44 protein-coding genes and 2 pseudogenes (1 of these 46 running past the window's edge) are annotated in these 57,671 nt (G+C 57.5%); 8 read left to right on the top strand and 38 right to left on the bottom strand.

The genetic code is table 11. The features are described 5' to 3' along the window. Positions 1-3,150: the 3' portion of a S8 family serine peptidase gene (locus tag EQV93_RS16885; RefSeq protein WP_240891992.1), read on the top strand. 24 nt of this gene lie to the left of the window's left edge; only the last 3,150 of its 3,174 coding nucleotides appear in the window; the start codon falls outside the window, past its left edge; it ends in the stop codon at positions 3,148-3,150. Between the two features lie 82 nt (positions 3,151-3,232). Here EQV93_RS16885 and EQV93_RS16880 read toward each other — a convergent pair whose 3' ends face one another. From EQV93_RS16880 to EQV93_RS16805, 16 genes are all read right to left on the bottom strand, one after another. Next, complete coding sequence (locus EQV93_RS16880) at positions 3,233-3,955, bottom strand: hypothetical protein (RefSeq protein ID WP_240891990.1); 723 nt, start codon at positions 3,953-3,955, stop codon at positions 3,233-3,235. Positions 3,956-4,398: 443 nt separating this feature from the next. After that, positions 4,399-4,917 carry an Hcp family type VI secretion system effector gene (locus EQV93_RS16875; protein WP_122783761.1) on the bottom strand — a complete coding sequence of 173 codons (519 nt, stop codon included), beginning with the start codon at positions 4,915-4,917 and terminating at the stop codon, positions 4,399-4,401. Positions 4,918-5,254: 337 nt separating this feature from the next. Further along, entirely contained in the window at positions 5,255-9,970 is a 4,716-nt protein-coding gene (locus EQV93_RS16870; RefSeq protein ID WP_240891987.1) for an AAA domain-containing protein, read from the bottom strand. Between the two features lie 202 nt (positions 9,971-10,172). Further along, the gene (locus EQV93_RS16865; protein ID WP_122783763.1) at positions 10,173-10,751 is read right to left on the bottom strand and encodes a TerD family protein; all 579 of its coding nucleotides are present in this window, start codon (positions 10,749-10,751) and stop codon (positions 10,173-10,175) included. Between the two features lie 39 nt (positions 10,752-10,790). Continuing rightward, complete coding sequence (locus tag EQV93_RS16860; RefSeq protein WP_122783764.1) at positions 10,791-11,366, bottom strand: TerD family protein; 576 nt, start codon at positions 11,364-11,366, stop codon at positions 10,791-10,793. A 33-nt stretch (positions 11,367-11,399) separates the two neighbouring features. Further along, on the bottom strand, positions 11,400-12,449 hold the full coding sequence (locus tag EQV93_RS16855; protein WP_146386944.1) for a TerC/Alx family metal homeostasis membrane protein: 1,050 nt from the start codon (positions 12,447-12,449) through the stop codon (positions 11,400-11,402). Between the two features lie 7 nt (positions 12,450-12,456). Then, positions 12,457-12,906 carry a tellurite resistance TerB family protein gene (locus EQV93_RS16850; RefSeq protein ID WP_122783766.1) on the bottom strand — a complete coding sequence of 150 codons (450 nt, stop codon included), beginning with the start codon at positions 12,904-12,906 and terminating at the stop codon, positions 12,457-12,459. 66 nt (positions 12,907-12,972) lie between these two features. Then, positions 12,973-14,175 carry a TerD family protein gene (locus EQV93_RS16845; protein ID WP_240891985.1) on the bottom strand — a complete coding sequence of 401 codons (1,203 nt, stop codon included), beginning with the start codon at positions 14,173-14,175 and terminating at the stop codon, positions 12,973-12,975. Then, positions 14,172-14,762 carry a TerD family protein gene (locus tag EQV93_RS16840; RefSeq protein WP_122783768.1) on the bottom strand — a complete coding sequence of 197 codons (591 nt, stop codon included), beginning with the start codon at positions 14,760-14,762 and terminating at the stop codon, positions 14,172-14,174. The genes EQV93_RS16845 and EQV93_RS16840 overlap by 4 nt, the downstream gene beginning before the upstream one ends. Before the next feature lie 74 nt (positions 14,763-14,836). After that, positions 14,837-15,511: an HAD family hydrolase gene (locus tag EQV93_RS16835; protein WP_122783769.1), complete on the bottom strand. Its 675-nt coding sequence runs from the start codon at positions 15,509-15,511 to the stop codon at positions 14,837-14,839. Beyond that, positions 15,508-16,464 (bottom strand): HpcH/HpaI aldolase/citrate lyase family protein, encoded by a 957-nt coding sequence (locus EQV93_RS16830; RefSeq protein WP_146386938.1) that lies wholly within the window; start codon positions 16,462-16,464, stop codon positions 15,508-15,510. Before EQV93_RS16830 ends, EQV93_RS16835 begins: the two co-directional genes overlap by 4 nt. Further along, positions 16,464-17,558 (bottom strand): cysteine protease StiP family protein, encoded by a 1,095-nt coding sequence (locus tag EQV93_RS16825; protein WP_146426419.1) that lies wholly within the window; start codon positions 17,556-17,558, stop codon positions 16,464-16,466. Before EQV93_RS16825 ends, EQV93_RS16830 begins: the two co-directional genes overlap by 1 nt. Next, entirely contained in the window at positions 17,551-18,309 is a 759-nt protein-coding gene (locus EQV93_RS16820; RefSeq protein WP_240891983.1) for a trehalose phosphatase, read from the bottom strand. The genes EQV93_RS16825 and EQV93_RS16820 overlap by 8 nt, the downstream gene beginning before the upstream one ends. After that, positions 18,299-19,435, bottom strand: a complete 1,137-nt coding sequence (locus EQV93_RS16815; RefSeq protein ID WP_240891981.1) for a phosphoribosyltransferase domain-containing protein — start codon at positions 19,433-19,435, stop codon at positions 18,299-18,301. The genes EQV93_RS16820 and EQV93_RS16815 overlap by 11 nt, the downstream gene beginning before the upstream one ends. Before the next feature lie 77 nt (positions 19,436-19,512). Then, positions 19,513-20,655, bottom strand: coding sequence for a trypsin-like peptidase domain-containing protein (locus EQV93_RS16810; protein WP_122783774.1), 1,143 nt, complete (start codon positions 20,653-20,655; stop codon positions 19,513-19,515). A 40-nt stretch (positions 20,656-20,695) separates the two neighbouring features. After that, positions 20,696-21,709, bottom strand: a complete 1,014-nt coding sequence (locus tag EQV93_RS16805; protein ID WP_146426422.1) for an ATP-grasp domain-containing protein — start codon at positions 21,707-21,709, stop codon at positions 20,696-20,698. 199 nt (positions 21,710-21,908) lie between these two features. Here EQV93_RS16805 and EQV93_RS16800 point away from each other — a divergent pair, with 199 nt between their 5' ends. Further along, positions 21,909-23,204 carry a carbohydrate porin gene (locus EQV93_RS16800; RefSeq protein WP_240891980.1) on the top strand — a complete coding sequence of 432 codons (1,296 nt, stop codon included), beginning with the start codon at positions 21,909-21,911 and terminating at the stop codon, positions 23,202-23,204. A 43-nt stretch (positions 23,205-23,247) separates the two neighbouring features. On the opposite strand, the gene EQV93_RS16795 is transcribed toward EQV93_RS16800, so the two are convergent. From EQV93_RS16795 to EQV93_RS16780, 4 genes are all read right to left on the bottom strand, one after another. Next, positions 23,248-23,727, bottom strand: coding sequence for a hypothetical protein (locus EQV93_RS16795; RefSeq protein ID WP_240891979.1), 480 nt, complete (start codon positions 23,725-23,727; stop codon positions 23,248-23,250). After that, the gene (locus tag EQV93_RS16790) at positions 23,727-24,230 is read right to left on the bottom strand and encodes an Hcp family type VI secretion system effector (RefSeq protein WP_146386928.1); all 504 of its coding nucleotides are present in this window, start codon (positions 24,228-24,230) and stop codon (positions 23,727-23,729) included. Before EQV93_RS16790 ends, EQV93_RS16795 begins: the two co-directional genes overlap by 1 nt. A 134-nt stretch (positions 24,231-24,364) precedes the next feature. Beyond that, positions 24,365-25,000 carry a hypothetical protein gene (locus tag EQV93_RS16785; RefSeq protein ID WP_240891978.1) on the bottom strand — a complete coding sequence of 212 codons (636 nt, stop codon included), beginning with the start codon at positions 24,998-25,000 and terminating at the stop codon, positions 24,365-24,367. After that, positions 24,997-25,236 (bottom strand): hypothetical protein, encoded by a 240-nt coding sequence (locus EQV93_RS16780; protein WP_442968909.1) that lies wholly within the window; start codon positions 25,234-25,236, stop codon positions 24,997-24,999. Before EQV93_RS16780 ends, EQV93_RS16785 begins: the two co-directional genes overlap by 4 nt. A 231-nt stretch (positions 25,237-25,467) precedes the next feature. Here EQV93_RS16780 and EQV93_RS16775 point away from each other — a divergent pair, with 231 nt between their 5' ends. Both EQV93_RS16775 and EQV93_RS16770 read left to right on the top strand, forming a co-directional pair. Continuing rightward, the gene (locus EQV93_RS16775; RefSeq protein WP_240891977.1) at positions 25,468-26,934 is read left to right on the top strand and encodes an ArnT family glycosyltransferase; all 1,467 of its coding nucleotides are present in this window, start codon (positions 25,468-25,470) and stop codon (positions 26,932-26,934) included. Between the two features lie 77 nt (positions 26,935-27,011). Then, positions 27,012-27,518 carry a hypothetical protein gene (locus EQV93_RS16770; RefSeq protein WP_240891976.1) on the top strand — a complete coding sequence of 169 codons (507 nt, stop codon included), beginning with the start codon at positions 27,012-27,014 and terminating at the stop codon, positions 27,516-27,518. On the opposite strand, the gene EQV93_RS16765 is transcribed toward EQV93_RS16770, so the two are convergent. Beyond that, a complete protein-coding gene (locus EQV93_RS16765; RefSeq protein ID WP_240891975.1) occupies positions 27,515-28,237 on the bottom strand; it encodes a histidine phosphatase family protein in 723 nt (240 codons plus the stop codon). The genes EQV93_RS16770 and EQV93_RS16765 overlap by 4 nt on opposite strands. Before the next feature lie 323 nt (positions 28,238-28,560). Here EQV93_RS16765 and EQV93_RS22555 point away from each other — a divergent pair. Then, positions 28,561-29,628 (top strand): annotated as a pseudogene (locus tag EQV93_RS22555) (methyl-accepting chemotaxis protein); the annotation flags it as partial. Next, positions 29,620-30,483 (top strand): methyl-accepting chemotaxis protein, encoded by an 864-nt coding sequence (locus EQV93_RS22550; RefSeq protein ID WP_405591520.1) that lies wholly within the window; start codon positions 29,620-29,622, stop codon positions 30,481-30,483. The pseudogene EQV93_RS22555 and the gene EQV93_RS22550, both read left to right, overlap by 9 nt. Before the next feature lie 128 nt (positions 30,484-30,611). Here the strand turns inward: EQV93_RS22550 and EQV93_RS16755 are convergent, their stop codons facing one another. From EQV93_RS16755 to EQV93_RS16715, 9 genes and pseudogenes are all read right to left on the bottom strand, one after another. Continuing rightward, on the bottom strand, positions 30,612-32,042 hold the full coding sequence (locus tag EQV93_RS16755; protein ID WP_122783786.1) for an N-acyl-D-amino-acid deacylase family protein: 1,431 nt from the start codon (positions 32,040-32,042) through the stop codon (positions 30,612-30,614). Between the two features lies 1 nt (position 32,043). Next, positions 32,044-32,904, bottom strand: coding sequence for a MurR/RpiR family transcriptional regulator (locus EQV93_RS16750; RefSeq protein WP_122783787.1), 861 nt, complete (start codon positions 32,902-32,904; stop codon positions 32,044-32,046). Beyond that, on the bottom strand, positions 32,905-34,254 hold the full coding sequence (locus tag EQV93_RS16745) for a GntT/GntP/DsdX family permease (protein ID WP_122783788.1): 1,350 nt from the start codon (positions 34,252-34,254) through the stop codon (positions 32,905-32,907). It abuts the gene before it with no gap. 173 nt (positions 34,255-34,427) lie between these two features. After that, positions 34,428-35,873 carry a SulP family inorganic anion transporter gene (locus EQV93_RS16740; protein WP_122783789.1) on the bottom strand — a complete coding sequence of 482 codons (1,446 nt, stop codon included), beginning with the start codon at positions 35,871-35,873 and terminating at the stop codon, positions 34,428-34,430. 231 nt (positions 35,874-36,104) lie between these two features. After that, positions 36,105-37,772, bottom strand: coding sequence for a gamma-glutamyltransferase (gene ggt, locus EQV93_RS16735; RefSeq protein ID WP_240891972.1), 1,668 nt, complete (start codon positions 37,770-37,772; stop codon positions 36,105-36,107). Positions 37,773-37,872: 100 nt separating this feature from the next. Then, positions 37,873-38,136: a DUF3077 domain-containing protein gene (locus tag EQV93_RS16730; RefSeq protein WP_122783791.1), complete on the bottom strand. Its 264-nt coding sequence runs from the start codon at positions 38,134-38,136 to the stop codon at positions 37,873-37,875. Between the two features lie 334 nt (positions 38,137-38,470). Then, the gene (locus EQV93_RS16725) at positions 38,471-39,382 is read right to left on the bottom strand and encodes a LysR family transcriptional regulator (protein WP_122783792.1); all 912 of its coding nucleotides are present in this window, start codon (positions 39,380-39,382) and stop codon (positions 38,471-38,473) included. An 81-nt stretch (positions 39,383-39,463) separates the two neighbouring features. Further along, complete coding sequence (locus EQV93_RS16720; RefSeq protein ID WP_122783793.1) at positions 39,464-40,054, bottom strand: NAD(P)H-dependent oxidoreductase; 591 nt, start codon at positions 40,052-40,054, stop codon at positions 39,464-39,466. Between the two features lie 171 nt (positions 40,055-40,225). After that, a pseudogene (locus tag EQV93_RS16715) lies at positions 40,226-40,312 on the bottom strand (sulfite exporter TauE/SafE family protein); the annotation flags it as partial. A gap of 157 nt (positions 40,313-40,469) precedes the next feature. Between EQV93_RS16715 and EQV93_RS16710 the strand changes: the two are divergent. Beyond that, positions 40,470-41,870, top strand: coding sequence for an amino acid permease (locus tag EQV93_RS16710; protein WP_240891971.1), 1,401 nt, complete (start codon positions 40,470-40,472; stop codon positions 41,868-41,870). Between the two features lie 310 nt (positions 41,871-42,180). On the opposite strand, the gene mmsB is transcribed toward EQV93_RS16710, so the two are convergent. Together mmsB and EQV93_RS16700 are read right to left on the bottom strand one after the other, a co-directional pair. Continuing rightward, a complete protein-coding gene (gene mmsB, locus EQV93_RS16705) occupies positions 42,181-43,068 on the bottom strand; it encodes a 3-hydroxyisobutyrate dehydrogenase (RefSeq protein WP_240891970.1) in 888 nt (295 codons plus the stop codon). A 10-nt stretch (positions 43,069-43,078) separates the two neighbouring features. Continuing rightward, complete coding sequence (locus EQV93_RS16700) at positions 43,079-44,593, bottom strand: CoA-acylating methylmalonate-semialdehyde dehydrogenase (RefSeq protein WP_146386914.1); 1,515 nt, start codon at positions 44,591-44,593, stop codon at positions 43,079-43,081. A 114-nt stretch (positions 44,594-44,707) separates the two neighbouring features. On the opposite strand from EQV93_RS16700, the gene EQV93_RS16695 reads away from it, so the two are divergent. Then, complete coding sequence (locus EQV93_RS16695) at positions 44,708-45,676, top strand: LysR family transcriptional regulator (RefSeq protein WP_122783797.1); 969 nt, start codon at positions 44,708-44,710, stop codon at positions 45,674-45,676. Here EQV93_RS16695 and EQV93_RS16690 read toward each other — a convergent pair. The 6 genes from EQV93_RS16690 to recC all read right to left on the bottom strand — a co-directional run bounded on the left by EQV93_RS16690 (position 45,666) and on the right by recC (position 57,411). Then, positions 45,666-46,169, bottom strand: a complete 504-nt coding sequence (locus tag EQV93_RS16690) for an OmpA family protein (RefSeq protein ID WP_122783798.1) — start codon at positions 46,167-46,169, stop codon at positions 45,666-45,668. The genes EQV93_RS16695 and EQV93_RS16690 overlap by 11 nt on opposite strands. Beyond that, entirely contained in the window at positions 46,157-47,446 is a 1,290-nt protein-coding gene (locus tag EQV93_RS16685) for a diguanylate cyclase domain-containing protein (protein WP_240891969.1), read from the bottom strand. Before EQV93_RS16685 ends, EQV93_RS16690 begins: the two co-directional genes overlap by 13 nt. Beyond that, positions 47,443-48,018 (bottom strand): YfiR family protein, encoded by a 576-nt coding sequence (locus EQV93_RS16680; RefSeq protein ID WP_240891968.1) that lies wholly within the window; start codon positions 48,016-48,018, stop codon positions 47,443-47,445. The genes EQV93_RS16685 and EQV93_RS16680 overlap by 4 nt, the downstream gene beginning before the upstream one ends. A gap of 176 nt (positions 48,019-48,194) precedes the next feature. Beyond that, positions 48,195-50,276 carry an exodeoxyribonuclease V subunit alpha gene (gene recD / locus EQV93_RS16675; RefSeq protein WP_240891967.1) on the bottom strand — a complete coding sequence of 694 codons (2,082 nt, stop codon included), beginning with the start codon at positions 50,274-50,276 and terminating at the stop codon, positions 48,195-48,197. Further along, positions 50,273-53,962 (bottom strand): exodeoxyribonuclease V subunit beta, encoded by a 3,690-nt coding sequence (gene recB, locus EQV93_RS16670; protein WP_240891966.1) that lies wholly within the window; start codon positions 53,960-53,962, stop codon positions 50,273-50,275. The genes recD and recB overlap by 4 nt, the downstream gene beginning before the upstream one ends. Continuing rightward, entirely contained in the window at positions 53,962-57,411 is a 3,450-nt protein-coding gene (gene recC / locus EQV93_RS16665) for an exodeoxyribonuclease V subunit gamma (RefSeq protein WP_240891965.1), read from the bottom strand. The genes recB and recC overlap by 1 nt, the downstream gene beginning before the upstream one ends. Positions 57,412-57,671: the final 260 nt, after the last annotated feature.

The following is a 57,671-nucleotide window of genomic DNA, read 5'->3' as shown; positions in this document are numbered from 1 at the left end:
CAGACACCCTTTACCTTGAGCCTGGTGGCAGGTTTGTGGGCCTTTGCGTCGAACGCGCTGGCGTATTCCGAGCAAGGGCGTCTGCACGACACGGCCACTTGGCGCAGCGATGAGTTCACATCAAATTGGGGGTTAGCGGCCATCGGGGCGGATGCAGCCTATGCCCGAGGATTAAGCGGCGATGGTGTTCGCCTCAGCCTTGCTGATTCAGGGACTGACCTGCGTCACAGTGAGTTTGGCGAAAAAGATCATCGTCCGATTCGCTTGGCGGATGAAGGCTGTCAAAGAGAAACCATGCCTGGCGCCACCCAGCCCGGTTGCTTCTACTCCGAAGGCGATCGGGCCAGTATCGAATACAACGATTTGCCCCCAAAAACGTTGGCCATGTTGCAAGACATGGTCGCAAACGGAACCCTGTCCAACCTGGAGTTCGATCGATACAAAGGCATGCTGGGAGCGTCTTACGACCCTCATGGCACCCATGTGGCGGGCACCATGCTGGCCAACCGCGACGGCAATGGCATGCACGGCGTGGCTTACGGAGCAAACTTGAGCCCGATCCGACTTTTCAGTCACATCTATAACGATGCGCCCTACTCGCTTGATCGAACCGTGACGGTTAACGCGAGTAACGAGGCTTACGCAAATGCGTATCAGCAAATGCAAGAACAGAACGTGCGTGTCATCAACCACAGCTGGGGCATTCCTGAAAAGCTCGACACTGTTGAGCAACTGGATGCCGCTTTGAACGTGCAGCGTTCATCTGTCGGCACGGTGTTGGGCAACATGTCTTTGGGCGGTGGTTTGTTACAAGTTTGGGCCGCGGGTAACTCCCAGAGAAGAAATCAGACGCCTGAGACGGCGCCCTTCGCTGACGCGTTGGCTTCGTTGCCGCGCGCCATGCCCGAACTGGAGCCTTACTGGCTAACCGTGGTCAATCTGAATCAAAATCTGACACTTGATCCCAGCTCATTCCGTTGCGGCTACAGCAAAGAGTGGTGCGTGGCTGCGCCAGGTACCCGCATCACTTCTACTGTCGTCGATAGCCAGATCAAGGTCGAAAACATTTACGACAAAAATGATGAGGTGGAAGGATTCAAGGTAATCGATGAGCGCTTGGACTTTGATTACGACACCTATACGGGAACCTCTATGGCAGCGCCGCATGTCACCGGCGCGCTGGGGTTACTGATAGAACGATTTCCTTACCTCGACAACCCGCAAATCCGTGACGTGCTACTGACCACCGCGCAGGACTTGGGCGAACCTGGCGTCGATGACGTCTATGGCTGGGGTTTGATAGACCTGAAAAAAGCCATCGACGGTCCCGGCCAAATACGCGTCGATACCACCGTGGTGATGGATCGCCGTGCGGGCGGCGCCGTGGTTTGGCAAGGGCACGCCTGGGACGATTGGCGCAACAACATCAGTGGTCCCGGACGCCTGAGCAAAGCCGGTGAAGGTTGGCTCAGGCTCAGCGGTGACAACAGTTTTGCCGGTGCCACTCTTTACTCCGGCCTTTTGGAGCTGGACGGAAACAACCGCCTCACTAGCGATGTAACGATTCACGGTGGGTTACTGCGCCTTAACGGCACCTTGCAGGACACCGATCTGAACGTAAAAGGGGGTATCGCACAGATCAATGGCAGGCAGCAGCAGGGGCTGACTCGAGTCAGCGTGGCCGGCGTGCTCAGTGGCGATGGCCAGCTCTCCGATACCCACGTTCAAGGCACGATTGTGCCCGGCAGTGAACAGCGTCCGCTGACGATCAACGGCGAGTATCGCCAGCTCGAAGGGTCAACCCTGATACTGAGCCCTGCCCTTAACCCGGCGGCAATCTCGCTACAAGTGCGCGGTTTGGCACACATCGAGGGCGGGACATTACGCCTGACACACCTGCCCGACGCCTTTGCGCTCGGTAAGCACTACGGCGTATTGCAAGCAGATGCTGGCATCAACGGTCAATTCACCTCGATAGACCATCGGCAGTTCTCTCCATTTCTGAGCTTTACCCAGACCCGTAAGGCTCACACATTAGGGTTTGACGTGGGTCGAGGCCTGCCACTGGTTGCGGCGGCCACTAACGCCAACCAACGCGCCACGGCGCACGCAGCCGACGGGCTGGACATATCGCACACCCTGGCGCAGCGCCTGACCTCGCTCTTCCCGAATGAAGCCACCCGCGCGCTGGATCAATTAAGCGGCGACCTGCACCCCGGCATTCAGTCGGTGATGATCGAAGACAGCCGCGTCATACGCGAAGCTGCCTTGCAGCGGGCACGGAGCGCGGGGGACAACACCTCGCGACCGTCTGGCTCTGCGGGTCAAGCCGTATGGGTGCAATCGATCCACAGTAACGGTCGGCTCGACGGTGACGGCAACGCTGCACGTATCAGCCACTCGCGCAAAGGCGTGATGATCGGTGCAGACCATGACTTCGAGCACGGCACGCGTGCAGGCGTAGTGCTGGCGAGCACAGAAGGCAGCGTGACCAGTGCGAATGCAGGCAAAGCCACGATCGACACCTACCAGATAGGCGTGCATGCGGGTCACACGTGGGGCGCGTTCGGCCTGTATGGCGGGGTCGCCTACGCCCGGAACCCGATTCAGACCAAGCGTCGGGTGAGCTTCAGCGATATTGATGACAGCCTGTCCACCCGGTACGTGAATCACACACGACAACTCTTTACCGAAGGCAATTACCGCTGGGAGCTTGGCCCATGGGACGTGCAGCCCTACCTGCAATTTGCACATGTCAGCACGCGTAGCGCTGGCTTCAGCGAGACCGCAGGTATCAGTGCCCTGAAGGGCAAACCAGCCAGCCAGGCCGTTAACCTGAACACAGGCGGTGTACGCCTCAGTCTCGACATGGGCAAGACGTCCATGGGCCCGTCGTGGCTCAGCCTCAACGGCGGTGTTGCGTACACCCGCGCCAGTGGCGACTTGAGCCCGACAGTGGATGCTTCATGGCAAGGCGCCGGCAGCATGCGCATTGCCGGAGCGCCTTTGAACCGCTCAGTGGTGAACATGAATGCAGGCGCAGTGGCACGCCTCACCCGTGACAGCGCCTTGAGCCTGAGCATTACCAACCAGCGCGGCAACCGATCCCGGGAACAGAGCGTTAACGCGCAGTATCAGTTCGAGTTTTAAGCAAAGTTTCACAGCGGGTTTGCCTGCGCTAGCGCAGAGCGTTGTTGCGGGCAAGCCCATACCTCAGTGCCGTAGTGAAGCCTTACCGCTCACTGCGATACACCTCGGCATAGACCTCGGTAATAGGCTTGCGCGGGTAGCGTTTGATCAGGGCTTTGACCTTGGCGCTCAGTCGCAACAGTTCGCTGCTGGGCTTGGCCCAGTGTTCGGGCGGCAACGGCTCGGACCATGCTTGCATGGCGGGCGGTAACGCCCGACGGCCGACTTTGGCGATGCGTTTTATTTCCCATTCCACCAAATGGTTGGGCAGCGTCCACAGCGTCATCACGTGGTAGAAGTACCAAAAAAAAGCGTAGATCCGGCCCACTTCCTTATCGAGCAAGCGCCGATGCAAACCGGTGCGGGCATTGCGGAAGGTATGAAGGCCTTCGTGAGGCGGGTCGTCGGGTTCTTGCAATCCGAGGGGGTCTTGAAGGGTAGAGAGGTCGTTGAGTTCATATTCCATATAGCCGCGAACAGCCTCCCAGTTGGAAATCGCCAACTGCACACTGCCGCACTGGAATTCAACTCGGACTAACTCACCCTCATGCTCAAACCCCATGCCCATGCCGTATTGGCGGGTGACGCCATATTGGGTGGCGCCTTGTGCTTGCACGACCCATGCGGAGAGAGATTCCCAGGGGACGAATAAGGGTTCAGTCGCGCCATCGGGCATAAAGCACACTTCGCGGCGCTGACGATTGAAACGGGTGGGGATAACTTTGGTGAAGAGATTGTGGTGGTAAAGCCAGATGAGGAAAAACATGGTTGAGAAAAAAAACCAAGCTATGAATGCGTAATGTCCAGACACCAAGAAAATCCCCTTAGCAGATTCCCATCCGTCCTGAAAGGTATCACCTAACATCAACATCAAAAGCCCACCTAAAAGAGGTACTCCAAAAGCTACGAGACAGGAAAATGTAAATGGCACTCCCAAGTTAAATTGATACGTAAATACTTTAGGCTCCCCTCCTCCAAAATCCATAAAGGTGTCGTTATAACCACTAATATAGGGACAGAATGGATGTTCAGTGGTTGGTAAAGGCAAGGGGGCTAAATAAGTTTGGCGACCTGAGGGGAAATATTCGACATCTCCTGCGCGTTGAACAACAGTTTTCTTAATCGGGCTCATTTGTCATGATTCCTGTATTCCGAATACCAGCCATCGACCCGCTTGCGCGGGCCGATGTTGCACAGGGCTATCCAGACTTAACTGGAAACCGGAGCACGCCAGTCGTCAAAACCGGAAGTGCCACTGATTTCGTGAGTCCACGTGATTTTGCGGTAGGTAAAATGCACATCTTCCAAGTGAGTGAAGTGCGAATTGGCAGGGTCTTGGCAGTTGTGCATGTAGTCCTTGATATCAACGATAATCGCGTCTTCAAGTTTGGTGGTGTAGTAATGCTCCTGGGTGCCCGAAGCAGAGGTCCGAAACCACTGAATAACGACTTCAGTCATACGCTCACCGGACGTCAATGCTTGCAGCAGCAGCGGCGAAGCCTTGTCGAAAACCTTTGTGATGCACACGGGCTTGTGAACCCGCTGCCCGGTTGGCTGACCCGATTGAGGATCGCGCGGAATGATGACTTCGTGGGAGAAACCTTGAACCATGACCTGGTCTTCATGGCCTTCCTGATAAGTATTACCCACTGAGTCTGCGGTGAAGGCGCCTGAGGTGATCAAACCCTGTTTTTCACCGGTGACGGACATATACGCTGGCGTAGCCATGAAGTTCTCCTTAAAGAATTGAGGTACACCCATGTGTCATTACACATGGGGCAACATCAACCATTCCAAGACTTATGCCAAGTTGTTAGCTGCCCTTATAAATCAAAGCCTGCACACGGATAGACCTCTTTATTTGTATCAACTAATTACTTAATCGGATAAAAGTGCGCAAGAAGTTGCGCAGTAGTGCGCAACTTCTTGCGCATCCAGCTACAGCCCTTTTCCCATAAAGCGTTCAGCCCTTTACCCACAGAAAAACCCCCTTTAAGTGCGCAACTTTTTGCGCACTTAAAGGGGGGACGGTTAGCCGGATTTCAAACGATGGGGCGTGTCTGATTCAACTTGTATGAAGTGACACATCCGCGTGTTCACGCTCATCGTTCAAGGGGGGCAGCGGCTCCGGCACCCAAATCAAAAAAGGGTCCTTGGCCGGACGATTATCGTAAGGCCGCACCTGGTGCTCCTCATTCAATTCACCTGCACGGGGAAACCCGTACACCCTGCGGCGTTCCACATGAATGCTCGGCGCTGCCCCGGCGCCACTGGCGGGCTCGATATTCATCGCCTTCAAGGTGGCCATCAAGTCTTCCATGATCCGCGCACGATCAAGGGTGAATGCCGATGCAAAGCAACGCCAAAAACGCCAGCCCGCGCGTTCCAGAATACGCTGGCGACGCATGTCACTGTCCCAGCGGTCAGGCCCGTGGAAACGGTCGCCGTCGCACTCGATCGCCAGACGGCTATCGTTATCGCCCTCGACCACCATGTCGATGCGATAAGCGCCCACACCCACCTGCGGAATCACTCGATAACCCCGACGGGTCAGCTCGTCGTACATCTCGTGTTCAAAGCCGGATTCGCACAGTTCCCGCAGATCGCTGACCTGTTCCGCGTCCTGAGTGAAGGGGGTTTCGAAGTGTTCAATCAAGCCTCTGCGCAGGCCGTCAGCCGCACTGAGGTCGGTCAGTTCGACGCTGCGCACCAGGTACATGCGGTCCCGCGCTCGCGACGCCGCTACGTTGAATCGCTGGGCAATCGAGTCGCGGCTGTTGGCAAAGCAATCGCCAGGCGAAGCCACCATCGACAGAAACATGATGTCGCGTTCCTTGCCCTGAAAAGTGCGTGCATCGCCGCAACTGATCTGGAACTGACTGATGACTTCTTCACCCAATTCTTTGGTCAGCATTTGCATGACTTTTTGCGCTTGCTCCGCCCCCAATAACGAGACAACGCCGATGCTGCGGCCCGCGATGTGTGGCATGGCGATCAGGCGGCGAATTTCCTCGACGATCACCTGGGCTTCACCGAGGTTGAACTTGCCTTTTTTCACCCCGTCCATCACCAGCAAGTCGACCAGAGGCGGGTCAAGCCGCTCGGTCATTTTGGGCAAGCGCAGCGGCTTGAGTTCGTGGTTGTAGAACTCGCGCTTGGAGTATTCGATGATCGGCGCCACACAGCGGAAATGCTCGCGCAGCATGGTGCCGCTTTTAGCAAAGACCACTTTGAACAGGTCATACAGCGAGCGCTCGGGGGACATCAAAGGCCGGTACAGCCCTACCTGATTGCCCAGAAAGCGCGTCATCATGTTTTGCACGCGCTCCTCTTCCATGCCGATGCCGTCCGGCGAGACTTGTTTGTCATCGCCCACCACCAGCACTTTTTTAGCCCGCAACAACGCCGGCAGGGCCGTCAGATCGGACTGCGACGCTTCGTCGATGATAACCAGGTCGAACGCGCCGTACTGTGCCGGCAAGCTTTCGCAAATGCGGTAGTGCGGCATGATCCAGCAGGGTATCGCCGAAATCGCCACATCGGCGGCCAGCCGTGCATCCTGTCGATAACGGCCCGCCCGTACCCCAGTGCCTTTGCCAATTTTTCGAATCGCCGTGCGATACAGTTCAAGGGCCGCCCTGACACTCGGCGTGGCGTTTTCAGAAAGACGCAACCACGTGCGCTTAACCACCGCGTCCTGATACAGGCGCGACAGACTCAGTTCCAGTTCGCTTCGAACGCTAAACAGGCGCTTGAGATCCTCGCGTCCATCAATGCTATCGAGGTAGTTCGCCAGCCGGCAAAGGCGCCAGACGTCCAAACAGTTGTCCGGGAGCAACCCGTCTACGGGATCTGTATTGGGTTCTTCGCGCAAGCGGGCGGCCCAAATCATTCCGCCACTGTGTGCGATCAGTTCCGTGACCCGTTGCACGGTGTCGAGCGCATCGGCCAATGCCAGTACCCGACGCAACTCGTCCATCAGCGAGGACCACTGCGCTTGCAGCTCGGCGGTGTCTACCTGCGGCTGGCCCAGAGTCAGATCCAAAAACCCTTGCAGGCGTGAACTGATCTCGCCACCACAACCGGCCAAGGCTTTGTTGAAGGTTTCTTTGATGACCCATGTGGCCGCCAAACGATGGCGCATCAAGTAATGGCGCAGGATAGTTTGCGCTTGGCCCAATACAGCCTCATCGATGCGCAACCGACTCACGTCAGCCCACTCTGGGAGCACGTGTTTCAGTTCGAGGCAGGCACGGTTTTCGCTCTGCTCTGTCAGCACTAGGGCATCAAATTGTTCGACAGCCCGCGCCGCCGCCATCAGTTGCTCAGTGTCGACGGCCAACATCGGCAGCGGCATTTCTGCGGCCAGTGCATTCCAGCGCAGCAACAACGTACGGCTGTGTTGCTGCCAGCGCACAAAGGCTTGCACGTGCTGCCAGTCCTGTTCGCTTTGCGGTTTGCTGCCCAATATCTCGATGGCGTCCAGCAGCTGTTTTTGTGCACCCTTTCCGATCAATCCGGACAACCCGAACGGGCGCTTCCCTTCAGCCAAGTTGTCGATGGCCGTTAACACTTCGGGTTGCGCGTGCAGCTCGAACGATAAACTCACCGGGCGGGCGACAAAGACCTTACGCCCCGCCAATGCCTCTGCGATTTCAGCTTTGAGGCCGTCGAAAAGCGCCAGCACATCGCCGTTACCGACGCGCATTAGCCAGGCCTGCATCGGCGCAACCCAACTGTGCGAGGTTGTACTGATTTGCGTGCGCAATGCTTGCAAATGCTCTAGATGCTCAACCAGTGCATGTGCCTGCTCAAGCGTCTGCGGGCTATTGTCCAACAGACGAGGCACCTCGCCGGTGCTCTCCTTGAGCTGCAACTGGCTTTCCTGAGCCAGATCTTGATGCACCTGAATCAGCGTCTGAGCGTCTGGAAAGTCAGCCAGCTTCGGTAATTTTTGGCCCAGATAGGCCAGCGAATCCTTCAGTTCAAGACGGGCTTCGCGCAGCACGACGATGTCTTGCAAATTGAAGCGCGGCCGATGCGCGTCACCGATCCCGATTTGATCGCCAAAAGCGCTGACCTCGGCGTGTGCCGCAGCGACCTGTAACGCCGCATGTGTGGGGCTAAGCCGCTCGCCGTCGATTTCAAGGTCTGACAGGTTGCGCTCAGCCCAGTGGGTAATCTCGCGATCGACACTGGCCATCTGACCGTGGAGGGTGTTTATTTCGTCATCAATTTGATCGATTTCTCGCTTGTACAGCGCCCGATCAATGCGCTGCACTTCGGCCGAAATCTTTTGAATGGCGAACTCAAACTGCTTCATGCCGTCCGCTTCGCTACTCAGCAAACTGATCGCCAGTGGACGAATAGCTTCGGGAAGCTTTTCCTGCAACACGGCCAAAGCCGGGTCTTTCATTGAGGTCACCAGCACACGCTTACCGTTGGCCAGATAGTGGCTGATGACGTTAGCAATGGTGTGAGTCTTGCCCGTACCTGGCGGGCCTTGTACCACGACCCCATCGTGCACTTGCAGCAGTTGGATGATCTGCACCTGCTCGTCGTTGTAAGGCTTGGGGAAATACAGCTCAAGAACCTTCGCGGCCGGTGCCTCTGCACGTTGTGAACCACTGACGTAGGACAAACCACGAAACGGAGGCAAATCCACGTCTTCAAGCACAGAAGACGGTTCAGTCAGAACGGCCTGCAAGGCTCCCGGCAGCACTTCGAGCCCCTCAATTTCACCCTCAAATCGACTCAGGTCTTCGATAAACATATTGCTGTCGCGCGCACGGGCGAACAGACACCAAGTGTCGGTGACGCACAGGTGCTCTGCAGCTTTGGGAACTGAGCGATCCTGCGCGGCATTCGTCACCGGCATAAACTGCCCATGAGCATCGAGCAAGGTTGAGGCGGAGCGAATCACGGGTTCATAGCTTGAGGGGCTAAACGGGCTGAGACCCGCCGTCTCCTGCTTGAAAAAATCCTTGGCCAGTGTTGCCAAGGGCCCAACACCGGCAATGTCCGCCGCCACATAAGCGTCCACTTCCAGACGCGGCTCAGCCGCCCGCGGGCGCACTTCAATCGCCATGCTATCCGGATTAATGGCCAGCTCCACCAACTGACTGATCAAAGGGTAATGGATGACACCAATCTGGGGATGCTCCCACGTCGAAACACCCAGGCCCCAGACCAGCTCCAGTTGTGCATCTCCCAGATTGCCCTGCATCTGCTGCACTAGTAAAAACAGCTCGGCATACAGCTCAATGCTTTTGCGTCGCTGCTTTTCTTCAGCCGCCCACCGTCGCCATGCCGTTTGGCAGTAGGATTTGAACTGGGCCTTGATCTCGCCCGCATCCAGGCAATCCTCCAGACTGACCCATTCATCCAGCTGGACTTCTTCGTCCAACTGCAAAGCATCTGGCGTGAGACGGGCCAACTCGGCATCGCTGAGTGCACCGCAGCCCAACAGCAGCTCGCGAGCCACCTGCAGTTTAAGGACTGGCTCGGTTTGCGGTGTGCTTTTGAGGTCTAACCACAAGCCCAACAACGGGCTGAGCGGTGCAGGCGGTTTGATCTCGTGCAAGCGCTCCAGCCGCAGCCAGACTTCATCTTCTTCGCCGGTTTGCACGTCCAGGCTAACACCGGGCAACGCTCGCAGTTTTTCTTCGCTGGCACTGAATGCACTGTGTTGGCTGACGGTTAGCGCAGGCCGCTTTTGCATCAGAGCGGTCTGTTTTACAAATTCAATCAGACCGGCGAGACGGGCACGTACTGTATCCATGTGTGAGCTGAACCACTTAGGTGATGGGATACTCCAGGAAAGTCCAGAAGCACCGAGTAAAAGCGAAAATTCTTACGATGACCAACACGATACAGCGGTTCACAAGGGATTCAGACACCTTATCGCCTTGAATTGATTATCCGCGCCCACAAAAAAAGGCCCTCCCCGAAACCGGGAAGGGCCTTTCGATTAACGCCGAGGGTTAGCCCAGGTTAACGCCAAAGTTCGATGCCAACGGTGCCAGACCGCCTGCAAAGCCTTGACCGATTGCCTTGAACTTCCACTCTTCGCCGTTGCGATACAGTTCGCCGAACACCATCGCGGTCTCGGTCGAAGCGTCTTCGCTCAGGTCAAAGCGCGCCAGTTCTTTGTTATCCGTTTTATTCACAACGCGGATGTAAGCATTCGACACTTGGCCGAAGCTTTGTTTACGGCCTTCAGCGTCGTGAATGGTCACAGCGAACGCCAGTTTTTTAGCGTCTTGCCCCAGACCTGCCAAGTTGACATTGATCTGCTCGTCATCGCCTTCGCCAGCGCCCGAACGGTTATCGCCTTGGTGCACAACGTGACCGTCCGGAGACGTCTTGTTGTTGTAGAACACAAAGCTGCCATCGTTCAGCACTTTGCCATTCTCACCCACGATAAATACCGAGGCGTCCAGGTCGAATTCCTGGCCGTCAGTCACGCGAGGATCCCAGCCCAGACCGACAATAACGTCGGTCAGGCCCGGCGCTTCTTTGGTCAGGGAGACGTTACCGCCTTTGCTCAGACTTACTGCCATGTTCGTAAACCCTTATATAAAAAGATGAATGGGTACGGATTAAAACTTCAGACCGAAGCTTTCAGCCAATGGCTTGAGACCACCGTTGAAGCCTTGGCCTACAGCGCGGAATTTCCACTCGGAGCCGTTGCGATACAGCTCGGCAAAAATCATCGCGGTTTCAGTGCTCGCGTCTTCTGCAAGGTCATAACGAACAACTTCGTTGTTGTTGTCCTGGTTGACCAGACGGATAAATGCGTTACGCACCTGACCGAAGTTCTGACGGCGGGCGTCAGCTTCATGGATGGTCACGGTGATGGCGATTTTGTCGACATCAGCAGGCACTTTGGACAGGTCGATCTTGATCGCCTCGTCATCGCCGTCGCCTTCACCGGTACGGTTGTCGCCGGTGTGCTCAACCGAACCGTCGGTGCTTTTGAGCTGGTTGTAGAAAATGAAGTCGGAGTCTGCGCGAACTTTACCGTCAGCCTTGAGCAGGAAAGCGCTCGCATCCAGGTCAAAGTCCTGACCGTCGGTGGAACGGGCATCCCAGCCCAGACCCACAAGTACTTTAGTCATCCCTGGAGCTTCTTTGGTCAGGGACAGGTTGCCGCCTTTGGAAAGGGAAAGTGCCATGTGTAGTTCTCCTAAGTCCTTAGTAATCTGCGATCAAGCATTCGTGTCGTTTTTAGCAGGTTCTTCATCTTTACCAGGAAAGATGATGCTGGCCACGATACCTATGGCCAATACCACCAGCACGATTATCAGACTGGTGTTTGGATCAATTTCATAACCGTGGCCAAACAGGTGATCGGTTGCGTTCAGGGCCAGCTTGCCGGCGATAAAGAACAACAGCGCGATGACCGATTTTTCCAGGTGAACCAGGTAGCGCTTCAGGGCTTCAAGCACAAAGTACATGGTCCGCAAGCCCAAAATGGCGAACATCATGGCCGAGTAAACGATCAGAGGTTCACGGCTGACTGCAATCACGGCCGGTACGGAGTCGAAGGCGAACAGAATGTCCGAAACCTCGACCACCACCACACACAAAAACAGCGGGGTCGCGAACAACGCACCCTTGCCTACAAGGGTCATTCCCTTGTTCTGAGGCTTGGTGATCTCTTTTTCAAGCTCTGTGCGTGAAACAAAGAAATTATGACCATGCAGCTTTGGCCATACCGGGAACAGCTTCTTCGCGAAACGGTAGGCAATGTGCTGCGAATAGTCCTCTTCTTCGTCTTCTTCCTTACTGCGCAGCATCATCACTGCGGTCCAGGCCACGACTACCGCAAACAGCACTTCGACCCAAGGGCCAAACGCCAACAGGCCAGTACCGATGGCAACAAAGATCAAGCGGAAGACGATGGCGCCGATGATGCCCCAGTACAGCACGCGGTGACGCAGCGAATCGGGAATCTTGAACCAGGCGAAAATCGCCATAAATACGAACAAGTTGTCGACGCTGAGCACTTTTTCCAGTGCATAACCCGTAACGAACAGGCTCGCCACGCTTGGGCCGTGGGCGTAATACAGGTAACCCGCAAACGCGAGCGAGATCAGTACCCAAAAGATCGACCAGATGGCCGCATTGGCCAAAGTGACCGGTTTATCGCTTTTGTGGGTGAACAGGTCGATTGCCAAGGCAATCACCGCCAGCGCCACAAATACAGCGATGGTCATTGGCGGAAAGCCAATTGCCGTATTTACCGTGTTTTCCATGATGTCCTCAGAGATCAAAATCGCCAGGGTTCAGCCCCAGCTCATTACAGATGGTGCGGCAAGCAGCCCGCTCACTTTCATCAAAGTTGCCGTCAGCGCTACCGATTGCGCAGCAAACACGCACCAGCAGACGCGCCGCATCTTCTTTTTTACGTAGCTGACCGATCGACTTCAGAGCTTCTGCACGACCGATCTGCTGATCAAACTCAAATTTCTCACAGACGGCATTGAAGGACTTGATAACGTCTTTGACGTCAAAGGCTTTCAACTCATTCGAGTTTTGAATAAACCCGACCATCTTCTGTTTTTCTTCGCTGCTGATAGAGCCGTCAGCCGCAGCCACCAGTGCGCAGCCGCTGACCACCGCTTCCATGAACTCGCGATTCTTGAACTTGCTGACTTCCGTCGAAAGCTTGTCGCGGGCAGCCGTTGCATTGGTTTTCAGCCATTCGAGCATTGGGTTCACCTTGTCAGAAATTGCGGGATCGGCGCCTGCCTCGGCAGGCGGCCACTTACAAAACGCTCATTTGGAGCCCGCTGACCAGCGCATGCCCCAGTTGTAGGCTTTGTCCATATCGGAATGGCCCTTGAAGAATTCGACCTTGCGGTTGACCTTCACGCTGCCGCCGATATTTTCGAGCAGGGCAATAGCGCACATGCCCTTGGTGCCACCCTCTTCGCTCAGACGCACCTCAATCGGAGGCTCACCCGGGATGTACAAGGTGATCACACCATCAGTGGCCTGCCAGTTCGGTGCACCTTCGTAGATGAACGCGTACACCAGCACGCGGCGCATCTTGCGCCACTCCTTACCATTGATACGTAACCACTCGCCGTCGCTGACTGAGCCCGTGCGGTCATCGCCCATCAACTGGATAAACGGCTCGTCACGGAAATCGCCAAAGGCATTGCCCAAGGCTTGAACAGCGCCTTTACGGCCGTTTTCCATCTCGTAGAGACAGCCGACGTCCAGGTCGATACCGCCAGACTTACCGCGCAACGAAGCGAAGAAGCCACCACCGCCGCTTGGCGATGTACGGTTCCAGTTAAGGTTGATTTTGATCTCGCCAAAATCGCCGTCTTTTTTGTCGAGGCTGATGGTAGGCCGCTGTTTGTCGAGGGTAATTTTCGACAGGTTGATCTTGGGTGCAGGCGCCGCAGGTGGCGGTGTAGGCACGGGCGCTGGCGCTGGCGCCGCGGCGGGTGCTGGTGCTGGTGCTGGTGCGGCGATCTCAACACCAAAGTGCTGGGCCAAAGGTGCCAGACCACCCGCGAAGCCTTGTGCCACGCAGCGGAACTTCCAGGCACCCTGACGGCGGTAGAACTCGCCCAGAATCAGCGCGGTTTCTTGCATGCCATCTGTCGGAATCGGCGCTTCAATGCCACCGGTCACCGACACGTTCAGTTGCGGGAAGGCGGCGAACTTGGCTTTATTTTCGTAAATGGTCGCGGTCAGTGCGACTTTATCGATGGCCGGGTCAAGGGCGTCCAGATTGACGCTGAACACGCTGCGACCAGCGGCCGACTCTGCCAGCTTGACCGCGCCATTGTTGACGCTTTGCTGACCAAAGAAACACATGTCGTTATCGCCACGTACCTTGCCCGACTCATTGAGCAAAAACGCCGAGACGTCCAGGTCAGCGCCTGGCACGGGCGTGTAGCTGATGGTGACGCTCAGAGTGCCTGAGGTGACGGCCGTGTTGGCGCCAGGGGTCAGAGTGGTCATGCACGCACCGCCTGGGCAGCTTCGCTGCTCAAGTCCTGGGCGGTACGGCCGTTGGCAACGGTGCCCACTGCGGTCAGGTCCCAGCCTGCCGATGTGCGGCTCAGGTAGGCCATGACCACGCCAGTATGACGACCTTTATCAGACAGGTTGAAACGTGCCAGCTCTTTGCCCGTCAGCTCATCAACAATTCGGCAGTAGGCATTTTCTACTGCTTCAAAATTTTGCCCGGTGAACGAGTTGACGGTAAACACCAGATGCTTGACCCCGGCCGGCAATTGCTCAAGGTTGACCAGGATCGACTCATCGTCACCATCACCCTCGCCCGTGCGGTTGTCGCCGGAGTGAACGATGGAACCGTCGCTGGATTTGAGCTGGCGGAACCAGACCAGATCCACGGGTTGTTTGCTGCTGTCTAGCAAGATGCAGGAAGCGTCCAGGTCAATGGCAGTGTCACTGTTCAGCAACTTGGCAAAGAAGCCGCTCGGCTTGACCGGGTCCCAGCCCAGGCCCATGCGGATTTTTTTGAGGCCGGTGCCGGCTTCTTTCTCAAGGGAAATGGTTTGGTTCTTGGACAGCGAAATGGCCATGTAGCGTCTCCTTGTCTGCACTGATGCACATTTAGGGTGTTGCTGATTATTGACGTGCTTTGCTTACGCCTTGCTTACAGTTCTTCACGCAAGCACACGTCAAGTGGCCGCTTGCGACGCCACAGCGCGTGAAATTCGCGCCAATGTGGCTCTTGAGCGGCGCCCAGCATTTGTTCATCGCCCCGGGTATCACCCCAGGCGCGCAACGTGTATTGGTCCAAAGGCCCGTATTGCGCCTCTAAACGGATGACTTTTTGTTCGCAACGACAGTTAGTGCCATCGATCTCTCCGGTCAGTACACCGTCGACCGAAGCCAGACGGGTACCAATGAGGCCGATACCCAATTTTTTGGCAAAGGGGGCAAGCACCAACTCAGGCGACGCCGAGCAAATAGTGACAATAGCGCCCTGCTCCAGCTGGTTGGCGACAGATGTTAAGCCCAAAGGGCGCATGAGGCGCTGCCACGAAACGTCACAAAATGCTTCCGCACGCTCTTTTACCCACGCTTCCTTCGTACCGGTAAGGTAAACCGTGATCAACTTTTCCTTCAGATCATTACGCGATATCCGCCCCAGCAAGTAGGACAGGGTCGCAGGAATCATCCGAAGCAAGCGCATGGCGAACAATCGATTGCCGTACGCAAAGCGCAAAAAGGGCACGAACGAATCATGATATGTCAAAGTGCCATCAAAATCGAAAGCAGCTAAAACCTTTTTGCCATTACTCGATGTTTTCAAAACGTTATTCACCCCACTACTTCAGCCAGTCGCAGGCTGCCTCCAAAAATATCCGCTGAGCTGCATTCAGGACGAACTCCCTGCCAATGCGCTCGCTCAATCGTCTTTTGCGCCCAGGTGTAATGGGTCGCGGGTTCGCACATGGCGTCATTGAACTTGAACACCGCCGGTGCGGCCTCACTCACAATGTGGCGGGCGCTGGTGAGGTCTTCAAGGCTGACTTGCAGCGCGTTGTGAATAATGGCTATTTGTGACGGGTGAATCGCTGTTTTGCCCACTAGCCCGTGGGCCAGATCCAGCGCCAGCTCATGCTCCAGCAATTGCGGTGCATTGAGTTGTTCAAATACCGGCGCCGTCAGGGCAAAGCCCGCCGAGCCCATAATTCCGCAGAGCATCGGTATGACATAACTCATGGGCGTACTGTAGAGCGTCATCGCGGGGTTACGGCGCAAGCCCAGACAGCCCATCAAGTCGTTGCCGCCGATGCGCAGAGCAATGATCCGCTCGGGCAACAGTTCGAGCATGGCGCCGCGCAGCTCAACCATGGCGCTGGGGTCATAAACCTCAGGCGTTTCCAAGGTAGGCATCAGCATCAATTCGTCGCGTGTTACAGCCTGTTGCCACTGGTGGATATTGCTCAACCGCAGTTTGGGCACCACAAACCCATCGACATAACGCATCAACGACCAGTCGTTGAGCACCGCGGCCATGGCTGCATCGCGCGGCCGCACGAAGACCATCGGGCTGCCCGGCGGCCGACCGCCACGCGCATCAATACCCAATAACAGGTTTTTCAGGTTATTGAGTGCTTGCTGCACATCGGTTTCGGCCACGGCGTCTTCAAGGCAGACCACCAGCGAACGCAAGCCATGAATCTTTTCGCCCATGACCACGTCAAGAATGTCGGGACGAGTAGCCGGCATATAAAGCGTGGCGCCCAAGGCATAGGCTGAATGCTTGATCATCAGCGTACACTCCTGATTACTGTCACTGCGCGATAAGGCCCCAACTCATCGCCGACTTCTTCGACCTCGATATTCGCCTGCCGGGTTAGGTGTAGCAGCAATTGCACATCCTGGTCGTCACGATTGCGCACCAGCACATGGTCTGGCACCCGACGCATCACGGCGCGGGTCGCTTCGGCGATGCCCGGTTTAACCCGGTTGGGGTTGGTCACGCCAAAGCGAGTAGAGATACGTTGGACAGCCGCCACCGCCGAGTGTTGCAACGCTGCGGCCTGCTCAGTCGTCCAGGGCTGGGCCGATGCCAGCGGGGCCAATTGCGCCCGCTCGGTTTCAATGCTGTGAATAAAAGGCCGGGTCACGTCATGTTCAGCCAGATGGCCATAGACCACACAGCCATGCAGGCCAGGCTCTTGTGGCCAGATTGAACGCGACACAAGGCCCGAAACCGTAGCCCCCAGAATACCGGAGGGAATCAGCCAGTCCTCGGCCGAAGCCGCAAGCCAGGCACGCCCACACGGATCGGCCAGCACCACCAGTCGAGGATCAACCGGAAAACGCGAATCGCCAGCCAGGCTCTCGCGAATCTGCCCGCTGATCGCACCTTTACCCGTCCAGCCATCGACAAAGACGATGTTGTCGGCGCCGTGGGTCTTGATAATCGCTTCGAGTGCGACGTTATCGATGCCTCGGTCGCGAATGATGCTGATGCCGTAATGCCGCGCATCACGCCCCAACCCGACCAGCGCCCGACGCAACAGCACGCCCAGCGGCAAACCGGCACGCACAAACGACACCAGCGCAATAGAAGCGCCTGTGTAGCGCTCGTTCAACGCCTGAGCCAGCGACTGCACATCAGCAGCCATTCGTGCACCGTTCTGCGCCAGCGCTAACTGATACAAACGCTTATGGGTGTCGGAGGGCGCATCTTCCTGGCTGATCATTTCAGAGTAGTGGCGCTGCTGAGTCTGGATCAGGCGCTCTTTTTCCTGCACGTCGGTGACTTCGATTTCCATGGCACGCAGCAAAAAGTGCACGTCATCGGCGTCGTAGCTGCCACTGCCAACGGTGTGCAGCCCTGCAAAAGCATTACTCATCGATAACACTCGACATTACGTGACTGGCTAACTGCCCACGTTTGGGCGTGCCCCACCAGTCGCATTCGGTCATAAAGCCAAGGTCCGACACGCTATCGCCGAAGCCCAGTATCGGGCGTTTACCGTTGATCGCCTGATCGCGGCGGATCCACTCACGCACCGCCACCTGCTTTTGCAAAGCATTTGGCAAGAAGGCCAGGTTGTTGCCGTTGCCATGCACATACAGCCCGTCGAGCAACCCACGCGCCTTGACCTCATTCATAACGAGCAACAGGGCTTCATCGGTTTCGTTGTTGTGCTTGGTCACCACGTAATTGGCCAGCCCTTGTTCTTCTACGACCCAGCCGCGCAGGGAGAAGCCCAGCTCGGTGCCAATCGCCAGGGTCAACTCGCTTAATTGATGCAGGCGGCTTTGCTCCAGGGCCAATTCATCTGCCATGCGCGCATGCCACGGCGCGTCGAGCGCGCCCTGTGCATCGAGCATGACGCCACCGTGGGCGCAAATAGCCCCGTGGACAAACGGCAACTGCACGCGTTGATAGGCCTCAACGCTGCGGGCCGTTACCGGAACCACATCGGCGGTGGCCAGCAGCCACTCGACAAAGCTTTTTTGGGTCGCGCTCATAAAGCCGTTGGGCTGACCGTCGACATCCAGCGTGGCCGTGAAACGCGGCTCATCACCCATCTTGCGGGCAGTCTGAAACAGGGTGTCGTCAAGATCGACAAACACCAGCGGGCGATTAATGACCATCGACGATTACCTGCGCATTCAAGGCGTTGAGCAGCGCCGGATCAACTGCAGCCGCCGGGGTTTCGCTGCAAATCAGCACCCGGTCAAACTGGCCGGGGGCCACGTTATAAAGGAAGTTGGGGATACCCAGACCGTAGTTGTCAGAAAACGACAAGGCATGGTCGATGGCGTGCCCCAGCGCAATCGGCGAGCGACTGGTGGAGCTGAAATGCACATCAGCGCCAGCCTGTTCCAGACGTTCGGCCAGCAGAAACGGCGGCCAGACAAACTCACTGGTGCCAATCACCAACACGCGCTCACCTGGCTGAATCTGCAAGCCCGGCGCCAGCGTATCGGCGTGTTCACGCACGCCCATGCGCCCCCAGTCCCGGCTCGAGTCCAGCGGCCAGTCGCCTGGGGCCACGCTGCCCACTTCGGGCATGTCCGGCAGTTCAGCGGCTGGGTCTTCGGTGAACGTGTAGCAACCGTCGAGCAAGGAAATACTGGTGACGTGCTCACCCATCGCATGGCGCACGGCACCCTGGGACCAGTCGGTCAGCGTCGCAGTGACGATCCGTTCAATCGAGTTCAACCCGGCCTCGGCCAATGCCTTGGTCAGATTGATAAAGGTATTGCCCGTGGAGGCTTCGTCATCCACCAGCACAAGCGATCGGGCGTTTAGCATCAGCTCGCGAGTGACCGTGTCTTGCGGCAGGTGCAATAGATGGGAACTGGCGTGACTATGCTCCTCTTCAAAACGGGCAAACAATTCTGTGCCCGTCGGGTGGCGGCTGCTGCACAGGTACACGCAGTCCTGGCGGGTCTGGCTGAGCGCACGATGCACTCCGGCGCCAAGCCCTACTGCAGTTTCAGCCATGCCGATGACCAGCACCGGGCCGGGCAGGTCGGCGGGAATCTTGGCGGCCAGCGCATTAAAGCTTTCAGCCATCAGCGACGGGCGAGCCGGTATATGACGGCCCAGCACGCGGGAAACGAATAAAAAAGCGCGCTTGGGGTTTCGGCGCTCGGCAAAACTGAACAATGCCTGTGGATCAAAAGTCGATGCATTGACCTCAACCTCCAGGCGACCGCGCTTAAGGTTTGCATGCAAAACCTTGGTTTGGGTCTTGGAATTACCGCTGCTCATCAATGTTTACTACCTGAACATACTTAAAATGGGGGGGACGATTAGTGAGACGGTGGTTTAAGACAAGGAAAAAATGGTTACTGGAGATGGCTGGCGTCAATCCGCCACAATCCGGACTGCGCCGCTCGCACCAATTCGGGCGTGCTCAATGAGCGCTCGCTGCGCCCACGCTGGGCTGGCACTCGGGCCGCCTCAAGAAACGCCAGCAGCAGCGCCGATTTGACGGCAAAATTCATGTTCTGCGCATCCGCCATGGTCGAGGTCACCAGACCGCTGACCAGACCTTGCGGATCAAACACCGGACTGCCGCTGGAACCAGGCTGAATCGGCGCGGTGAACTGCATCAGGCTGGCGTCATCGCGCAGGCCAAACAGGCCGGAGACCACGCCTTGGGAGACTTGTACGCCACCGCCCGCAAGCCCGGCCAGCGGGAACCCCAGCGTGACGACACTTTCGCCCAGCTCACAGCCCATACCCTCGCGAAACGTCACCGGACTCAAGGGCGGCGCGCCAATTATGCGCAACAAGGCGAGATCGTTCTTGCGATCGACCACTACCGGTTCCGCTTTGTATCGACCCTCAAACGAGGTGATCGACACGTGATCGAGGCCTTCAATCACATGGGCGCAGGTCAAAATATGCTGAGCGCTGACGGCAAAGCCTGTGCCCGTGGAGCCTTGACGCGCAGCCTTGTCGTCTGACGCCTCAGAGCCTGTTCGCAGGGGATGACGATCATCCAGAGTCAGCCCCATGCGTCGGGCAAACGCGCTCAACCCGTAGGCTGAAGCTTCAGCCAGTGCGCGGATTTTCCATTGATCGTTGCGCCGGTACACCTCGGCAATGACCATAGCGCCATCGCCGTATTCCTCCAGTGCCAGCCCGTGTTCGATCTGTTCGCCGACCTTGAGCTGGAAAGCGCCGAGCTCCCGCAAAGGTCCCAGAGCGCCAAACACATAGAGCACCAGCAATACCCGTTCGCAGTGTGCCGGCAATTGCTCCAGCGCAAGGCTGAAACGGGCCAGGCCGAGCGTGTCATGCCACACCACCCAAGGTTGCGGGGCATGCATTAACGCGGGTTCTGCAACGGGTTGGCGCTTGTCATCAACGGCCAGCAACGCCAAGCCCGCGTACTCGCCTAATGCCCCGGCTCGAGAGCAGGTGAGGCTCATTTCACAGCGCAAAGACTCAAGGGCCGCATTGGCGCCCGGCATCAATATCATCGCTTGTGACTCCCCTGTGCCCGCGACAAACAAGAGCCGATCACCTTAACAGTTCTTCTCCGCGAACCGAAACGACGGTGGTGATGGCTTTGACCTGGACATTCTCGCGCCAGACGCTGGCAGGTACAGGCAAGCCCAGGCGACGCGCAGCAAAGATACCCGGCAGGTTGACCCCTGCTTCACGGGTGTAACCAATGCCGCCGGAAAAGCGCAGATTGATCTCCAGCAAATGGGGCTGGCCGCTCGCGTCATCGCGGGTCTGCACGTTGATGATGCCATCGCACTTGAAGTGCCGTGCCGCCTTGATCGCCAGCTCCACCGCGGCACCGTCGCGTTCGAATGACTGCATCACCCCTTGCTTGCGCCGTCCCACATACGCCACTGCCTCGCCCGCCTCACACACCATGTCCACCGAACACTCGGTACCGGGCATATAAGGCATCACCAATAACGGCTTGGCTCTAACAGACTGGCCGTACGCCTGGGCAAATACAGTGACGTTCACTTCATGGGCATCTGCGTTGGCAAAGCTGCGGAACGGATCAACGTCCTCTGCCAAACGCCAAAAGCCCTGCCCGTAAATCCCGCGCGTCGGTTTTACACACACCTGACCATCACGGGACAGTTGGGCATAGGCATCCAGCAACTCAGCCTCAGTACGCACGGTCATCGCCGGAATGCACGCAAGCCCGGCGGCCAGCGCTTCGCGGGTGAACACCGACTTGTCATCGACTCGTTCAAAGGTGTCCAGATCCAGCGCGCCCGTCACCAGTTGCAGGCCCGCAGCCTCGAATTCGCTACGGTGGGCTTCATACACCTGCCCCACCCGACCGGCTAACACCACCTTGATTTGCTGCGCTCGCGCTTGCTCGATCACCCAGGCAATGCGCGCTTGATTATCCAGCGGCTCGCGCCAGGCGATGTCTGCAAGGCCAGTGATTTCAGGGCGATTTTGTCGGTGAGAAGCGAAGATCCGAACCGATTCGGGCAATGCCGCACGGGCACCGGCAATCACATCGCGTTGGCTGGATTGCCCTTCAAGAAACCAGATCATGAACATCCTTTGCGACAGAGAGTGAAGACGTACGTTAAGCGCGGCAGTCTAGCGGATGGCGCGGGTAGACGCTCTCAGACATTGTGCTCAGGGGCTTATGTAACGAAACATGAAAACTTTGTACTAAATAGTTCATAATGTGCGGCATCATGTCGCGCCCTCCGTAGAGCGGGCCTATTACGTAAAGGAGCACCCTTCGATGTTTTTCTCTTCCCGCGCCCTGCTGACCTCCGGCGTGTGCAGCGGTTTATCGCTTCTGGCCCTGATGCCTTGTTATGCACTGGCCGACAGCGCCGATGACCTGATGCACCGCTCAACCCTGACGGGCGACTGGGGCGGCGAACGCCAAAAGCTGGCCGATAAAGGCATCAAGCTGACGGGTGACTACAACTCCGAGACGTTTTCCAACCTGCATGGCGGAATCAAACACGGCACTCGTTACTCACAACAAGTGCGTATTGGGGCCCAGTTTGACCTGAGCAAACTGCTCGACACTCCCAACGCAGGCCGGGTGCAAATCACCCTCAACGACCGTCGCGGCCACAGTGCGTCCGAAGACTTGGTAGGCAATCGCCTGCCGGTGCAGGAAAACTACGGCGGCATGTACACCCGGTTGTCCGAGTTCAGTTACGAGAACACTCTGTTTTCACCCGCACTGAACGCCAAGGTCGGTTTTTTGCCGATGGGCAATGACTTTGGCGGCATGCCCTTGCTGACCAATTTTGTGAACGCTGGCTTTTGCGCGCACCCGTTGACCATGTCCAACGGCAGCGGCTGGACCAACTACCCGACCGGGCATTGGGGCGGCGAATTGCGTTACACCGTCAGCCCGCAACTGACCCTGCAAACGGCGTTGTTCCAAGTGAACCCGGAGTACAACAGCCGCTCCTCCGAAGCCTTCACCATGACCACCAAAGGCACCACGGGCGCGATCATGCCGTTGGAGGCGATCTTTAATAACAACGCCTACCTTAATGGCCAATACAAAGTGGGCTGGTACTACGACACGTCCAACACCACCAAAATTGGCAGCAGCGAGAAGGCCAACAATCGCACCGGTGCCTACGTGCTGATTGATCAGGCTATTTGGCGGGATAAGCAAGACCCGGACAGCGTGCTGCGCGCCTTCGGTCAGGCGGCCACCAGCAATGCCGCGACCTCGGCCATGCGCCGTTGGTACTCGGTGGGTCTGGTCAAACAAAAACCGTTTGCCAGCCGTCCGCACGACAGCATCGCCTTTGCCTATGGCCGAGCGGTGTTCAACTCACGTTCACGTGACGTACAGGAAGCGGCAGCCTCTACGCCGGAGCAAGCCGACATGATCGCCAGCCTCGACAGCGGCGAACAGTTGCTCGAACTCAACTACGGTGCGCAAGTCACCCCGTGGCTGCTCGTGCGCCCGGACGTGCAATACATCATCGAACCGGGCGCGTTCTACGGCAAAAGCCGGGGCAATGCGTTGGTCGCAGGTGTACAGATCAAAGCGACGTTCTAACCGGCGACCTCGCTCATACCGAAACCCTTTAATCACGCGCACCTTAACTCTCAAGGACGTGCAGGTTGACCTGCGCGCCCTTTGCGGGCTCCGGGATTTGTGCGATGCCCAACGCATCAACCCGACGCTGGCCTTTCTGCCCATTGATGGTGGCGTAATAGCGCCGACTGGGCAGCACCTCCTCGGTAAAGCGGGTAATGATGCGCATGTGCTTCATTACTTCTTTAACCTGAGAGGGCGGTGACGCCATCATCTCCATGACCCGCTGCTGCTTGAACGCTTCTTTGAACGGCGAATAGTCGAAATAATAGGCTTCAGGTTTGATCAACAACCATTCACCGTCTCTGACCTTATTCAGCACCTGATCGTCGAAATTAAGCGCCAGAAAACTGCGCAAATGCGCCAGCCCATCCAATGCGATCCTGCCGTCCAAATGCTGCTTGACCACACCAACGGCTTCTTCTGCGCTGTAAGCGTGCTTCAACTCAGTGGGTAAGGGGAATCGAGCGCTGATCAACTTCATCAGTGGCCCTCGTTTTGCCAAAAGTCATAGCCCGAGGTCCCTGCGATTTCATGCCGCCAGGTAATGGTCTGATAGGCAAACTGCACCGTTTCCAGTTGCGTGAATTGCGCGGTCTCCATGCTCTGACAATGAGGCAAAGCAATATCGACGCCGACAATCACGGCGTCGCCCAACTCCATGGTGTAGAAATGCTCCAGCCCCGCACTGCCCGCAGGCCGATACCATTCCACACGGCAGGTGGTGAGCATTTCAGCATTGCACAAGGCAATATTGATCAGAGGCGACGACTTATCGATCACCTTGGTGATGATCAATGGCTTATGTATGCGCTGACTGGCTTTAGCGCCGCCGGGGACTGTAATGCCGTGGGTCAGCGCCTGAATCATGATCTGATCCTCGCGGCCCATTTGCCAGGCGGTGCCGACGGACTCCTTGCCCAGTGCGCCAGCACTGATCAAGCCTTGGGATTTACCAACGAGGGTTAAAAAGGCGGGAGTTGGCATGGTATAGCTCCTATATAGGTGTGATGTATCAAGAGATGGTAGTTATTGGTTTTCAATGAGCACCCACAGCGAGCCAGATAAAACGTGAATTGATTTTCCATCGTAGCTGCCCACTCACCCCCCTCTTAGCCGCACTATTCGATATGTTCAGGAAGCCAGGGTTTATCAAGATCCAGCATGATCATGTATCGCTCTTGGCAGGGGTTTCTATTATCTTTAAATCGATTCAAACCCAGCAAAACTTGATAACGACTGCCCGCCTGCCAATAAGTAACACCCACCTTGTTTTTGTCTCGAAAAAGGGCACGCCATTGGGGTGTATCTGCGAAGGGAGGCGCACTAATCCGTCTCATTGCCACCCAACCTTTTGCACACCATTGATCTTGCAAGTCCAGCACCACCTTCAAGGCGTCATCCAGCAGCAAGGGTTCGACTTGCGGAGACATGCGAATATTGTCTACTTTCCCTTTGTTAAAGGTGATCGCGAAAAACCGAGCTGGCGGTGTGACGAATCCATATTGCGGATCAATAAAGTTTAATCGGGCATCTGATTTAGGCACACGAAATCCAATATTGTTAGGAATCGCCGGCCCGATTTTTGCACTTGAGCGGTGACGCATATTTTCCCATTGCTCCCCATACACTAGAGCAATTTCAGGATCTGCTGCGAACGACTGGAATACCCAACGAATAACTATCAACACTGATATCACAATGAGTATAAAAACAAATTTTTGGCGCCTACCGGCAACCTGAACTCGCAAATTCATTGAACGCGGTTTCGCTCTTTTGGGTCTGCGATCAAAACACCCCCGGGGGCGACAATCTCCTCGGCTTCGCGCTGGTAAATACGCCACAGACAATCACAGGTCAGGATCGGAACACGCTTCACCATCATCTCGACGCCATAGAGCTCCATCATCTCGCTTTTGCATTCATCCAGAGGCTTGGTGTTTTCGTTGAGGTTCTGGGAGTCACTTGGATGGTCTTTAAAGCACTGAGTCATGGGCAGGCTCCGACGGGAATGTCGCGACCCTACCAGCCCCTCTCCCCTCTGGATCATCACCGGGAAAATCAGGAGGAGTCCTACATTTAAAGGTCTTAAATCCCTCAGGTAAAACGCACCCAATGCCCATCAGGAACATGAAAGAAACCGCTGCCCATTTTCACGTTCTGTACAGGATTGCCCTTCTATACTCTCGGCCCTGCACATCCCCCAATGCCCGTTGGTAGACCCATGCGCCTGACTCGTCCCGCTCTGCTGTTATTGCTGCTTACCGGTTTGTTGTTGTTTTTCGCCCTTGGCAATCACCACTTGCAGGGCTCTACCGAGTCACGGGTGGCGGGGATTGCCATGCAGATGCAGGTGAGCGGAGATTGGGTCACGCCTTCGCTGCTCAATGAGCCCTTTCTGGAAAAACCACCCCTAAGCCTGTGGCTGGACGCAACGGCCATTGATCTGTTCGGCGGCGAGTTGTGGGCCGTGCGGCTGGTATCGGCGTTAGCCGGGTTGTCGTGTGTGATGTTGCTGTACGCCATGCTGCGCAGAATGGGCCGCCCTGTGGCGTTGGCCTGGACCGCCGCGGCGATGCTGGCAACCATGGCCAGCTTTTGGGATAACGCGCGGCAAGTCGGTGAGGATGCGCTACTCACATTGGGCGTTACGCTCGCCTTGTTGGCGTTTTATCAAGCCAGCCGCCACGCGCGGCTGCACCTTGGCAGCTGGTTGATGTTTGCCGCGGGGATCGCCATCGCAACCTTGAGCAAAGGGGTACTGGGACTGGCGTTGCCGGGGGTGGTGATTTTCGTCTACCTGCTGTGCCAAAGCCTTATCGACAAGCGACTGGTGCTGCGCAATTGGTTGCGACCTGCGCTGTTTACCCTGCTGGGGTTGATCCCGCTGCTGATCTGGTTGTGCGTTCTGTATCAACGCGGGGGGCTGCACGCCGTTGGTGAGGTGTTATGGACCAATAGCGTGGGACGTTTCAGCGGGTCATTTGTGGAGGCAGGTCATTATGAGCCGTTTTATTACTACTTAAGAAAACTGCCCGAATCCTTCTTGCCGTGGAACCTGTTGACCTACCTGGGGCTTTGGCATTTCCGTAAACACCTGCGTAACAACCCCTACTTGCTGTTTTTCTGCGTGTGGCTGGTGGCGCAATTTGTGCTGCTCAATATCGCGTCCAGCAAACGTATCGTGTACCTGATGGCGCTGACGCCGGCAGCAGCCGTCATCGCTGCGGAATATGCGGGCGTTGTACTGGCGTGGCTGCGCGCTCACAGCCCGCGCTCGGCTGTCGCCAAATTCCTCAGTGACTATCATCGCCCTCTCGCGGTGGCGGTACTGCTCGGGGTGGTGGCGACTTATCTCGGTGCGGCGCTGTGGGCACCCCGCGCTGACCGGGCCGAATCGTTCCAGCCGGTGGCCGCCCAGGTCATCCGTTTGCAAACCGAGGGCAAGCACGTTGCCTTGCTCAGACCCGACGAGCGTTTGGGCGCCGTGGTGTTTTATAGCCAGCAGTTGCAACACACGCTGGATTCAACAGCTCAATTGCAGGCTTTTCTGGCCGCGTCGCCCGACAATATTGCGGTGGTCGAAGATCCGGTAATACCGGGCCTGCCTGTGACGGTCGTGGATAAGGTCAGCGTCGGGCGGCATCACTTTTACTTTGTCAGCCTGGCCACACTTGATCCCGGACAATAGAACATCAGTTGCCGTGGCCGATCGCGTTCGATTGGCTACGCTCCCTGTGCTGGGTACTTTCCAGCCAAGGAGCCGACATGACCATCACCATCACCAGCAGCACGTTGAGCGACTATGACGCTCATCTGGCCGTCAATACGGCGACCGCCTTTTTACGCCAGTCTGATCTTGCCCACTATCTGATTGATCAACTTGAGCAGCAACGGGTAACGCTCACCCTGGACGTCAGCAGCGACCCGGAGCTGGCCAATAAAGATGCCTCGAACAAGGGCGAGATGGTATGGAGCCTGCACACCCGAGCGCTGCCAAACCCACCGTTGCCCGAAGCGACTCAGTTGATTAACCGTGCCCCGGCCGAGCAGCGGCCTTATATCACTAGCCTTTGGGTGTTGATGCATTTACTGGCAACGGCGTGTGAGCAACTCAACAGCCACCTCAACTTTCGCGATGCGGATGCCACATGGCCCTGGCTTGATGAGCAAACGCTCAGCGCCAGCGATATTGAACGGGTCGTGGCGCGTGAACTCAGCGAGCAACCACTGCCGCAAGATAACAACTGGGACCGCCTGCTAAACGGTGCTTAGAACTGCGAAGCCTCGATTGCATAGGGGCTCGGCGTGCCGGCGAGGGGGATGACCTTTGACCAATGTTCGGGCTCGATGTACCCCAACATCTGCGGCCCCCCTTGCGCGCCATCGGCGTTGATAAACAATGCAGTCGCATAACCGAACGATGTGTTCGTGGCGGCGTGCAGGTCGGACACCAAGGCATCCATGCATTCGCTGTGGGTGATCAGGACCAGATTGCGCCCCGCCACTTTGTGCTTGAGCGCATCGTGCAATATCGAACCCCGACAATCGAATAGCCAGTCTTGCGCGGCAACAGGCCGGGTAAACATGGCATTGGCGGTCTGCCGGGTCCGGGTCATTTGACTGCTGTAAATGTCGACCTTGTTGAGGCCCAGTTGTTTGAAGTCTGCGCCCACGATTTGTGCCGTGTGTACTGCTCGCTCGGTAATGCCGTCCAACGGGCCCAGACACGGTTTCGATGAACGGTCGCAGCGCTCGGCATGGCGCACCAAGGCGATCACATCGCCTTTTGCCCAACTCTGGGCCAGGTCCAGCGCTCGGGTTGCATTAACCGGCTGCGCCAGATTAGGCACCGCGACAGGCGCCAGCAGATGCAAGGTGAGCATCACCGTCAGCACACTGGCAGCGACCACCACCAATGTATTTCTATGGCGGATCAGACCGCTGCGCAGCTTGGCGCGCAGAGTCCCGGCCAACTGAAAATTTAGTATCACAAATTGCCCCCCACCTTTAACGCGACGATGCCCCTGACTTAATGCGCAACCTTTGAGCTGCAAAGCCTCACACACCAATGGCGTCTGTTTGCTGAACCGCAGTCTAAAAAAAGGTGGGTCAGTGGGGAGTGAAACGGATGTGAAAAAAAGCTCAAGCGCGAAACGCTCACCCGTGCGCGGATGGCCTTTCATCGCGTTAAAAAATAAAACGTTTCAGCTCTGCGCTCAGCCGCCGATACAAGCCAACACAAGCACTCTGCTGGGCTAAATAACAAAAAACTCCAGCGAATTTCGATCCTGCGCGCACGTTCCTGGAGAACTGTATGAACCGTTGGCTGAACAACATCAGCGTCAATCTAAAACTGGCCCTGGGCTTCGGCCTGGTACTGGGCCTCACCTGCCTGATGGCAATCAGCAACTGGTTCAGTCTGGACAAACTGATTGATCGCAGTAACTGGATGAGCGACATCACACGCCTCAACACCGCGTTCACCAACCTACGGGTGACACGCTTGCAGTACATGCTCACCGATGGCGATGAGACGGCCGCGCAAAAAGTTCAAGACAGTATCAATGCGTTTCAGGACTTGGAAAAACAGCTGATCAGCACGTTCAAGAGCCCGGAAAATCTCAAACTGCTCAACGAGCAGCAAGACATCATTAGCCGCTACGAGGCCGCGCTGGTCGTCATGCGCAAAGCCTATATCGACTCCGCAAGCGCTCGGGCCACCATGGACCGTAACGCGCTGGTCGCACAGGATGCTATCGCCAACCTGCTGGCCCGCGCCCTGCAAGTGCCGGAAGGTGATGAGTCACGTTTCGCCATGTATCAGGCAGTGTCTGAGATGCGCGAACAATTCCTGCTCTCGCGTTATCAGGTCCGCGCTTATATAGCGTCACCCACCAAGGCCACCGAGAAAGCAGCGCGCGACCAGTTGAGCAATACAGTCGCCAGCCTCGGCAAACTGAACACCTGGTTCGCAGCCAGTGCCGCCGACACCCTGCGCACACTGACCCAGACCATGGATCAGTACCAAGCCGCTTTACAGGTGTACGCCGACACCGACAACACCATCATTGCTGTGCGCAAAGACATGACTGACTACGGCACCAACGTGCTGAGCCGCAGTGATGCGCTGTACAACCTTCAGCTGGAACGTCGTGACATCGAAAGTGCACAGGCCAACCGCCTGCAACTGATCACCACCCTGCTGGTCTTGCTGTTCGGTATTGCCGCGGCCGTGATCATCACCCGCCAGATCACTCGCCCGCTGCGTGAAACGCTGGACGTGGTCGAGCGCATTGCCAGTGGCGACCTGAGCCATGACCTGCGCGTGACCCGTCGCGATGAACTGGGGGTGTTGCAACAAGGCATTGCGCGTATGGGCACCACGTTGCGCGATTTGATCGGCGGCATCCGCGATGGCGTGACGCAAATCGCCAGCGCAGCTGAAGAGCTGTCAGCCGTGACGGAACAGACCAGTGCCGGGGTCAACAGCCAGAAGATCGAAACCGATCAAGTGGCCACCGCCATGCATGAAATGACCGCCACCGTGCAAGAAGTCGCGCGTAATGCCGAACAAGCCTCGCAAGCGGCAGCCGGTGCTGACGCCGAAGCCCGTGAAGGTGACAACGTGGTCAATCAGGCGATTGATCAGATTGAGCGCCTGGCGGTAGAAGTCGGCCGTTCGACCGAAGCGATGGCCGTGCTGCAACAGGAAAGCGACAAAATCGGCAGCGTGATGGACGTGATCAAGGCGGTGGCTGAACAGACCAACCTGTTGGCACTCAACGCGGCTATTGAAGCGGCCCGTGCGGGTGAAGCAGGACGCGGTTTTGCGGTGGTGGCTGATGAGGTGCGTGGTTTGGCCCAGCGCACGCAAAAGTCCACTGAGGAGATTCAAACACTGGTAGCCGCCCTGCAAAGCGGCACCCAGCACGTGGCGTCGGTCATGAACAACAGCCGCGTGCTGACTGACAGCAGCGTGACGTTGACCCGTCAGGCGGGAACATCACTGCAAGGTATTACCCGTACCGTGTCGAATATTCAGTCGATGAACCAGCAGATTGCAGCTGCGGCCGAACAACAAAGCGCGGTGGCTGAAGAGATCAGCCGCAGCATCGTCAATGTTCGCGACGTGTCGGAACAAACGGCAGCGGCCAGTGATGAAACGGCCAAGTCCAGTGTTGAACTGGCGCGTCTGGGCAATCAACTGCAAGAGATGGTGAGCCACTTTAAGGTGTGAAGCAGGTGCCACCCTCACCCTAGCCCTCTCCCAGAGGGAGAGGGGACTAAAAGCAGAAGCAGATTTGCGCAACACCACACATCTGCCCCCTCTCCCTTCGGGAGAGGGTTGGGGTGAGGGGCCTTTGCTCAGCGGGCTAAAAACACCCCGGCACGCTGACCATTCGCGCCACCCTGTTGATAACTCAACACACCATTGACCCACACCCCGTCTATTCCTTCAGCCGCCTGTTGCGGTGCGTTGAAGTCCGCCACATCGCGCACCTTTTCAGCATCAAACAACACCAAGTCCGCCCAATGCCCCTCGCGTATCTGCCCTCGCTCGGTAAGACCAAAACGAGTCGCCGACATGCCAGTCATTTTGTGCACCGCCGTGTGCAGCGGGAACAGCCCCACATCCCGGCTGAAATGCCCCAGCACTCGGGGAAACGCGCCCCACAAACGAGGATGCGGGAACGGATCATCAGGCAAACCATCCGAGCCAATCATCGATAACGGATGCGCCAGAATTCTACGCACGTCGCTTTCATCCATCCCGTAATACACCGCACCCGCCGGTTGCAGACGCTGCGCAGCAGCCATCAAGGACACACCCCACTGCGCTGCAATGTCCTGCAAATCCCGCCCGCCCATCTGCGGATGCGGCGTTGACCAGGTAATGGTGATACGAAAGGCATCGGTCACTTGCTTCAGATCCAGCGTCGACGAACTGGCAGCATAGGGATAGCAATCGCAGCCCACGGGATGATCCTTCGCCGCCTGCTCCAAGGCCGCCAGCAAGTGCGGGCTGCGTCCCCAATTCCCGGCTCCCGCGCATTTGAGGTGAGAGATGATCACCGGCACGCGCGCGGTACGACCGATCAAGAAAGCTTCGTCCATTGCTTCCAGCACCGGCTCGAACTCACTGCGCAAATGCGTGGTGTACAGCGCGCCGAACGCGGTCAACTCTTCGGCCAGTTGCAGCACCTCGTCCGTGTCGGCGTTAAACGCACTGGCGTAGGCCAGCCCTGTGGATAAGCCCAGCGCACCCGCTTCCAGGCTTTCTCGCAATTGCAGGCGCATGGCCTGAATTTCTGTAGCCGTGGCGGTGCGCTGCAAGTCATCCATATGATTGCTGCGCAACGCGGTGTGGCCAATCAACGCGGCAACATTGAGCGCCGGTCGGGCCCCTTGCACCGCGGTGCGGTAGTCGGCAAATCGCGGGTACGAAAAGGCGGCCTTGTTACCCAGCAGGTTCATCGGATCAGGCGGCTCATTGCGCAAGGTCACCGGCGACGCGCTGATGCCACAGTTACCCACAATCACCGTCGTCACACCCTGACTGAGCTTGGGCAACATCTGGGGCTGACGAATGACCACGGTGTCATCGTGGGTGTGCACATCGATAAACCCCGGAGCCAGCACCCGCCCCGCCGCATCGATTTCGTGTGTGGCCTGCCTACCGCTCAAGTCGCCAATGCACTCGATACGCCCGCCGCGCAGCGCCACATCAGCGACATAACCCGGCGTATTACTGCCATCAATCACATGGGCATTTCTAATCAACGTGTCGTAGTTCATCTCAGTCTCCCAACGGCAAACCGTCGTCGCCGCCTCGATAATCATCCAAAGCCAGTTTGATCCGGCGCAAGCGTTCCTGGCTGGCTTCGGGCATCGACAGCGCCAGCTCAGTGGCCAGCACATCAATAGCCAGCAGCATGCCGTAACGGGCTGCCGTCGGTTTGTAGATAAAGCTGGTTTCCACGCCTTGCAACGCCAGCACCACGTCGGCCAAGTCAGCCAGCGGTGTATCGGGCCGCGTAATCGCGATGACTTTGGCGCCATAGTTGCGGGCCAGCTGTACCGCCTTGATCAACTCGGGTGTCAGGCCGGTCAGTGAACACACTATTAGCGCGTGTTGCGGGCCGAGCGTGGCCGCTGTCACCCGCATCATCACCCCGTCCCGGCAAGCCGCGATGGGGTAGCCCAAGCGCACCAAACGCACTTGCAGCTCATCGCAGCACACACTGGAACAGCCCCCCATGCCGAACGCGTGAATCATGTCGGCTTCGCCGAGCAGCTTGACCGCATCCGCGAAATGCCCACCGTTGAACCCGGCTAAATGCTCATGCAGCGTCGATTCGATATCACTGACAATCTGGCGAAAAAACGCGGACTGCTCTGGCCGGCTGCCCGTGTCGAAAAAGCGCTTGCCCACCCCGCTGGCCTGCGCCAACTGCAGGCGCAAGTCACGCAAGTCGCGGCAACCGACGCTGCGGGCAAAGCGCGACAAGGTGGCGCTGCTGACGTCTGCACGTACGGCAAGCTCATCCAGGCTGGCACTGGCGGCAAAGCCGATATCGCTCAGTATCAATTGGGCAATCCGAGCCTCAGCCGCGCTGAAGGTGTCCTGACGAACTCGAATTTGATACAGGATGTCCATTTAGATCAGCTCCGAGAGGACCAGGGTAAAACCGAACGCCACGACTGAAATCAAGGTTTCCAGCACCGTCCAGGTCTTGAAGGTTTGAGCGACCGTCATATTGAAGTATTCCTTCACCAGCCAGAAGCCACCGTCATTCACGTGGGACAAAATCACCGAGCCTGCCCCCGTCGCCAGCACCAAGAGTTCTGGATGTGGATACCCCATGCCAATGGCCACCGGCGCGACAATCCCCGAGGCCGTGGTCATGGCAACGGTCGCCGAGCCCGTGGCGATACGCATCAGCGCCGCAAATACCCAGCCCATGAATAGCGGCGACAAATGAAATTCCTGCGCCAGCCCGACAATTTCAGTGGTGACGCCCGAGTCAATCAAAATGCGATTCAAGCCACCGCCCGCGCCCACCAGCAAGGTGATACTGGCTGTCGGCGCAAGGCATTCATTGGTGAATTTGAGGATCGACTCGCGGCTAAAACCTTGTGCCAAGCCCAGCGTCCAAAAACTCACCACCGTGGCGATCAGCAAGGCCATGACCGAGTTGCCGATAAATTGCAAAAACTGATTAAAGCCACTGCCCGGTGTTGAGATCAGGTTGGCCCAACCACCGATGAGCATCAGCACCACCGGTAACAAAATGGTGGCCAGCGTCAGGCTGCAACTCGGCAAGCGTGTTCGCGGCTCACGGTTGATGAATTGCTGTTCCATCGGGTTAAGCGCTGGCAGGTGGATACGCGGCACAATAAATTTGGCAAAGATCGGGCCCGCGATAATCGCTGTGGGTATGCCAATCAAAATGGCATACATCAACGTTTGCCCAACAGACGCTTCATAAGCTTGTACGGCCAGCATCGCTGCCGGATGCGGCGGCACCAGCGCATGCACCACCGACAAACCGGCGACCATCGGCAAACCCACCATGAGCACAGACACCCCAACCCGGCGGGCGACGGTGAACGCTATGGGTACCAAGAGAACAAAACCGACTTCAAAGAACAGCGGCAAGCCCACCAGAAAGGCGATGCAAACCATGGCCCAGTGCGCATTGCGCTCACCGAAGCGATCAATCAGCGTGCGCGCCACCTGCTCGGCACCGCCTGACTCGGCCATCATCTTGCCCAGCATCGTGCCCAGCGCGACCACCAGTGCGATATGCCCCAGGGTTTTGCCAACGCCCCCTTCGTAAGCGCCAATCACACTGCCCGCCGGCATGCCCGCCATGAGGCCGAGCCCTACCGAAATCAGGGTAATGACAATAAAAGGATTGATCTTGTAACGCGCAATCAAAACGATCAGCGCAATGATGGCGATGGCGGCATAGAGCAACAGCCCGTAGCCCGAAGATGGCGTCATGCGATGTACCCTCGGCAATGTTTTTAAGTTCCTTTGAAACTTAAAAAGCATTACCGAGGCTATTTTTCAATCTTTCTGAAACTAATTTTCGTTTACCGGCATGTGCTGTCGCATTCAGGTATGAGCCAGCGCCCAAAATGAAAATCACCCACCTGTATTTTCATCCCTTGAAGCTACTCATCCGCAATGCGCGCCCGCTTGAGCAACTTCTTGCTGCGCGGCGACAAATGCACCACCCGCAGGTGTTTACCGGCCTTCTTGTAGCGCTCACGCAAGGTGTCGAGTGCGGCAATGGCCGAGTAGTCGGCGAAGCTCAAATGGCTGCAATCGAGGGTCACGTGGGCCGGGTCGTTAGCCGGATCAAATTGCTTGAGAAAGGCCGTGGTGGACGCGAAAAACAGCGTGCCGTGAACGCGGTACAGCTTGCTGCCATCGCTCTGCACCTCGGTGTCGGCATACAGTTGGCGCGCGTGTTGCCAGGCGAAATTAAGCGCCGCAATGATCACTCCGCACATCACCGCCACCGCCAGATCGGTGAACACGGTAATCACCGTCACCGCGATGATGACCAGCACGTCGTTCAACGGCACTTTGTTCAGCACTCGCAGGGAGGCCCAGGCGAAGGTCTGCTGTGACACAACGAACATCACCCCCACCAAAGCCGCCAGCGGAATGCGCTCAATAAACGGTGACAAAAACAGCACAAACAACAGAATCATGACCCCCGCCGTAACCCCCGACAAACGGCCGCGACCGCCCGAACTGAGGTTGACCACGGTTTGGCCGATCATCGCGCAGCCGCCCATACCGCCAAACACGCCAGATACCATGTTCGCCGCGCCCAGTGCTACGCACTCGCGGTCGGGAAAACCTCGGCTTTCAGTGATTTCGTCAGTCAGATTGAGGGTCAGCAAGGTCTCAAGCAGACCGACCATTGCCATCACCAATGCATAGGGAGCGATGGTGCTCAGGGTCTCCAGATTCCACGGCACCTGCGGCAGGCTAAACGTTGGCAAACCGCCGGCGATATGGGCCATGTCGCCCAATGTACGGGTCGGCAAACCCAGCAGGTAAACCGCCAGCCCCACACCCAGAATCGCTATCAAGGCGGGCGGCGCAGCACGTGTCAGACGCGGCAGCAGATAGACGATGGCCATGGTCAGCGCCACCAGACCGATCATCAGGTACAACGGCATGCCGCTCAGCCAGGTGCCGCCGTCCTTGAAGTGATCGAGCTGGGCCAGCGCAATCACAATCGCCAGCCCGTTAACGAAGCCCAGCATCACTGAATGCGGCACCATGCGCACCAGCTTGCCGAGTTTGAGCAAGCCGAACGCCAACATGATCAGACCGCTCAGCAGCACGGTGGCCAACAGGTATTGCACGCCGTGTTGCACCACCAACGCGACGATGACCACGGCCATCGAACCCGCAGCGCCAGAGACCATGCCGGGTCGACCGCCGAACAGTGCAGTGAGGGTGCAGATGATGAACGCACCGTACAGCCCCATCAGAGGGTTGAGATGCGCCACCAGCGCGAAGGCGATGCACTCGGGCAGCAGGGCGAACGACGTCGTGAGCCCGGCCAGTACATCAGCGCGCAGACGTTTGAATTTCATGGAGTACCTAAAAGACAGGACAAACGGAGGGGAGTATCGAGAAACGGATGGTAACAAATCCTTACAGGGATATATCAACCCGTAGCAGCTGCCGAAGGCTGCGTCCGATTGCAAAGCGATCGTAAATTCTGCAATCACGGTGTACTGGTTACACCGCAATGGCTGAATTTACGACGGCTGCGCCGCCGGACGCAGCCTTCGGCAGCTGCTACGGGTGATGTGTGTGGAGGGTTACTTCACCACCTTACCCACTCCGCGACCACGGGGGTCGGAGGCGGTTTCGAGCTGGGTGCCGTTGACCCGGATGGCTTGAATATCGCCCATGTTCCAACCCTGATCTTCCAGGGTGTAGCCCATGGCTTTCAGCTCATCCGCCACTTTGCCGGTGATGGGTGCATACGCGTCGTAGTAGATCGTGTCTTTAGGCAGCAACTGATGATGCACACGCTGCGCAGCCACGGCTTTTTGCAGCGGCAGGTCATAGTCGTAGACGTTGTTCAACACTTGAAAGATCGAGGTGAAGATCCGCGAACCGCCTGGCGTGCCCAACACCAACGTAACGTTGCCGTCTCGCGTGACCAGGCTTGGGCTCATCGACGACAGCATGCGCTTGCCCGGTTCGATGGCGTTGGCGCTGCCACCCACCACACCGAAACCATTGGCAACGCCCGGTTTGGAACTGAAGTCGTCCATTTCGTCGTTAAGCAAGAAACCCGCGCCTTTAACCACCACCCCGCTGCCGTAATCAAAGTTCAGCGTGTAGGTGTTGCTGACCGCGTTGCCGTCTTTGTCGACGATGGAGAAGTGCGTAGTCTGATGCGGCTCAAGCCCCGCTTTGACGTTGGCCGTCGGCGAGATCGCCTTCGGGTTGATTTCAGCCGCCCGCTTGGCGATGTACACGGGGTCAATCAATGCGGCCACCGGCATCTTGCCGAAACCCGGATCACCCAGGTAGTCGGCGCGGTCTGCAAACACGCGTTTTTCGATTTCGGCGAGCAGGTGGATATACGGCGCGGAGTTCAGCTCAACGCCTTTGAAATCGGCAGCGCGGGCTTCCTTGATGCCGATCAGTTGCGCCAGCGCAATCCCGCCCGAGCTGGGCAGCGGCGCGGTGTACAAGGTATTACCGCGCCAGTCGACCCGCATCGGTTCACGCCATTGGGCCTTGTACTCGTTCAGGTCGTCCTTGGTAATCAGGCCTTTGTCCTGCTGCATTTGTGCAACCAGCAGGTCGGCGGTTTTGCCGTGGTAGAAATCTTTGGCGCCCTGGTCGGCGATGCGCTCCAGGGTTTCGGCCAGCTCAGGCTGCTTGAAGGTCTGACCATTTTTCATGCTGCCAAAGTAGTCAGCGAAATTGGTCGTGCCGTTAAACAGCTTTAACGCATCTTCGCGGTACTGGTATTGCTTGTCGGCCACTGTGAAGCCGTTTTTCGCGTAGCCCACAGCAGGGGTCAGCAGCTCACTCCAGGGCAATTTGCCAAACCGTTGATGCGCCTCCCACAAGCCCATCACCGTACCCGGTACGCCCGCAGCTCGCGCGCCGACCAAGCTCATGTTTTCGACAATCTCGCCTTTGTCATTCAGGTACATGTCGCGACTGGCCGCCTTGGGCGCCGTTTCGCGATAGTCGAGAAAGTAGGGTTTGCCGTCGATAAACAAGGTCATAAAGCCCCCGCCACCGATGTTGCCGGCTTCAGGGTAGGTCACGGCCAGTGCAAAAGCGGTGGCGACCGCTGCGTCAACGGCATTGCCGCCCTTTTTGAGAATTTGCTCAGCGACATCAGCGCCGTATTGATTGGGAGCCGCCACCGCGCCGCCTTCAAGCGTGACAGCAAACCCGGATGAGCTGGCTGCGATAGCCGCCGCCAGGGCCAAGGTTTTAAACCACACAATGCGCATTCAACACTTCCTTTTATTGTTTTTAAAACGTGCCCAAACCTTGTCTCATTTCAGACACGTTTTCAAACAAGAAATAAAAATGCAGAACGGCGCGCCGGGTTCAGTCAGGCAAGCGAGTCTCGACCAGAAGCGATTCCACCAGACTGCGCGCCATCTCGACGCCATGAATGACGCTCCATAACTGTTCAGCGTCGTAGCCGTTGAGGTGAGAGCGGATGTCATCGGCCGTCAGCTCTGCGCCCTTGAGCAATAAAGAGGCGTGTGTGAGGGCGTCTTGCAGGGTAATGCCGGGGTTCGTGCTGAATAACGCGGTGCCCTTGTGGGCGCAGGTCAGCAGAGGCGGGTCAGGGACGATTTTGTTCATGGGTGTATTCCAAATCAAGTCTGAAATAGCTGCCACGTACCGCTGTCAATCGGTGAGGGTGGCAACTGCGTGCGGGTTGACAGACCGAGGAAATAACACCCAAAACTCGGCGCACCGAAGTGCCCCACACGCCGTTGCCATAACATCAACAAAGGTCTACAGCGCTGAAGGTGCATTTGGGTCGGTCTGTCAAAACCGGTCACTGATGCCAGTGACTCGGCGAGACTATTCGCCCAATGCCTACCCCGCAAGACGGTCAGGATTCTCTAGGAAACGTCGCTCAATAGAAAGGGAAGCGTCGGGTCAGACGTTGCCATATGTGTAGGCACGAGGGTTATTTTCGGCCGTCACATTCCGCGTAACTGGCCAGCTTGGTCTGGATAAAGTCCAGAAAGCACTGAATGCGCAGCGCCAACTGCGAGTTGCGGTAGTACACCGCATGGATGGGCTGGCGGTAGCCGCTGTTGAAATCAGCCAAGACCACCTGCAACCGGCCGGTACTGATGTCTTCATGGGTCATAAAGTGCGACAGGCAGGCAATGCCCTGCCCTTGCAACGCCAGATGACGAACCGTCTCACCACTGGAAGCGCTGATGGCGGGTTGAATCGCCCAGCGATCACCCTGTGCATAACGCAGGGGCCATTGGTTGAGGCCATCGTTCTGGGTAAAGCCGATCAGGGTGTGATTGGCCAGTTCAGCCACGCTGGTGGGCGCGCCGTGACGGGCGATGTAGTCGGGGCTGGCAAGAATGTTTAGCGGGCTGCACCCCAACGAGCGGGCATGCAAGGTCGAGTCGGCCAAAGGACCAATGCGAATGGCAATGTCTGTGCTTTGCTCCAGCAAGTCGATAATCAGGTCATTGCTGTTGAGCTCAAGCTGAATCTCGGGGTAGAGCGCACGAAACTCGGGGATGTAAGGCACGATGGCGTGCAGCACAAAAGGCGCGGCGGCATTGATCCGCAAACGCCCGGACGGCGTGCGCTGGTGCGAAATCAGGCGCTCTTCCAGCTCTTCCATCTGCGCCAGGATCACCTTGGCACGCTCAAAGAAGAATTTGCCTTCTTCAGTCAGGTCCATGCGCCGGGTGGTGCGATTGATCAGCGTGGTATCGAGCTTGGCCTCCAGCCGTGACAACGTGCGGCTGACGGCTGAAGGCGTTTGCCCGGCCTGCTCGGCGGCTGAGGAAATGGACCCGCACTCAATCACCGAGACAAAGATTTGCAGCTCATCGGATCTGGCTTTCACACGTGCCCCTCATTGAATAACGACGTAGCGTAGTCGCTGAGGAGCGAAACGAGTGTAAATCTGCACCTTGGCGGCAATCTGTTAACCGTTCAGACCAAACACTTCAGCCAAGTGCTGCTCGTAACGAGCCGCGTCAACGTCTGGCTGGGGACGCTTCATGACGTCAACGCACAGGAAGGTCGGCAAACCGGTCATGCCAAGGAACTCGTTGGCTTTGTGGAACGGGAAGTACACCGCGTCCACACCTTTGCCTTCAAAGAAGTCCGCCGGATCGTCGAACGCTTGCTGCGGTGCATTCCAGGTCAGTGACAGCATGTATTTTTTACCGTGGATCAGACCACCGCTACCGTAGCGCTGCGAAGCGTCGGAACGGGTGCGCCCGTCGCTGGCGTAGAGCTTGCCGTGCCCTTGGGTGAACACTTCATCGATGTATTTTTTTACGATCCAGGGTGCGCCCATCCACCAGCCTGGCATTTGATAGATCACCACGTCCGCCCACAGGTATTTTTCGACTTCTTCGGCAACGTCATAGCCTTCGTCGATGTGGGTGACTTTGACTTCAAAACCCTGGCGATCAAAAAACGCCAAGGCTGTGTCATGCATCGTCAGGTTGTAGCGGCCATCGGAGTGTGCAAATTTTTTAGCGCCGTTTAGTAGAAGAATCTTTTTCATCGTCAGCCTCATCAGGAGTTAACCCTCAGCGCTGTTGAGCGACTTGGGGCGTTAAAGGTTTAAATCATGAGAAGCAGGATATAGAGCCTTGCACCACAGAAAAACCCGCGCCCGGACAAATAGCTTTTGCTCTGTAGTCACAAATCAATATTTGATTGTTGCCAAAGTGACCTAGCCACCGTTCAGCAAATGCGCCCTCGGCAGGGCCATGCCGATAAAGAACACCCGCTTGAACACCGTCGCGCTGATGCGCTGGCGCCGCCCCCGGGCTACGTAGGAAATTTCTCAGAGTCGTTTTCGCCTGTATTCCTGAATTTTTAGCCGGAGTAATATCCGGGGCTTCCCGCCACCCGGGGCGCGAGGCGCCGTGGGTGATTTGATCAACTACCGATAACAACAACGTGCAGGACACTTGATGGCTGACACTAACTCCCCCCCGGTCACACTCAAACGCGGTTTAAAAAACCGCCATATCCAGCTGATTGCCTTGGGCGGCGCTATCGGTACAGGCTTGTTTCTGGGTTCGGCGGGCGTACTTAAATCGGCCGGGCCGTCGATGATTCTGGGCTATGCCATTGCCGGTTTTATCGCCTTTCTGATCATGCGCCAGCTGGGCGAGATGATCGTCGAGGAGCCCGTCGCCGGCTCGTTCAGTCACTTTGCCCACAAGTACTGGGGCGGCTATGCGGGTTTTCTGTCGGGCTGGAATTATTGGGTGCTCTACGTGCTGGTGGGCATGGCCGAACTGACAGCAGTCGGTAAATACATCCAGTTCTGGTGGCCCGAAGTCCCTACGTGGGTCAGTGCCGTGGTGTTCTTCGTACTGGTCAACCTGATCAATACCTTGAATGTAAAAGTCTTCGGCGAGATGGAGTTTTGGTTTGCCATCATCAAGGTCGTGGCGATTGTCGGCATGATCGTTCTGGGCTGCTACCTGCTGATCAGCGGTACGGGCGGCCCGCAAGCATCCTTCAGCAACCTGTGGAGCCACGGCGGATTCTTCCCCAATGGCGGCACCGGGCTGTTGATGGCCATGGCCTTCATCATGTTTTCGTTTGGTGGTCTGGAGTTGGTGGGCATCACGGCAGCCGAGGCCAGCGAACCGAAAAAGGTCATCCCCAAGGCCATCAACCAGGTGGTGTACCGCATCCTGATTTTCTACGTGGGTGCCCTGACCGTGTTGCTGGCCCTGTACCCGTGGGATCAGTTGCTGGTCACACTGGGTGCGGGTGGCGATGCCTATGGCAGCAGCCCCTTTGTGCAGATTTTTGCCTTGATCGGCAGCGATACCGCCGCGCAAATCCTCAATTTCGTGGTGCTGACTGCAGCCCTGTCGGTCTATAACAGCGGCGTGTACTGCAACAGCCGCATGCTGTTCGGCCTGGCCGAGCAAGGTGATGCGCCCAAAGCGCTGATGAAACTGACCAAAAACGGCGTGCCTTTACGCGCACTGGGTCTGTCAGCGCTGGTGACGTTACTGTGCGTGGTGGTCAACTACGTGGCGCCGCATAAAGCGCTGGAACTGCTGTTTGCGCTGGTGGTTGCCTCGCTGATGATCAACTGGGCGTTGATCAGCCTCACCCACCTCAAGTTCCGCAAAGCCATGGCCGTGAACGGTGTGACGCCTGGGTTCAAAGCGTTCTGGTCGCCGTTCAGCAACATTCTGTGCCTGGCCTTTATGGCCGTGATTATTGCGGTTATCTGGATGATCCCCGACGTTCGCGCCTCGGTGTACGCCATCCCGGTATGGTTGCTGATCATTTATGGGTTTTATCAGGTGCGCTTGAGCACCGGCAGGCCACTGTCCAGGCGCTAACGTCACATCAAAAGCCCCTCACCCTAGCCCTCTCCCAGAGGGAGAGGGGACTCAAGCAAAAGCGGATAGGTGTAGCACCACACATCAGCCCCTCTCAGAGCGAGAGAGCCTTAAAGTCAAAAACAGATGTGCGTAGCACCACAGATCAGTCCCCTCTCCCTCTGGGAGAGGGGACTCATGCAAAAGCGGATAGGTGTAACACCACAGATCAGCCCCCTCTCCCTCTGGGAGAGGGTTGGGGTGAGGGAACAAATGTCAGTGAACGCAAAAACCCGGGAAATCCGCCCGACGCGGACTCCCGGAAAAAACCCTATTCGGGTTTGCGATAGCTATTGATGATGGCCGAGAAGTCTTTACCACCCTCCCCGCGCAAACTCATGGCTTGATACAACTGCTGAGCCACAGCGCCCATCACGACAGGTTGGTGGGCCTGACGAGCCGCTTCCGTGGCCAGTCCCAAATCCTTGAGCATCAGTTCGGCACCAAAACCGCCGGTGTAACCCCGTGATGCCGGTGCAGTTTCGACAATACCGGGCCAAGGGTTGTAGACCTCGGAGCTCCAGCAACGCCCGGTAGAACTGTTGATCACCCCGGCCAGCACTTCGCTGTCGATCCCCAGCGCCGCGCCCAAGGCCATGGCCTCGCTGACGCCCACCATGGAAATCCCAAGCAGCAGGTTGTTGCAGATTTTAGCCACTTGACCGGTGCCCACATCCCCGCAATGGACGATGTTGCGGCCCATGTGCGCGAGTACGGGGTGCAGGGTGTCAAAGAGCGCTTGCGAGGCACCTACCATGAACGTCAGGGTGCCCGCTTGTGCCCCGCCCGTACCGCCGGACACCGGTGCGTCGGCCATCTGTACCCCTTGCCGGGCAGCAGCGGCTGCAACATCACGGGCAGTTTGCGGGTCGATCGTGCTGCAATCCACGGCAGGCACACCTTCACCGATACCCGCCAGCACGCCGTCTTCCCCCAGCCATACACTGCGCACATGGGCGGCGGCCGGCAGCATGGTGATGACCAGCTCAGTGCCTTGGGCAGCCTCGCAGGGTGACTGACTGATGTGCCCGCCCAGCGCGGCCAGCTCTGCCAGAATGTCTTTGTTCAGATCGAACAGGTTCAACGAATGTCCGGCTTTGAGCAGATTGCGCGCCATCGGTGCGCCCATATTGCCCAAGCCGATAAATGCGATATTCATGGTCGTGCCCTCAACGAAGGTTGATGGTGGTGTTGACGCCATCATTCACGCTGTCATCGTCAAACCAGCGACTGGTGACGGTTTTGGTTTGGGTATAGAACTGCACGACTTGTTTGCCGTACGGGCCAAGATCACCGAGTTTCGACCCACGTGAGCCCGTGAAGCTGAAAAACGGCACCGGCACTGGAATCGGAATGTTGATACCGACCTGACCCACATCAATTTCGGTCTGGAACTTGCGCGCAGCAGCGCCGCTTTGGGTAAACAGCCCCGTGCCGTTGCCGAACGGATTGGCGTTGACCAGCGCGATGGCTTGATCGAGGGTATCCACTTCTATAACCGCCAGTACCGGGCCAAAGATTTCCTGTGTGTAAATCTGCATGTCGGTGGTCACGCCTGAGAACAAGGTCGGGCCGATAAAGTTGCCCTGCTCAAACCCCGGTACGTTGACGTCGCGCCCGTCCAGTTCAAGCACTGCCCCTTCTTTGATCCCGCTTTCAATCAACCCCAGTACGCGCTCTTTGGCACGCTTGGAAATCACCGGTCCAACGTCAGTGCCCGCTTCGCTGCCGGCATTAACCTTGAGCTTTTGCGCCAGCGCCTTGAGGTCGGGCAGCCACTGCTTGGCCGCGCCCACCAGCACCACCACCGACGTAGCCATGCAGCGTTGGCCGGCTGCGCCAAAACCCGCACCGACCAGCGCATTGAGGGTTTGTTGACGATTGGCATCGGGCAGTACCACGGCGTGGTTTTTGGCTCCCATCATCGATTGCACCCGCTTGCCATGACGGCCCGCCAGGTCATACACATGGGTGCCCACGGCTGTCGAGCCGACAAAGGACACGGCCTTGATGTCAGTGTGCGTGCACAGGGCATCCACTACATCCTTGCCGCCGTGCACCACGTTCAGCACACCCGGTGGCACACCGGCTTCCAGCGCCAGCTCCACCAGCATCAGGGTCGACAGCGGGTCTTGCTCAGAAGGTTTCAGAACGAACGTGTTGCCGCAGGCAATCGCCATCGGAAACATCCACAGCGGAATCATGGCCGGGAAGTTAAACGGCGTGATGCCCGCACAGACACCAATGGGCTGACGCAAGGTGTAGGTATCCACCCCGCCTGCAACGTTTTCGGCGAACTCACCCATCTGCAACGTACCGATGGAGCACGCGTGTTCGACCACTTCCAGGCCCCGAAAAATATCACCCTCGGCGTCGGCAATGGTTTTGCCCTGCTCAGCACTGAGCACAGTGGCAATACGCTTGGAGTGTTCACGGATGAGCGCTTGCAGCTTGAGCATGATGCGCATGCGCGCGCCAATCGGTGTCAGCTTCCAGGTTTGAAAGGCACGCTGGGCAGCAGCAATCGCCGCGTTGACTTCAGAGGCTGTCGCGAAAGGCACTTTGGCCAGCACCTGCTGAGTGGCCGGGTTGACGATGTCGTGCCACTCGGTGGTCTGCGACTCGATCCATTCGCCATCGATCAGCAAGCGGGCATTTTGATACGGGGTGTTAGGAACGCTCATGGAGGTCTCCGACATTATTTTTATGAGTACGGGCGCCCGGATTGGTCGCAGGACAGTTTTTGGAGTATAGGTGTGCGTTCTTCTAATAAGAACGCACATATAAGCCGGTCAAACATGCAAAAAAACATCACCTCGTTAAGCGCTTTGAACTGGGACGACCTGAAGTTTTTTCTGGAGGTGGCCCGCACCCGCAAAGCCAGCAGCGCCGCTAAACGCCTGGCAGTCGACTACACCACCGTGTCGAGGCGGATCAGTTCGCTGGAAAGCGCACTGGGTACGTTGCTCTTTGAGAAGTCGCGCACCAATGGCTTCACTCTGACCCCTGAAGGCCAGCGCTTATTGGGTTATGCCGAGTCGATTGAAAGCACGCTGCACATGGCTTGCGAACAAGTGTCAGGTTCAGGGGTAGCGTTATCAGGGCATGTACGCATGGGCTGTACCGAAGGCTTTGGCAGCTTCTTCATCACCCCGCAGTTAAGCCACTTTGTGGACACCTACCCGGCGATTTCGGTAGATATCCTGCCGCTGCCGCACTTCATCAGCCTGTCCAAACGCGAAGCCGATATCGTCATTGCGCTGGAGCGCCCGGAGCATGGCCCGTATGTGTGCTGCAAACTGTGCGACTACCGCTTGCAACTGTTTGCCACTCAGGACTACCTGGACAAACACCCGCCCATCCGCCGGGCGGCTGACTTGCAGGAACACCCCTTTATTAGCTACGTCGACGATCTGGCGTTCAGTTCAGAGCTGCTGTACCTGGCTAATGTGGTGCCCGGCGCCAGCGCCACCTTGCGCAGCACCAGCGTGATTGCGCAATTCGTGGCCGCGCAGCAAGGGCGTTCGCTGGCGATACTGCCGTGTTTTCTGGCGGCTCAGGACCCACGGCTATTGCCTGTACTGCCCGACGAAATCAACCTCACCCGACAGTTCTGGATGTACTGCCGGGAGGACCTGAGGAAACTCAAGCGGATCACCCTGCTGTGGGATTACATCCGTGAGGTGACTGAGCTGAATGCACCTTTATTGCGGGGGGAAACGCGGGAGCTCAAGTTTGCGGGCTCACCCATCGGTGTTAATCCGTAATCACCACAATGGCCACTCGCCGGTTTTCGGTTCGCCCGGCGCGGGTCTTGTTGGTCGCCACCGGTATGCTGCTGCCCAGGCCGAGGGTCTGGATATTTTCCGGGCGCATCCCCACGCTGATTAGCACGTTGGCCACACTGTTGGCGCGGCGCAAAGACAGCTGCTGGTTGTAGGAGTCTTTACCCGAGCTGTCGGTATGACCTTCTACCCGCACACGCGGGATGTCTGCCGCGACCAAGGCAGTGCCGATGCGCTCCACGATGGCCTGACTTTGGGCATTGAGCACTTCAAGGTCACTGCCGAACAGCACCTTGCCCGACAAATCGAATGCCCAGCCTTCGTCAGTCAACTCAAAACCTTGTTGTTTCAACACCGCGATCTGCGCTGCAGTAAGGCCTTTAGGCGGTGTGGTCTGGCAACCGGTTAACAACACTGCGGCCAGTAACAGGGCAACGCTAAATAACTGCACATAACGCTGAGTCAACTCACGCATGGTGGAACAGCTCCTGAAGTATTGGGGGTTACGGAGCACTCCAGCTTCGCAACGTGTTGGCCGCCACGGGCGAGGCGTTTGGCATGGTACATCGCTGAGTCTGCTGCACACAGCAGCGAGTCCGGGTGGGTGCCATGCTCAGGGTAAGCCGCAATGCCGATACTGAAAGAGGTGACAACGCTGAATTGCCCCGGCAGAGAAATAGGCTCACGCATGCTGGCGATGATCTTCTCCGCAATACGTTGGGCGTCTTCGATCTTGTGCAGCGGCGTCAGTAAAATCGCAAATTCGTCCCCGCCCAGTCGCGCAACCACATCGTTTTCACGCAGCAAGGCGCGGATGCGGGCGGCCACCGTGATCAACACCACATCACCCGCCGCATGGCCATAGGTGTCATTGATGTCTTTGAAGCGGTCGCTATCGAGAAACAGCACAGCGGCTTTTTCATGGGTGGTGTTTAGAGAACGCAGCGTGCGCGCCAACTGTGTTTCAAAGTAGGCACGGTTGGGCAATTCGGTCAGTGAGTCATGATTGGCCTGATGCACCAGCGCCTGGTTTTGATGTTGCAGATGGCTTTGCCACGACTCCAGCTCATCGAGCAACGCGTTAAAGTCATTGCCCAGGCTGTTCAGCTCGGCAATCTGCGCCGCAGGCACGCGCTGATCGAATGCGCGCTCGATGCGTACCGCATGCGCCACTTCGGCCAGTTGTTGTAACGGGCCGGTTATACCGCCATGCATGCGCCGCGAAAGATGCAGTGCACTCCATACACTCAGCGCCGTGCACAGCAACACACCGAACAGCCCACTGATCAAAAACCGCAACAAATTGGCTCCGTGGGTACGGATCCTCACTTCACCGATCTGCTGACCTTGACGCTCAATCGGAACCGTTACCGGCTGATTCAACAAGTGATCTGCCAGCCACATCTCTGCCCTGGACAACAACCCGTTTTCCGGACGCTGCCACTGCGCCAGTAACTGACCATTGGCCTTGAACACTTGAGCGTCAGCGACAGCGGCTGTGGAGGCAATCAAGGCCAGCGCTTCTGACGCAGCCGCCTTGTCATCGAACACCACTGCCGCTTCGACGGTGTAATTGATGGCACGCGCCAGCAAGTGCACGTTGTTGTCGGCGTACACCTTGAGTGCCAACGTGCCCAACAGCGTCATCGAGGTGCTGGCCAGCACGACGGCGACCAATGCCACGCTCAAATGCCCGCGGCGCAGCACCGAACGCAATTGGCGATGAACAGGCAGCCTTTTATCCCGGCTCATGTCTGATCACCCCGACGATGTGACAATTGCAACACACGAGGGTGGATCCGCACGCCACTGCGGGCGACAGAATCGAGGTTGACCTCAAACGACACGTTCTCATCGCCCACCTTCAGGCAAAACAAACTGCCGACGCTGCACGAATCCACCTGTTCGCTAATGCTCAGGACCGCTTGGCCCGACAGTTGATCGAACACACTTCGCCGGTCTTCAGCGCTGAGTTTGCCTAAGTAGAGCGCGTTGCAATGTTTGATAAGCAAGGGATCAGTGACCAGCACTCGGCGCACCTGCAACGCCCTGCCGCTGGCCTGTGTCGCGCCTTTTAGCAGGTCATCGGCGTACTCGGTCGGGCCAACCACACACAGCTGCAAATACGCCGGTTCGATGGGCCAACGCGCATAGCTGAGAATGCCAAGCACCACTTGGGCGACATTTTTGGTACGTTGATCGACCTGATTCAGAAGCACTTCGGATTGAGCCAAGCAGGGGGTGCCTAGCAATAGGAGGTGAAGAGACAGGCGTTTCAGGCCGTTTCTCAAACCTTGTCGTATCGAGAAAACGGCCACATCCATGCAGGAAATCTCGGTAAACGTTGTAGGAATAATGCCGGGAATGTATCACAGGCTTCGCATTAACTGTGACAGACTTCACATAACCGGCTATCCAAAAGTAGGTAGCCGTACTGTTTATACACTGCGTTTGAAGGGTACCGCTTCCCTGCGCGGGCCTGCAAATGAGTCGTGTTGGGCTACCCGAGCCCCAACATTAACCCGCTCAGGCGTTTGACCTTGCGTGCGACGGCTTCCTCAAACACTCCAGCCCGCGGTTCTATCAGGCTGAACCAGTGCTTGGCCCGCGTGATGCCGGTATAGATGAGCTCTTTGGTCAGGACCGGGTTAAGGGCTTCCGGCAGCACCAGCGCGGTGTGCGAAAACTCCGAGCCTTGAGATTTGTGCACCGTCATGGCGTACACCGTTTCGACATCATTGAGCCGACTCGGCAGTACAAAACGAATACCGCCCTGCCCATCATTGCGGGCAAAGGCGACCCGCAGCACATGGCGCTGCTTGTCTCCATCACGCTCCGGCAGTTTGAGTGCGATGCCGATATCACCATTCATTAACCCCAGGCCGTAATCATTGCGGGTCATTAGCACGGGGCGCCCTTCGTACCACTGTTGATCACCGTCTATCAACTTGCGGGCAAACAACGTGCGTGTGATGCGTTCGTTCAAACCTTCCACACCCCAAGGACCTTTACGCACGGCGCACAGTACCTGAAACGCTTCGAATGCCTCCAGTACTTGCCCCGCCCAAACGGACCAGCAAGGGTCTTCAAGGCCTGCATCGGCTGATGGACGCCGGTCACGCAGTACCTCAAGGTAATGCCGATAGCCTTTGGCCTGCGCACCGCGCCCTTCCAGCGCCAGACGCTCGAACCCGCGGTCTTGCTCCCCCTTGAGGGGCAAGGTAAACAGATCCTCGTGATGGCCCGCGACCAGCAACGCCCGCGCGTCATGGGACTGTTGCCGGTTCACCAGACGAGAAAGCTGGCCAATACCGCTGCCTTCTCCAAAACGACGCGAGTGACGCAGCATGACCACTTGTTGGGCGAGCGGATGAGTACCGTCCAGGTCTTGTTGCAAATCGCTGCCTGCAAGGCTTTCACCACTGACCTGTTCCAGCCATGCCCGGGTCTGCGGGGTGTACCAGCCCGCTTCGGCATCGCGACACAAATCGCCCAGCACCGCGCCGGCTTCAACCGAGGCCAACTGGTCCTTGTCCCCCAACAGCACCAGCCGCGCATGGTCAGGTAATGCATCGAGTAAATTGGCCATCATCTCCAAGTCGATCATGGAGGCTTCATCGACCACCAACACATCCAGCGGCAGCCGATTGCCCGCGTGATGGCGAAAGTGCCGTGTACCCGGTCGGCTGCCCAGCAGGCGGTGAACCGTGGTGACGTCACTCGGGATTTTTTGGCGAACGCTGTCAGCCACTTCCAATGATTTGACTTGCAGGCTGATGGACTCGGTCAAGCGTGCAGCCGCTTTGCCGGTCGGTGCAGCCAGACGAATTCGCAACGGCGCTCCGGCCTCCACGGCCGGGGCCTGCAGCAGGGCCAGCAGGCGCACTACGGTGGTGGTTTTGCCGGTGCCGGGGCCGCCCGTGACGATGCTGAAGGCCCCTCGGGTCGCTAAGGCGCAGGCCAGTTTTTGCCAGTCAATCGGTGCAGGCTGTGCCGGGCTGCCGAACAAACTGTTGAGGCGCGCCGGCAAATCCTCAGGCGTGACCTGCGGGGCAGACAGACGTTGGCGCAAAGCGCTGTCGATTCGCCGCTCATACGCCCAATAACGACGTAAATACAGACGGCGGTCGCTCAGCACCATGGGACGACTGCTCGCCTCGGTGCAGTGTCCTGCGTGCTCAACCAAAGCGCTGGCCTGCAAGGCAGCACACCACGCGTCACCCTCCAGCGCTTCGAGCAATTGCGAAGGCAGCAGCATGGCGCCCGTCTGCACATCGCCTTCAGGGGGCAGAGACAGTGCAAAGTCGGGCTCTTTCAGGGTTTCGAACAGATCCAGACAGACATGGCCGTGACCCAGTTGGTGGCTGGTCAGCGCCGCCGCCAGCAGCACCAACGGATCCCCTTCGGGGTCGCGCTCATGCAGGAAGGCGACAAACGCTTTATCCAGCGCCCGTAGCCACCCGCGCTCTACCCAGCGCTCCAGTAGCAGCAACAGATCATCGGCTCGCGTCAAAGGTTGTAAACGGGCAAGGCTTTCAGCCGTCAACGGCGTGGGCAACAGTTCGGCAAACGAACGACTCATAACAATTCTCCCTGTTCCCATGCCGGTTCAGCCTGCTGAGGCTGAGGTTTGCCCTGGAACATCAGGTCCAGGCTTTCGATCAAGTGTCTGGGCGGCCTCGTAAAGAACACCCCCTGCCCTTGGGAGCGAGTGCCTCGCAAGAATAAATACAACGCGCCGCCCATGTGCTGGTCGTAGTCGTAGTCAATCAGCCGCGCCTTGAGTTGACGGTGCAGGGCCAACAGGTACAACACGTATTGCAGGTCGTAGCGATTATCCAGGATCGAGGTGGTCATCGCCTGTTCGGTGTAGGCCGCATCGTCGATACCCAGCCAATTGGATTTGTAATCCGCGACGTAATAGCGCCCTGCATGCTCGAACGTGAGGTCGATAAAGCCTTTGAACATGCCATTGAGCAGGCTCGGTTCAGCCGCCGCACGTGGCGCACCGCCGTGGGTATGTTGGCGCACCAGTTTATCGAGTTGCAGCACGTCGACCTTGTGGCTGGCAAACCAGAATTCCATTTCGATCTGGTATTGATTCAAGCCGCTCAGTACCACTGCGGGTTGACCATTGTTCAGGCGCAGGGGTTCGTGTTGCAGATGCAGCAACCAGTCGCTCAAGGTGTCAATCCAGCCTTGCCAGCCACGTCGATTACAACGTCGCGCGACGGCATCGTTGACGGCTGTAGCGTCAGCCTTGAAACCTTCGCCGCCGGCCCATTCCAGCAGACCGTGCAAGAAGGTGCCGGGATTGGGCCCACGAGGAAAGCGGTGAATGTCGCCGCCGGTGAGTAACACGTCACGGGGCGCATCAGGATCGAGTCGCTCATCATCCGAGAGCTTTTGAGCCAATGCGCTTTCCGGTGCCTCGGCAGGGCTGAGGCTGTCGCCAATACGCAACGCGCTGTAGGACGCTATCCACCAGTTTTCGGCTGCGCGCCGAGCCGGGATCAACGGCTTGAGTAACGTGGCCTGGTTAATTGGCGGAACAAAGTACGCGGGGCTGGGCAATGGCACCGGCTGGCAATCAATGGCCGGGCAATCTTGCTGTGCGTCTGCCAGCCAGCGCGCAAGGCCTACGGATTCGGCCAGCACGGCGCCGCCCCCAAGCAAATAACCCAACGCAGACAGGTGCAGAGTCGAGCGATTATTGTTGCCGCGCTTAAGGTCGGCAACGCCCAGCCAGCAGGCATGCTGGGCACGGGTCAGGGCCACATAAAGCAAACGCAGGTCTTCGGCCAGACGCTCGTCATCGGCCTGAGCGATCAGTTCGGGGGTGGCTTTCAAGCTAACCTGGGCGTTACCCGCCGCGTCGTGGTAATGCAGCGGCAAACGGCTGCCATCCACCGGCTTGGTCGAGCAAATAAATGGCAAGAACACCAGCGGGTATTCCAGCCCTTTTGACTTGTGGATCGTGACCACTTTTACCAGTTGCTCATCGCTTTCAAGGCGCAGGATCTGGTCTTCTGCGGCCTGACCCGACAAGGCCAGATGCTCGGCCAGATGGCGGATAAGCGCTTGTTCACCATCCAGCTCGGCAGCAGCCTGCTGCAACAGTTCAGACAGGTGCAAGACGTTAGTTAACACGCGCTCACCGTCCGGGCGGGCAATCAATGTGCGGGGTAATTCAAAGTCATGCAGCAGGCGTCGCAACATGGCCAACACGCCTTGTTTGCGCCAGATTTCGCGGTAACCCCGAAACTGCATAACACGACGTTCCCACGCCAGTTCGTCCTGATTCAGACGCTCTAGCTCAATTAGGGGCAGGTCCAACGTGATACAGGCCAGTGCGGCGCGCAGTGGGCGCTCGACATCCGGTTCGGCACAGGCTTTAAGCCAGGCCAGCACATCGTGGGCCTCCTGCGCGGCGTAGACCGAATCTTTGTCTGACAAGTAAACACTGCGCACGCCACGGGTCGACAATTCGCGCCGCACAGCCTGTGCTTCTTTACCGTCACGAACCAGAATCGCAATGTCAGCCGGCAATACTCCGCGCAGCGGATGTCCCTCCTGGACAAACCCGCATCGACCTTGCTGGCCGCCATTGAGCAACTCGACAATCTGGCTGGCACACACGGCCGCCAGTTGCTGACGATACACCGCACCGGAAACGGGCTGTTCGGAGGGCAATTGCCAAAGGTTCATGGCGGACACCGGCTGCCCATCCAGTTGCAGGATTTCTTTTCGGCCCTGGGATTTAACCGAGACAAACGGCACAGGGTTTTCAGAGCCGTCACGGAATAAAAATGCACCGCGTCCTGTGTCGCGCTGCTCAGCTCGTGCAAACACGTGGTTCACCGCATCCACCATCGCGTGGCTGGAGCGAAAGTTGGTGTCCAGTGTGTGCAGTCGGCCTTGAGTGGCATGACGGGCGCGCAGGTAGGTGTAAATGTCGGCACCGCGAAAAGCATAGATCGCCTGCTTCGGGTCGCCGATCAGAAACAACCCCGTCTCAGGGCTGTTGTCTTCGATACGGTAAATGGTTTCGAAGATGCGGTACTGCACCGGGTCGGTGTCCTGGAACTCATCGATCAGGGCCACCGGGAACTGCTCGCGAATCAAGGTCGCCAGACGCTCACCGCCATCAGCCTGCAATGCGGCATCAAGCCTGAGCAGCATATCGTCAAAGCCCATCTCGGCACGGCGGCGTTTTTCTTCCTCAAAACGCGCGCTCACCCAACGCGCAGCATGCTCCAACACCGCAGCGTCAGGGCTGGGTAAAGCGTCCAGTGCGGCTTTCAGGCCGGCCATGGCATCCAGACCCGGATGCTGAGGCGGCTGCCCTTTCCAGGCTTCGGCCATACCGTCGGGTGTCAGACGCGTGAATCCCGTGTTCAGGTCCAACTGTTCCAGTGTGTCGTCCTCAGCCCATGAGCTGAGTTTCTCGAACCAGGGCTCAAAGTAACGCGCTTGCATCTTGCGACCGTCGACACTTTTACTGGCTACACCTTGCAGGCAAATGTCGCGCAGTTCCTGGGCCCATTGCAGCCACGGGGTTTTGAGCTGCGTGAGCACCTGACGGCGTTCCTGCAGGCACGTCTCGATAATCTGCGCGGGGTTTTGTGCGGGGTCTACGCCTGCCCGCGAACTGCCAAACAGCGCACGTATACGCGGCAACAAGGCATCGGGGCCACTCAGGTTTGCACGTACCCAGTTCAGCGCGTCACCGTGCATGGGGTAGCAAAACAGGCGCCAGTAATCGCGCACAACTTCGCCCAGCAAGTCGCTGTGGTCGGTTTCCAGTGTCTGAGTGAACAGGCTGCCACTGTCGAATGCATGCTCTCGCAGCATCCGCTGACACCAACTGTGGATAGTCGAAACGGCGGCTTCGTCCATCCATTGCGCGGCAATGTCGAGCCTACCTGCGCATCCTGGCCATTGTTCGGGCGAAAATTGGTCTCGCAGTTGCGCAACCAAAGCGTCCGGCGCCTGGATCTCGTCGCGGAAGAACCGCGCAGCTTCGGCAAGGCGGGTGCGGATACGGTCACGCAACTCTTTGGTGGCAGCATCGGTGAAGGTCACAACGAGAATTTGTGGCGGTAACAATTCGCGGCCAAACCCGGCGCCCTGCGCTCCGTGCCCCAGAATCAAACGCAGATAGAGGGCCGAGATGGTGAAGGTCTTGCCGGTGCCGGCGCTGGCTTCGATCAGTTGGCTGCCGTGCAGGGGAAAGGCTAGCGCCAAGGGTTCTTTTTGCGCATTCATTAGCGTGCCACCTCGCTGGTCAGTGAACGCCAAGGGGCGTCAAACAAGGGGCGATACAGGGCGTCGCACCAATCTTCAAATTCATGGGTGGCAATCAGCGCCGCATAGTCCGGGAACTGACGGGCGAGCGCAGCACTTTCGCGGCGCTCGCCATTACTGGTCTGCCCATCACCTTCGTAAGCTTTTTGTGCTGCCGCCTCTGCTTTGGCCGGATCGCTCTGGGCCAACCAGGCGAAGGCTGTTTTGACCGCGATAGGCAGCGGGCGACTCATCCCGACCTTCCAGGCCAGCAACAGATTGCCGAGAATGTCCCGGGCTTGTTGAGGCTGCATAGGTTCAAGCAACAAGGTGTCATCGCTGGCGACCAATGCAGTGGACATGGGCAAGCCGCTGGCGCAGGCAACCAGATGATTCACCCACGGACGGGTCAAACGGTGCCATTTACGGGTTTTGATCGCGCCAATGCTGTTGGGAATCGTGGTGACGGAGAGTAGGCCGTTGTCACTTCGCTGATGCAGATTGCCGAGCCACCCTTCCAGTTTCAGCCCATGTTCTTCGAGGCTGACAGGCAAGGCGCTGCTCAGTGGCTTAGGCCAAAGCGTCAGCAACTGTTGATAGCGCTGCAATACGTCGGGCAACGGTTCTATCAACTCGTGCTGCAAGCACTCCCCAAACCCGGCCATCGGTAACAGGCCGCTGCCTTGCAGGCGCAGGGCGCGGTTGTGCAAGGCTTGCTCCAGTTGATCGGGCTGCGCCAAGGCGGCTTCGAGCAAGCTGTCGCTCAGGGTGTAACGCTGTAAAGCATCGAGGACGAAAGGCTCTTCATCCGCAAGAGGCACTTCTGCGGCCTCAAAGAACACTTTCAAACGCTGACTGAAGAAGTGGCGCACCGGATTGCGCAAAAAGTCCTGCAGTTGAGTCAGGTTCAGGGGTTCTTCTTGTTCGTGTGCCGTGAGTGACCCGGGTTGAGCCGGGGCATCCTGAAACTCGTGCAATTGCTGCCACTCACGGGCGTAGCTGAAGAGGCTGGGGTTACCTTCATGGAAATAGCGGGTGCTGAAAGGTTGCAACGGATGCTCTTGCGTCATGGCTTCAAGCAGATCACTGCCACCCTGATGTTTCCAGCCACTGGCGATATGATCGCGCAGTTGTCCGATCAGAACGCAGGCCGGGCGCTCGCTGTTGTCGCGGATACTGCGCCCTACCCAACTGATGTACAGCTGATCACGTGCCGAGAGCAGCGCTTCAAGCAATAAATAACGGTCATCTTCACGGCGCGAGCGATCGCCGGGGCGATAGTCACTGCCCATCAAGTCGAAATCCAGCGGCGGTTGCGCACGTGGGTAGTCGCCGTCATTCATACCGAGCAAGCACACCAGTTTGAACGGGATGGCACGCATCGGCATCAGGGTGCAGAAGTTGACCGCACCGGCCAGGAATCGTTGGGACAGTTTGCCTTGGTCGAGACCTGCCAGCCACGCCTCACGAACAACCGTGAGCGGCAACTCATCTTGCAGGCCAACCAACTCACAGGTTTCGAGCCAGTTCTCTCGAAGTTCTTCAAGCTGGGCCAGCAGGTAGTCGTCGTGCTCGGTTTCCGCCAGAAAGAAGAGTTGAACCAGCGCTTGCAGTCGTTCGCCCCATTGTTGAGGCAAAGCCGGTTGCGAGAGTTCCTGATGGGCAATTTCCAGCGCATCGAGCAGAGCCACCAGCGGGCCAATCAATACCGCATCCAGGCCGCCGATTTCATCGTAAGGTTCAATGCCATCACAGGCTTGGCCACTGCCTACGGCATAGCCAAGCAGCATACGACGCAGGCCGAATCGCCAACTGTTCTGCTCCAGTTGCGCCGGTAAGCCGAGGCCGGCGCGTTGTTGCGCATTCAATCCCCAGCGAATCCCTGCACCTTCGATCCAGCGATGCAAGGTTGGTAGGTCGCGCTCTTGAACGTTGAAGCGTGCTCGTAGAGAGGGAACATCCAGAAGGTCGAGGATTTCACTGACCGGGAAACGACTGTCCGGCAATTTGAGCAAGTGCTCGATGGCAATCAGCAGGGGATCACGGCCCCGCTGGCCTTGGTCGGCGAGGGTGTAGGGGATGAAACGGCGATCGTCGCGGTCAATCTGGCCAAATACGGCGCGAATATGAGGGGCGTAACTGTCGACGTCCGGCACCATTACAATCACGTCGCGTGGCTGTAAGCCAGGATCTTCGCTGAAGCGGGCCAGCAATTGGTCGTGAAGGATTTCAACTTCACGCTGCGCGCTGTGGGCGATGTGAAAACGGATTGAACGATCCGTATCTAAATCAACAGCAGGCCATAGCTCACGTGTTTCATTGAGAGGACGCAGCTCAAGAATGTCGTCTTGTAGTTGGTTCAACAGGTTGAGTGGTTCTACTTCACTGAACAGGTCAATCCGTCCATCGCGAAAGGCGGCCCGATAACTGTTCGGATCGTCGTAACTGTCCAACAGGTTGATGTAGTCACGGCCCTGTTTGCCCCACGCAGCCAATAAAGGGTGAGCATGTTGATGCAGGATATCGACATCCAGCGCGGCTGGCATTCCGGCTTTGCGGGCTTGGCGTTTGTACTGGTGGCGCAGCAGATCTTTGTCCGCCACGATGTCAGACCAATGATGACGGCAAGGGTTGTGCACACACAGCAACACCTGACTAAAGCGGGCCAGACCTGCCAACGCTTCGAGTGCCTGTGCAGGCAGCGATGAGATGCCAAAAACGATGACTCGGGCTGGCAAACCGGGCGGCGCTTGTTCGAGGCTATTGATCCTGTCCATAAAACGCTGATGCACGCCGGCACGACTCTGCGACATGCCCTCTTCCCCTACATCGAGCAGGAGTGCACGCCATAGCTCCGCTTGCCAGCAATTGGCCGGACTCAGCGCGGGGGTTTCGCCTCGTGCATTGCGTAGCTGGTGACGGCCTGCCGCCCAATCTTCAAGCCAATCAGCGCGATAAACCTGGTATTGGTCAAAGAGGTCGGCGAGGCGCTCTGACAATTGATAGCGCTTTCGCAGATCAGAGTCGTTGGTCAGAAACCGCTGCAACGGTTCGAAGTGCGGCTGATCAATAAGCGCAGGCAGCAAACGCATCAAACGCCAAGTGAGCGGGGCTTTATCAAGCAAGGATTTGGCGGGAATGTGCTCTGTGCCTAATACGATGCGATAGAGCTGCCACATGAAACTGCCGGGCAGTTGTACATCAACAGCGGCGGCAATCCCGCAGCCACCCAAGTCGTCATCCTGAGCATCTTCGGCCAGAGCCAGCTTCAGCCATTGAGCGATGCCATTACTCTGTACCAGTGCAATTTCGTTCTCCAGAGGTGCCAAGGGATAGCGCCGCATCCAGCTCACGACCAAGCCTCGCAGTTCATCAAGGCGATTACCGTGAACGACCATAAAACCTGGATTCAGAGAAGTAGCGACCGGCATGAAGGCATCCTTAGGGAAGGCAATATCCAAAGACGAACCTTAACATTGCATGGGGGGGAGTTGCGCAAGCTGCGAGCGAACAGCTTGGGGGCATACCGAGGATATTCAAACGTATTGCTTGTCGATCGCTCGGGCTTTTTCGCGCACAAAAACAAACCCCCTGTCTGCGTGAGCAGACAGGGGGTTTGGAATTTAATCTTGACGATGACCTACTCTCACATGGGGAAACCCCACACTACCATCGGCGATGCATCGTTTCA

It is taken from the genome of Pseudomonas sp. TMW22091, from assembly GCF_022496705.1.
Classification (GTDB): Bacteria; Pseudomonadota; Gammaproteobacteria; order Pseudomonadales; family Pseudomonadaceae; genus Aquipseudomonas; species Aquipseudomonas saxonica.
Note: the sequence above shows the minus strand (reverse complement) of the source record. Positions and strands in the feature narration are given on the sequence as shown.

Bases quoted from the DNA above. Each gene is read 5' to 3' on its own strand.
- EQV93_RS16720 (WP_122783793.1), bottom strand. From the start codon at position 40,054: ATGAAAAAGATTCTTCTACTAAACGGCGCTAAAAAATTTGCACACTCC.
- ggt (WP_240891972.1), bottom strand. From the start codon at position 37,772: ATGCGCATTGTGTGGTTTAAAACCTTGGCCCTGGCGGCGGCTATCGCA.
- EQV93_RS16810 (WP_122783774.1), bottom strand. From the start codon at position 20,655: ATGATATTGATGCCGGGCGCCAATGCGGCCCTTGAGTCTTTGCGCTGT.
- EQV93_RS16850 (WP_122783766.1), bottom strand. From the start codon at position 12,906: ATGCTCGAATGGCTGAAAACCAATGCAACGGCTGCCCGCGACAAGCTT.
- EQV93_RS16745 (WP_122783788.1), bottom strand. From the start codon at position 34,254: ATGACGCCATCTTCGGGCTACGGGCTGTTGCTCTATGCCGCCATCGCC.
- mmsB (WP_240891970.1), bottom strand. From the start codon at position 43,068: ATGAATATCGCATTTATCGGCTTGGGCAATATGGGCGCACCGATGGCG.
- EQV93_RS16880 (WP_240891990.1), bottom strand. From the start codon at position 3,955: ATGTTTTTCCTCATCTGGCTTTACCACCACAATCTCTTCACCAAAGTT.
- EQV93_RS16825 (WP_146426419.1), bottom strand. From the start codon at position 17,558: ATGAGTAATGCTTTTGCAGGGCTGCACACCGTTGGCAGTGGCAGCTAC.
- EQV93_RS16685 (WP_240891969.1), bottom strand. From the start codon at position 47,446: ATGAGCCGGGATAAAAGGCTGCCTGTTCATCGCCAATTGCGTTCGGTG.
- EQV93_RS16865 (WP_122783763.1), bottom strand. From the start codon at position 10,751: ATGGCAGTAAGTCTGAGCAAAGGCGGTAACGTCTCCCTGACCAAAGAA.
- recD (WP_240891967.1), bottom strand. From the start codon at position 50,276: ATGAGTCGTTCGTTTGCCGAACTGTTGCCCACGCCGTTGACGGCTGAA.
- EQV93_RS16790 (WP_146386928.1), bottom strand. From the start codon at position 24,230: ATGCCAACTCCCGCCTTTTTAACCCTCGTTGGTAAATCCCAAGGCTTG.
- EQV93_RS16805 (WP_146426422.1), bottom strand. From the start codon at position 21,709: ATGATCTGGTTTCTTGAAGGGCAATCCAGCCAACGCGATGTGATTGCC.
- EQV93_RS16690 (WP_122783798.1), bottom strand. From the start codon at position 46,169: ATGCGTGAGTTGACTCAGCGTTATGTGCAGTTATTTAGCGTTGCCCTG.
- EQV93_RS16830 (WP_146386938.1), bottom strand. From the start codon at position 16,464: ATGATCAAGCATTCAGCCTATGCCTTGGGCGCCACGCTTTATATGCCG.
- EQV93_RS16855 (WP_146386944.1), bottom strand. From the start codon at position 12,449: ATGGAAAACACGGTAAATACGGCAATTGGCTTTCCGCCAATGACCATC.
- EQV93_RS16750 (WP_122783787.1), bottom strand. From the start codon at position 32,904: ATGGACATCCTGTATCAAATTCGAGTTCGTCAGGACACCTTCAGCGCG.
- EQV93_RS16800 (WP_240891980.1), top strand. From the start codon at position 21,909: ATGTTTTTCTCTTCCCGCGCCCTGCTGACCTCCGGCGTGTGCAGCGGT.
- EQV93_RS16700 (WP_146386914.1), bottom strand. From the start codon at position 44,593: ATGAGCGTTCCTAACACCCCGTATCAAAATGCCCGCTTGCTGATCGAT.
- EQV93_RS16695 (WP_122783797.1), top strand. From the start codon at position 44,708: ATGCAAAAAAACATCACCTCGTTAAGCGCTTTGAACTGGGACGACCTG.
- EQV93_RS16730 (WP_122783791.1), bottom strand. From the start codon at position 38,136: ATGAACAAAATCGTCCCTGACCCGCCTCTGCTGACCTGCGCCCACAAG.
- EQV93_RS16780 (WP_442968909.1), bottom strand. From the start codon at position 25,236: ATGACTCAGTGCTTTAAAGACCATCCAAGTGACTCCCAGAACCTCAAC.
- recB (WP_240891966.1), bottom strand. From the start codon at position 53,962: ATGAATGCGCAAAAAGAACCCTTGGCGCTAGCCTTTCCCCTGCACGGC.
- recC (WP_240891965.1), bottom strand. From the start codon at position 57,411: ATGCCGGTCGCTACTTCTCTGAATCCAGGTTTTATGGTCGTTCACGGT.
- EQV93_RS16680 (WP_240891968.1), bottom strand. From the start codon at position 48,018: ATGGATGTGGCCGTTTTCTCGATACGACAAGGTTTGAGAAACGGCCTG.
- EQV93_RS16770 (WP_240891976.1), top strand. From the start codon at position 27,012: ATGACCATCACCATCACCAGCAGCACGTTGAGCGACTATGACGCTCAT.
- EQV93_RS16870 (WP_240891987.1), bottom strand. From the start codon at position 9,970: ATGGATACAGTACGTGCCCGTCTCGCCGGTCTGATTGAATTTGTAAAA.
- EQV93_RS16815 (WP_240891981.1), bottom strand. From the start codon at position 19,435: ATGAGCAGCGGTAATTCCAAGACCCAAACCAAGGTTTTGCATGCAAAC.
- EQV93_RS16775 (WP_240891977.1), top strand. From the start codon at position 25,468: ATGCGCCTGACTCGTCCCGCTCTGCTGTTATTGCTGCTTACCGGTTTG.
- EQV93_RS16785 (WP_240891978.1), bottom strand. From the start codon at position 25,000: ATGAATTTGCGAGTTCAGGTTGCCGGTAGGCGCCAAAAATTTGTTTTT.
- EQV93_RS16860 (WP_122783764.1), bottom strand. From the start codon at position 11,366: ATGGCACTTTCCCTTTCCAAAGGCGGCAACCTGTCCCTGACCAAAGAA.
- EQV93_RS16755 (WP_122783786.1), bottom strand. From the start codon at position 32,042: ATGAACTACGACACGTTGATTAGAAATGCCCATGTGATTGATGGCAGT.
- EQV93_RS16875 (WP_122783761.1), bottom strand. From the start codon at position 4,917: ATGGCTACGCCAGCGTATATGTCCGTCACCGGTGAAAAACAGGGTTTG.
- EQV93_RS16840 (WP_122783768.1), bottom strand. From the start codon at position 14,762: ATGGCCATTTCGCTGTCCAAGAACCAAACCATTTCCCTTGAGAAAGAA.
- EQV93_RS16845 (WP_240891985.1), bottom strand. From the start codon at position 14,175: ATGACCACTCTGACCCCTGGCGCCAACACGGCCGTCACCTCAGGCACT.
- EQV93_RS16740 (WP_122783789.1), bottom strand. From the start codon at position 35,873: ATGAAATTCAAACGTCTGCGCGCTGATGTACTGGCCGGGCTCACGACG.
- EQV93_RS22550 (WP_405591520.1), top strand. From the start codon at position 29,620: ATGGGCACCACGTTGCGCGATTTGATCGGCGGCATCCGCGATGGCGTG.
- EQV93_RS16795 (WP_240891979.1), bottom strand. From the start codon at position 23,727: ATGAAGTTGATCAGCGCTCGATTCCCCTTACCCACTGAGTTGAAGCAC.
- EQV93_RS16710 (WP_240891971.1), top strand. From the start codon at position 40,470: ATGGCTGACACTAACTCCCCCCCGGTCACACTCAAACGCGGTTTAAAA.
- EQV93_RS16820 (WP_240891983.1), bottom strand. From the start codon at position 18,309: ATGGTCATTAATCGCCCGCTGGTGTTTGTCGATCTTGACGACACCCTG.